Origin of the sequence: Methylocella sp. CPCC 101449 (genome assembly GCF_031921685.1) — a bacterium.
In the GTDB taxonomy this organism is placed as follows: domain Bacteria; phylum Pseudomonadota; class Alphaproteobacteria; order Rhizobiales; family Beijerinckiaceae; genus Terripilifer.
This window is the reverse complement of record NZ_JAPDHU010000003.1, coordinates 791,957-848,846: the sequence shown is the minus strand read 5'-3', so window position 1 is coordinate 848,846 and position 56,890 is coordinate 791,957. Positions and strand designations below refer to the sequence as shown.

General features: G+C 61.2%; 55 protein-coding genes (1 of these 55 only partly in view). 31 read left to right on the top strand and 24 right to left on the bottom strand.

Annotated features, from left to right (window positions below; all coding sequences use genetic code 11):
- The 16 genes from OIM99_RS24195 to OIM99_RS24120 all read left to right on the top strand — a co-directional run.
- A protein-coding gene (locus OIM99_RS24195) for an autotransporter-associated beta strand repeat-containing protein (protein WP_311853057.1) crosses the window boundary here: on the top strand, window positions 1-6,964 show its 3' portion. 6,527 nt of this gene lie to the left of the window's left edge; only the last 6,964 of its 13,491 coding nucleotides appear in the window; the start codon falls outside the window, past its left edge; its stop codon occupies window positions 6,962-6,964.
- 593 nt (window positions 6,965-7,557) lie between these two features.
- Entirely contained in the window at window positions 7,558-7,797 is a 240-nt protein-coding gene (locus OIM99_RS24190; protein WP_311853056.1) for a hypothetical protein, read from the top strand.
- A 107-nt stretch (window positions 7,798-7,904) separates the two neighbouring features.
- Window positions 7,905-8,612 (top strand): monofunctional biosynthetic peptidoglycan transglycosylase, encoded by a 708-nt coding sequence (mtgA, locus tag OIM99_RS24185; protein ID WP_311853055.1) that lies wholly within the window; start codon window positions 7,905-7,907, stop codon window positions 8,610-8,612.
- Window positions 8,613-8,783: 171 nt separating this feature from the next.
- The gene (locus OIM99_RS24180) at window positions 8,784-9,017 is read left to right on the top strand and encodes a hypothetical protein (RefSeq protein WP_311853054.1); all 234 of its coding nucleotides are present in this window, start codon (window positions 8,784-8,786) and stop codon (window positions 9,015-9,017) included.
- Window positions 9,018-9,071: 54 nt separating this feature from the next.
- Complete coding sequence (locus OIM99_RS24175) at window positions 9,072-9,812, top strand: hypothetical protein (RefSeq protein WP_311853053.1); 741 nt, start codon at window positions 9,072-9,074, stop codon at window positions 9,810-9,812.
- Between the two features lie 29 nt (window positions 9,813-9,841).
- Window positions 9,842-10,420 carry a thiamine pyrophosphate-dependent enzyme gene (locus tag OIM99_RS24170; protein ID WP_311853052.1) on the top strand — a complete coding sequence of 193 codons (579 nt, stop codon included), beginning with the start codon at window positions 9,842-9,844 and terminating at the stop codon, window positions 10,418-10,420.
- A gap of 132 nt (window positions 10,421-10,552) precedes the next feature.
- Window positions 10,553-11,389 carry an MBL fold metallo-hydrolase gene (locus OIM99_RS24165; RefSeq protein ID WP_311853051.1) on the top strand — a complete coding sequence of 279 codons (837 nt, stop codon included), beginning with the start codon at window positions 10,553-10,555 and terminating at the stop codon, window positions 11,387-11,389.
- Window positions 11,390-11,460: 71 nt separating this feature from the next.
- Entirely contained in the window at window positions 11,461-12,423 is a 963-nt protein-coding gene (locus OIM99_RS24160; protein WP_311853050.1) for an ABC transporter substrate-binding protein, read from the top strand.
- 196 nt (window positions 12,424-12,619) lie between these two features.
- On the top strand, window positions 12,620-13,081 hold the full coding sequence (locus tag OIM99_RS24155; RefSeq protein ID WP_311853049.1) for an SRPBCC family protein: 462 nt from the start codon (window positions 12,620-12,622) through the stop codon (window positions 13,079-13,081).
- 21 nt (window positions 13,082-13,102) lie between these two features.
- Entirely contained in the window at window positions 13,103-13,816 is a 714-nt protein-coding gene (locus OIM99_RS24150; RefSeq protein WP_311853048.1) for a GntR family transcriptional regulator, read from the top strand.
- Window positions 13,817-13,941: 125 nt separating this feature from the next.
- Window positions 13,942-15,060 carry an ABC transporter substrate-binding protein gene (locus OIM99_RS24145; protein ID WP_311853047.1) on the top strand — a complete coding sequence of 373 codons (1,119 nt, stop codon included), beginning with the start codon at window positions 13,942-13,944 and terminating at the stop codon, window positions 15,058-15,060.
- An 81-nt stretch (window positions 15,061-15,141) separates the two neighbouring features.
- Window positions 15,142-16,020: a branched-chain amino acid ABC transporter permease gene (locus OIM99_RS24140; protein WP_311853046.1), complete on the top strand. Its 879-nt coding sequence runs from the start codon at window positions 15,142-15,144 to the stop codon at window positions 16,018-16,020.
- Window positions 16,017-17,012, top strand: coding sequence for a branched-chain amino acid ABC transporter permease (locus tag OIM99_RS24135; RefSeq protein WP_311853045.1), 996 nt, complete (start codon window positions 16,017-16,019; stop codon window positions 17,010-17,012). Before OIM99_RS24140 ends, OIM99_RS24135 begins: the two co-directional genes overlap by 4 nt.
- Window positions 17,009-17,791, top strand: a complete 783-nt coding sequence (locus OIM99_RS24130) for an ABC transporter ATP-binding protein (RefSeq protein ID WP_311853044.1) — start codon at window positions 17,009-17,011, stop codon at window positions 17,789-17,791. The genes OIM99_RS24135 and OIM99_RS24130 overlap by 4 nt, the downstream gene beginning before the upstream one ends.
- Window positions 17,784-18,491, top strand: a complete 708-nt coding sequence (locus OIM99_RS24125; protein WP_311853043.1) for an ABC transporter ATP-binding protein — start codon at window positions 17,784-17,786, stop codon at window positions 18,489-18,491. The genes OIM99_RS24130 and OIM99_RS24125 overlap by 8 nt, the downstream gene beginning before the upstream one ends.
- 20 nt (window positions 18,492-18,511) lie before the next feature.
- Window positions 18,512-19,342 carry an SDR family oxidoreductase gene (locus tag OIM99_RS24120; protein ID WP_311853042.1) on the top strand — a complete coding sequence of 277 codons (831 nt, stop codon included), beginning with the start codon at window positions 18,512-18,514 and terminating at the stop codon, window positions 19,340-19,342.
- 6 nt (window positions 19,343-19,348) lie between these two features.
- Here OIM99_RS24120 and OIM99_RS24115 read toward each other — a convergent pair whose 3' ends face one another.
- The 7 genes from OIM99_RS24115 to OIM99_RS24085 all read right to left on the bottom strand — a co-directional run bounded on the left by OIM99_RS24115 (window position 19,349) and on the right by OIM99_RS24085 (window position 23,804).
- Window positions 19,349-20,251, bottom strand: coding sequence for an alpha/beta hydrolase (locus OIM99_RS24115; RefSeq protein ID WP_311853040.1), 903 nt, complete (start codon window positions 20,249-20,251; stop codon window positions 19,349-19,351).
- A gap of 36 nt (window positions 20,252-20,287) precedes the next feature.
- Window positions 20,288-20,992 carry a GntR family transcriptional regulator gene (locus OIM99_RS24110; RefSeq protein WP_311853038.1) on the bottom strand — a complete coding sequence of 235 codons (705 nt, stop codon included), beginning with the start codon at window positions 20,990-20,992 and terminating at the stop codon, window positions 20,288-20,290.
- Window positions 20,993-21,188: 196 nt separating this feature from the next.
- Window positions 21,189-21,986 carry an aspartate dehydrogenase gene (locus OIM99_RS24105; protein ID WP_311853036.1) on the bottom strand — a complete coding sequence of 266 codons (798 nt, stop codon included), beginning with the start codon at window positions 21,984-21,986 and terminating at the stop codon, window positions 21,189-21,191.
- A gap of 4 nt (window positions 21,987-21,990) precedes the next feature.
- Window positions 21,991-22,320, bottom strand: coding sequence for a 2Fe-2S iron-sulfur cluster binding domain-containing protein (locus OIM99_RS24100; protein ID WP_311853035.1), 330 nt, complete (start codon window positions 22,318-22,320; stop codon window positions 21,991-21,993).
- 7 nt (window positions 22,321-22,327) lie between these two features.
- On the bottom strand, window positions 22,328-22,642 hold the full coding sequence (locus tag OIM99_RS24095) for a ferredoxin (RefSeq protein ID WP_311853033.1): 315 nt from the start codon (window positions 22,640-22,642) through the stop codon (window positions 22,328-22,330).
- A gap of 26 nt (window positions 22,643-22,668) precedes the next feature.
- Window positions 22,669-23,010, bottom strand: a complete 342-nt coding sequence (locus OIM99_RS24090) for a 2Fe-2S iron-sulfur cluster-binding protein (RefSeq protein WP_311853032.1) — start codon at window positions 23,008-23,010, stop codon at window positions 22,669-22,671.
- A 50-nt stretch (window positions 23,011-23,060) separates the two neighbouring features.
- Window positions 23,061-23,804, bottom strand: coding sequence for an iron-containing redox enzyme family protein (locus tag OIM99_RS24085; protein WP_311853030.1), 744 nt, complete (start codon window positions 23,802-23,804; stop codon window positions 23,061-23,063).
- 265 nt (window positions 23,805-24,069) lie between these two features.
- On the opposite strand from OIM99_RS24085, the gene OIM99_RS24080 reads away from it, so the two are divergent.
- The 5 genes from OIM99_RS24080 (at window position 24,070) to OIM99_RS24060 (ending at window position 29,997) form a co-directional block, all read left to right on the top strand.
- Window positions 24,070-25,611 carry a hypothetical protein gene (locus OIM99_RS24080; protein WP_311853029.1) on the top strand — a complete coding sequence of 514 codons (1,542 nt, stop codon included), beginning with the start codon at window positions 24,070-24,072 and terminating at the stop codon, window positions 25,609-25,611.
- Between the two features lie 2 nt (window positions 25,612-25,613).
- Entirely contained in the window at window positions 25,614-27,101 is a 1,488-nt protein-coding gene (locus tag OIM99_RS24075) for an aldehyde dehydrogenase family protein (RefSeq protein ID WP_311853028.1), read from the top strand.
- Window positions 27,102-27,138: 37 nt separating this feature from the next.
- Window positions 27,139-27,603, top strand: a complete 465-nt coding sequence (locus OIM99_RS24070) for a heme-binding protein (RefSeq protein ID WP_311853027.1) — start codon at window positions 27,139-27,141, stop codon at window positions 27,601-27,603.
- A 124-nt stretch (window positions 27,604-27,727) separates the two neighbouring features.
- Entirely contained in the window at window positions 27,728-28,972 is a 1,245-nt protein-coding gene (locus OIM99_RS24065) for an acyl-CoA dehydrogenase family protein (RefSeq protein WP_311853026.1), read from the top strand.
- A 59-nt stretch (window positions 28,973-29,031) separates the two neighbouring features.
- Window positions 29,032-29,997 carry an AraC family transcriptional regulator gene (locus OIM99_RS24060; protein ID WP_311853024.1) on the top strand — a complete coding sequence of 322 codons (966 nt, stop codon included), beginning with the start codon at window positions 29,032-29,034 and terminating at the stop codon, window positions 29,995-29,997.
- On the opposite strand, the gene OIM99_RS24055 is transcribed toward OIM99_RS24060, so the two are convergent.
- Window positions 29,985-31,685, bottom strand: coding sequence for an amidohydrolase (locus OIM99_RS24055; RefSeq protein ID WP_311853022.1), 1,701 nt, complete (start codon window positions 31,683-31,685; stop codon window positions 29,985-29,987). The genes OIM99_RS24060 and OIM99_RS24055 overlap by 13 nt on opposite strands.
- A gap of 384 nt (window positions 31,686-32,069) precedes the next feature.
- Between OIM99_RS24055 and OIM99_RS24050 the strand changes: the two genes are divergently transcribed.
- The 6 genes from OIM99_RS24050 (at window position 32,070) to OIM99_RS24025 (ending at window position 36,024) form a co-directional block, all read left to right on the top strand.
- Entirely contained in the window at window positions 32,070-32,816 is a 747-nt protein-coding gene (locus OIM99_RS24050) for a response regulator transcription factor (RefSeq protein ID WP_311853021.1), read from the top strand.
- On the top strand, window positions 32,813-34,228 hold the full coding sequence (locus OIM99_RS24045; protein ID WP_311853020.1) for an ATP-binding protein: 1,416 nt from the start codon (window positions 32,813-32,815) through the stop codon (window positions 34,226-34,228). The genes OIM99_RS24050 and OIM99_RS24045 overlap by 4 nt, the downstream gene beginning before the upstream one ends.
- 90 nt (window positions 34,229-34,318) lie before the next feature.
- Window positions 34,319-34,576, top strand: coding sequence for a hypothetical protein (locus OIM99_RS24040; protein ID WP_311853019.1), 258 nt, complete (start codon window positions 34,319-34,321; stop codon window positions 34,574-34,576).
- Window positions 34,577-34,811: 235 nt separating this feature from the next.
- Window positions 34,812-35,072 carry a hypothetical protein gene (locus tag OIM99_RS24035; RefSeq protein WP_311853018.1) on the top strand — a complete coding sequence of 87 codons (261 nt, stop codon included), beginning with the start codon at window positions 34,812-34,814 and terminating at the stop codon, window positions 35,070-35,072.
- Window positions 35,073-35,265: 193 nt separating this feature from the next.
- Window positions 35,266-35,580 (top strand): hypothetical protein, encoded by a 315-nt coding sequence (locus OIM99_RS24030; protein ID WP_311853016.1) that lies wholly within the window; start codon window positions 35,266-35,268, stop codon window positions 35,578-35,580.
- Window positions 35,581-35,730: 150 nt separating this feature from the next.
- Entirely contained in the window at window positions 35,731-36,024 is a 294-nt protein-coding gene (locus OIM99_RS24025; RefSeq protein ID WP_311853014.1) for a zinc-ribbon domain-containing protein, read from the top strand.
- Here OIM99_RS24025 and OIM99_RS24020 read toward each other — a convergent pair.
- Window positions 36,021-36,932, bottom strand: coding sequence for a cation diffusion facilitator family transporter (locus OIM99_RS24020; protein ID WP_311853013.1), 912 nt, complete (start codon window positions 36,930-36,932; stop codon window positions 36,021-36,023). The genes OIM99_RS24025 and OIM99_RS24020 overlap by 4 nt on opposite strands.
- Window positions 36,933-37,217: 285 nt before the next feature.
- Here OIM99_RS24020 and OIM99_RS24015 point away from each other — a divergent pair, with 285 nt between their 5' ends.
- Complete coding sequence (locus OIM99_RS24015; protein WP_311853012.1) at window positions 37,218-39,524, top strand: molybdopterin-dependent oxidoreductase; 2,307 nt, start codon at window positions 37,218-37,220, stop codon at window positions 39,522-39,524.
- On the opposite strand, the gene OIM99_RS24010 is transcribed toward OIM99_RS24015, so the two are convergent.
- Window positions 39,517-39,840: a signal recognition particle gene (locus tag OIM99_RS24010; RefSeq protein WP_311853010.1), complete on the bottom strand. Its 324-nt coding sequence runs from the start codon at window positions 39,838-39,840 to the stop codon at window positions 39,517-39,519. The two genes, OIM99_RS24015 and OIM99_RS24010, sit on opposite strands and share 8 nt — an antisense overlap.
- Before the next feature lie 61 nt (window positions 39,841-39,901).
- Window positions 39,902-40,189: a hypothetical protein gene (locus tag OIM99_RS24005; RefSeq protein WP_311853009.1), complete on the bottom strand. Its 288-nt coding sequence runs from the start codon at window positions 40,187-40,189 to the stop codon at window positions 39,902-39,904.
- A gap of 261 nt (window positions 40,190-40,450) precedes the next feature.
- Here OIM99_RS24005 and OIM99_RS24000 point away from each other — a divergent pair, with 261 nt between their 5' ends.
- Window positions 40,451-41,686, top strand: coding sequence for a GTP-binding protein (locus tag OIM99_RS24000; RefSeq protein WP_311853008.1), 1,236 nt, complete (start codon window positions 40,451-40,453; stop codon window positions 41,684-41,686).
- 54 nt (window positions 41,687-41,740) lie between these two features.
- Here the strand turns inward: OIM99_RS24000 and OIM99_RS23995 are convergent, their stop codons facing one another.
- Complete coding sequence (locus tag OIM99_RS23995) at window positions 41,741-42,226, bottom strand: VOC family protein (protein ID WP_311853006.1); 486 nt, start codon at window positions 42,224-42,226, stop codon at window positions 41,741-41,743.
- Window positions 42,227-42,248: 22 nt separating this feature from the next.
- Window positions 42,249-42,674, bottom strand: coding sequence for a VOC family protein (locus OIM99_RS23990; protein ID WP_311853165.1), 426 nt, complete (start codon window positions 42,672-42,674; stop codon window positions 42,249-42,251).
- A 205-nt stretch (window positions 42,675-42,879) separates the two neighbouring features.
- Between OIM99_RS23990 and OIM99_RS23985 the strand changes: the two genes are divergently transcribed.
- Window positions 42,880-43,440 carry a LemA family protein gene (locus OIM99_RS23985; protein WP_311853005.1) on the top strand — a complete coding sequence of 187 codons (561 nt, stop codon included), beginning with the start codon at window positions 42,880-42,882 and terminating at the stop codon, window positions 43,438-43,440.
- Between the two features lie 34 nt (window positions 43,441-43,474).
- A complete protein-coding gene (locus OIM99_RS23980) occupies window positions 43,475-44,581 on the top strand; it encodes a M48 family metallopeptidase (protein ID WP_311853003.1) in 1,107 nt (368 codons plus the stop codon).
- A 5-nt stretch (window positions 44,582-44,586) separates the two neighbouring features.
- Here OIM99_RS23980 and OIM99_RS23975 read toward each other — a convergent pair whose 3' ends face one another.
- The 11 genes from OIM99_RS23975 to OIM99_RS23925 form a co-directional block, all read right to left on the bottom strand.
- Window positions 44,587-45,546, bottom strand: coding sequence for a tripartite tricarboxylate transporter substrate binding protein (locus tag OIM99_RS23975; RefSeq protein ID WP_311853002.1), 960 nt, complete (start codon window positions 45,544-45,546; stop codon window positions 44,587-44,589).
- A gap of 92 nt (window positions 45,547-45,638) precedes the next feature.
- Entirely contained in the window at window positions 45,639-46,130 is a 492-nt protein-coding gene (locus tag OIM99_RS23970) for a GNAT family N-acetyltransferase (protein ID WP_311853001.1), read from the bottom strand.
- 39 nt (window positions 46,131-46,169) lie between these two features.
- Window positions 46,170-47,633, bottom strand: a complete 1,464-nt coding sequence (locus OIM99_RS23965) for an MFS transporter (RefSeq protein ID WP_311852999.1) — start codon at window positions 47,631-47,633, stop codon at window positions 46,170-46,172.
- Between the two features lie 79 nt (window positions 47,634-47,712).
- Window positions 47,713-48,102: an oxalurate catabolism protein HpxZ gene (gene hpxZ, locus OIM99_RS23960; protein ID WP_311852998.1), complete on the bottom strand. Its 390-nt coding sequence runs from the start codon at window positions 48,100-48,102 to the stop codon at window positions 47,713-47,715.
- A gap of 11 nt (window positions 48,103-48,113) precedes the next feature.
- A complete protein-coding gene (locus OIM99_RS23955; RefSeq protein WP_311853164.1) occupies window positions 48,114-49,493 on the bottom strand; it encodes an AtzE family amidohydrolase in 1,380 nt (459 codons plus the stop codon).
- Window positions 49,494-49,510: 17 nt separating this feature from the next.
- On the bottom strand, window positions 49,511-49,696 hold the full coding sequence (locus OIM99_RS23950; protein WP_311852997.1) for a DUF4089 domain-containing protein: 186 nt from the start codon (window positions 49,694-49,696) through the stop codon (window positions 49,511-49,513).
- 12 nt (window positions 49,697-49,708) lie between these two features.
- Window positions 49,709-51,517, bottom strand: coding sequence for an allophanate hydrolase (gene atzF, locus OIM99_RS23945; RefSeq protein ID WP_311852996.1), 1,809 nt, complete (start codon window positions 51,515-51,517; stop codon window positions 49,709-49,711).
- 18 nt (window positions 51,518-51,535) lie between these two features.
- Window positions 51,536-53,230: an ABC transporter ATP-binding protein gene (locus OIM99_RS23940; RefSeq protein WP_311852995.1), complete on the bottom strand. Its 1,695-nt coding sequence runs from the start codon at window positions 53,228-53,230 to the stop codon at window positions 51,536-51,538.
- Between the two features lie 7 nt (window positions 53,231-53,237).
- A complete protein-coding gene (locus OIM99_RS23935; protein ID WP_311852994.1) occupies window positions 53,238-54,164 on the bottom strand; it encodes an ABC transporter permease in 927 nt (308 codons plus the stop codon).
- The gene (locus OIM99_RS23930) at window positions 54,161-55,174 is read right to left on the bottom strand and encodes an ABC transporter permease (protein ID WP_311852993.1); all 1,014 of its coding nucleotides are present in this window, start codon (window positions 55,172-55,174) and stop codon (window positions 54,161-54,163) included. Before OIM99_RS23930 ends, OIM99_RS23935 begins: the two co-directional genes overlap by 4 nt.
- Before the next feature lie 27 nt (window positions 55,175-55,201).
- A complete protein-coding gene (locus tag OIM99_RS23925; protein WP_311853163.1) occupies window positions 55,202-56,815 on the bottom strand; it encodes an ABC transporter substrate-binding protein in 1,614 nt (537 codons plus the stop codon).
- Window positions 56,816-56,890 lie beyond the last annotated feature (75 nt).

Genomic DNA, 56,890 nt, shown 5'->3' with positions numbered 1-56,890 from the left:
CGGCACGAGCACGGCGGCCGGCGCCGAAATCTCCAATAACAACAAGCTCTATTTCAAGGACGGTAGCACCGCCGGAGGCGCCCGGATCACCAATAATGTCGAGCTTTACTTCAACAATACCGCCTCAGCCGGTAGTGCTACGATTTACAATAATAACTCCTTGCAGTTCTTCGACAGCAGCACCGCTGGCACCGCCACCATTTACAACAACCAGCAGATATATTTCTCCAACACCAGCTCGGCTGGCAGCGCCATAATCCGCAACGGCGGCACGCTCGCTTTCAATCAGAACGCGACCGGCGGCAATGCGCAGTTGATCAACTCCGGCCTTGCCGCGCGGATGGATTTTTCCGGCAGTACGGGCCCGAACAACGACCACAAGCTCAGCGCCGGCTCGATCGCCGGCAACGGCCAATTCATCCTGGGCGACAACGAGCTGACGGTCGGCGGAAACAATCGCGCGACCGAGGTGAGCGGTGTCATCTCGGGCGTGGGTGGTTCGCTGGTCAAAGTCGGCGGCGGGCGGCTGACACTGTCGGGCGATAATACCTATACCGGCGGTACGACGATCAACGATGGCATGCTGCAGATCGGCAATGGCGGGACGAGCGGCTCGGTCCTCGGCAATATCGTCAACAATGCCTCGCTCACCTTCAACCGCAGCGATGCTTACACGTTCGCCGGCGATATCTCCGGTAGCGGTGCGCTTTATCAGACGGGCACGGGCGCGACGATCCTCACCGGCACCAACAGCTATAGCGGCGACACCTTCATCTATGGTGGCCGGTTGCAGTTCGGTGATGGCAGCGTGGGTGGCAGCAACGTCATCGGCGGCAACCTGATCGTGGACACCGGTATGTTGGCGATCTACACGCCGGCAACCCTGAAGGTCGCGCAGAATGTGACCTTCGCCGACGGCACCGCGCTATCTATCGTCGCTGGCGCGAACAGTCCGGCGCTCTCCGCCGATCATGTCGCGATCGGCGATGGCGTCTCCTTCAACCTCAGCGGCATCAGCAATGCGAGCCAGCTCGACAAGGTGCTGATCAACACCAACACCGGGATCAGCGGCGATTTCGCCAGTGTCAGTGTCGGCGGTTTCACTGGCTCGGTGGACTATCTCACCGTGTCCACGCGCAAATCGGCGGACAATCTGCAATATCTCGCCAGCTATGGCCTGAGCTGGTTTGCCGGCAACAATCTCGCCCACGGCACGTTCACGCTGACCAATGCCACCGACACGTTCACGGTCGGCACGGCGTTGACCGATCAGGCGGCGAATCCCGCGACGGGCTGGGGCGGCAGGAACCTGATCAAGGCCGGCGCCGGCACGCTGATCCTGACCGCGCGCAACACTTATAGCGGCGGCACGTCGGTCAATGACGGCACCTTGCAGATCGGCGATGCCGGCAACCAGGGCTCCGTCGTGGGGCGCATCGATACTTATCCGAGCGGCATATTGGAGGTCTTCAATGCGGATATGAGCGGGGTCACCGACATTCTGAATGTGGGGACCACGAATTTCCGCAATGACAGCAGCGCCAGTGGCGCGAACATCACCAACAGCAATCGCCTGTCTTTCTATGGCACCAGCTCGGCTGGTTCCGCGACTATCGGCAACAGCGGCAACGTGTCGTTCTTCGATGACAGCACGGCAGGCTTCGCAACCATCAACAACAGCAGCAACGGCAATCTGTCGTTCAACAACGCCAGCAAGGCCGGTGCCGCCACCATCAACAACGATGGCAGTCTCTCGTTTAACGGCGCTAGTACGGCCGACACGGCCAGCATCACCAATCCCGGTCGCATATTCTTCTATGACGCCAGTACGGCCGGCAGCGCCACAATCACCAACGACGGCCATCTGAATTTTCGTAACGATAGTGCCGCCGGCCCGGCCAATATTACGAACAACAACATCATGTCGTTCGCCGATAACAGCGCGACGAACGGCGCCACCATCACCAATAGCGGTCGGTTGTCGTTCGCTGACAACAGCGTCGCCTCCGGTGCGACCATCACCAATACTTTTAGTGTTTATTTCGGCGACAGCAGCTCGGCCAGCGACGCTCGTATTATCAATAACGAATATGTCGACTTCTCCGGCACGGCCACGGCAGGCACCGCCGATATCACCAATAACTTGAATCTGGTTTTTCTGGGGACCAGTTCGGCTGGCAATGCTCGCATCAGCAACGGCAGCTCCGTCACCTTCATGGGTCAGTCGACTGGCGGCAATGCACAGCTGATCAACACGGGGGCCAGTGCGAGTATCGATTTCTCCAACAGCACGGGTCCGAGCAACGACAACAAGCTGAGCGCCGGTTCGATCGACGGCGATGGCCGCTTCATCCTCGGGGCCAACGAGCTGACCGTCGGTTCGACCAATCTCTCGACCGAGGTGAGCGGCGTCATCTCGGGCGCAGGTGGCTCGCTGGTCAAGGTCGGCACAGGTACGCTGACGCTATCGGAGATCAATACCTATACCGGCGGCACGACGGTCAACGGCGGTACTTTGCAGCTTGGGAGCGGCGCGCGCGTTGGCGGTATTCTGGGGAATGTGACCGTCGGTTCCAACGGAACCTTCGACATCGTCAACGCCGATCTGAGCGGCATCACCGGCATTTTGAACGGGGGCGCTACAAACTTCCGCAATAATAACAGCGCTGGCGGCATCGGGGTCACGAACAACGGCACGCTGTCTTTCCTCGATACCAGCACGGCCGGCACCGCCGCCATCACAAATAATTCCAACCTGCTTTTCAAAGACACCAGTACGGCGGCCCATGCCAGCATCACCAATAGCTCGAGCGCCGCGACTTTGACCTTCAGCAACGCCAGCACGGCTGGCAATGCCGATATCTCCAACACCGGCATTGTGCTCTTCAACGACACGACGACAGCTGGCAATGCCACCATCACCAACGATGCGACTGTGAATTTTTACGGCAACAGCACCGGGGGGAATGCCGTCTTTGTCAATAATGCGGGTGGAACGGTCAATTTCGCCACTACGGTGGGCGCGGCCGGGGACGGCAAGATCAGCGCCGGTTCGATCGCCGGCGCGGGCAACTACGATCTGGGCGCCAATGAACTGACGGTGGGCTCCAACAATAGCTCGACGGAAGTGAGCGGTGTGATTTCGGGCGCCGGCGGTTCACTGGTCAAGACCGGTACTGGCACGATGATCCTATCGGGGAACAATAGCTATAGCGGCAATACGACGATCAACGACGGCACCCTGCAGATCGGCAATGGCGGCGGCACCGGCTCGATCGCCGGCGACGTCATCAACAACAGCGTGCTTGCCTTCAACCGGACCGGCACGCTCACCCTTGCGGGCAGCATCTCGGGCACCGGCCAGGTGCAGCAGACCGGCGCCGGCACGACGGTTCTGACCGGTTCGAACAGCTATAGCGGCGACACCATCATTTCCAACGGCCGGCTGCAGTTCGGCGATGGCAGTGCGGGGGGCAGCAACAATCTTGCCGGCAATGTGAAGGTCAATGGCGGCATGCTGGCGATCGAATCGCCGGCCACCCTGAATGTCGGGCAGGACGTGACCTTTGCCGATAATACAGGCCTGTCCATCTCCGCTGGCATCAACAGCCCCGCGCTCTCAGCCGATCGCGTGCTGGTTGGCAATAATGTTGGCTTCAACATCAGCGGTATCAGCGATGCGAGCCAGCTCGATAAGGTGCTGATCGACACCCGCTCGGGGATCACTGGCGACTTCGCCCCGGTTACCATCGGCGGCTTCAACGGCACGGTGGATTATCTCACCGTGTCGACCCGCAAATCGGCCGACAATCTGCAATATCTGGCGAGCTACAACCTGAGCTGGTTCGCGGGTAACAGTCTGGCTCACGGCACGTACACGCTGACCAATCCGACCGATACGTTCACGATTGGCGTGGCGCTCACCGATCAGGCGGCCAATCCGGCGACGGGCTGGAACGGCACCAGCCTGACCAAGGCCGGTGCCGGCACGCTCATCCTGACGGGTGCCAACACCTATACGGGCGGGACGGCGATCAACGCCGGCACTTTGCAGATCGGCAATGCCGGCCTCAGAGGCTCTGTCGTCGGGGCCGTCACGGTTGGGGTCGGTGGAACGTTCGAGGTTTTCAACGCCGACATGAGCGGCGTCACCAATATTGCAAACAACGGCGCCACGAATTTCCGCAACGCCACGAGCGCCAGCAGTGCCCATATCGCGAACGCCGGCGCTCTGTCCTTCTTCGACAGCAGCTCGGCCGGGAGCGCGGCGATCGTCAATACCTACACGGTGGATTTCAAGGACGCGAGCACGGCTGGCGACGCCCGGATCAACAACCGGGGCCCGATGGTGTTCAGCAACACCAGCACCGCTGGAAACGCGATCATCCAAAACGGTGACCCCAACACCTTCATTCCCGTCCCGCTCGCCTTCCTCGACAGCAGTTCGGCGGCTAACGCCACCATCACCAACGACAGTACGCTGCAGTTCTTCGACAATGCCACCGCGGGCACGGCGAATATCACCAATAACAAGTATTTCACTTTTGACGGCAGCAGTTCCGCCGGCCATGCAACGATCGCCAATACGGCTGGGGGCCGGATTGATTTCTCGGGCAGCAGCACGGCCGGAAGCGCTATCATCAGCAGCGATGGCGTCATATCCTTCGCGCAAACCGCCAGCGCCGGCAGCGCGACGATCACGAACCAGGGCTCGCTCTCGTTCATCGACAGCTCTACTGCCGGCAACGCCACCATCGCCAATAACGGCGGCGGGTCATTGCGGATAGCCAACACGGCGACGGCCGGCAGCGCAACCATCACCAACAGCGGGAATTTCGTATTCGTCGACCAGGCCACGGCTGGTAATGCGATCATCACGAATGCTCATAAGCTCGAATTCCATGGTTCCAGCACGGCGGGTGGCGCCACCATCACCAACAATGGCTTTATGTGGATGACCTCGCAGGCCGCGGCCGGCAGCGCGACCATCATCAATACCAGCCAGCTGCAGTTCGATACCGATGCGACGGGCGGCAGTGCTATCATCATCAACAGCGGCAATGTGCTGTTCGATGGCAATTCGACGCCTGACAAAGCACAGTTGATCAACAATGGCGCCAGCGCCGTCTTCGACCTCTCGATGACGACCGGCCCGAACAGCGACAACAAGCTCACCGCCGGGTCGATCGCCGGTAACGGCACGTTCTATCTCGGCGGCAAGGAGCTGACGGTTGGTGCCAACAATCTGTCGACCGAGGTCTCCGGCGTGATCGCCGATGGCGGCACGGGCGGCTACACCGGCGCCTCGCTGATCAAGGTCGGTACCGGCAAGCTGACCCTGTCGGGGATCAATACCTACACCGGCGAAACCAAGGTCGATGACGGCACGCTGTCGGTGAACGGTTCGATCGCTTCGTCTTCGCGGCTGACCGTCAACAGCGGCGCCACTTTGGCGGGCAACGGCACGGTCGGCAACACGGTCATCAATGCCGGCGGCACCTTGTCGCCGGGCAATTCCATCGGCCTCCTCACCGTACAGGGCGATCTGACCTTCATGGCCGGATCGACCTATCGGGTGGAGGTCTCGCCCTCGAACGCCGATCGCGTCAATGTCTCGGGCACCGCTACCTTGAACGGCGCCTCGCTCGCGGCGATGTACGATCCGGGCTCCTATGTGAACAAGCGCTATACCGTGCTCAATGCAGCCGGCGGCGTGAACGGCACGTTCTCGGGGCCGGTCAACACCAATCTGCCGACGAATTTCTCGTCGGCGCTGAGTTACGACACCAACAATGCCTATCTCGACCTGACGTTGAGCTATACGCCGCCAACCGCACCGAGCTTTGGCGGTGGCCTGACGGTGAACCAGGCCCGGGTCGCCCAGGGGCTGGTGAATTCCTTCAACTTTGCCGGCGGCATTCCCTTGGTATTCGGCGCGCTGGGGCCGGGCGGTCTGACGCAGGCTTCGGGTGAATCCGCCACGGGCGTGCAGCAGAGCACGTTCGCCATCATGGATCGCTTCCTCAACCTGATGACCGATCCTTATGCCAGCGGCCGTGCCACCGCCATGCTGCCGATGTCCTACACGGGACTGCCGCGCGGCGCGCAGCCGATCATGGTCGCCATGCAGCCGCGCTGGAGCATTTGGGCGGCCGGCTATGGTGGCACGCAGACGACACGCGGCAATGCCTTCGTCGGATCCAACACCTACACCGGCGGCATCTATGGCATGGCGGCTGGCGCCGACTATCATGTCTCGCCTGATACGGTCGTGGGCTTTGCCTTGGGCGGCGGCGGCACCAGCTATCATCTCGCCAACGGCCTCGGCAGTGGTTCGTCAAATGTCTTCCAGGCAGGTCTCTATGGCCGCCAGACCTTTGGCGCTCTCTATGCGGCAGGCTCGCTCGCTTACGGCTGGCAGGATGTGACCACCGACCGGCGCGTGATGTTCGACCAGCTGCGGGCGCGCTTCAGCGCTCACAGCTTCTCTGGCCGGCTCGAAACTGGCTATCGCATTGCCTCGCCATTTGGCGGCTTGACGCCCTATGCGGCCGGCCAGTTCACCAATATCGCTCTGCCTAATTACAGTGAGCAGGCCATCACCGGTCCGGGCCTCTTCGCGCTCAACTATGCGTCGAAGAATGTCACCGCCTGGCGGACGGAATTGGGTGTTCGCGGCGATACGGCGATCGATGTCGGTGCCGCCACTTTGTGGCTGCGTGGTCGCCTCGCCTGGGCGCATAATTTCAATCCGAACCGCTCGCTTTCGGCCGCCTTCCTCAACCTTCCCGCGTCGAGCTTCGTGGTCAATGGCGCGGCGCAGGCGCGCAACGCCGCGCTCGTCTCGGCAGGGGCCGAGATGAAATGGCCGAGCGGCTGGTCGATCATGGCCACTTTCGAGGGCGAGTTCTCTGGCCGCGGCAACAGCTATGCCGGCAAGGGCGGGGTTCGCTATCAGTGGTAGAACGCGGGCGATGCGCTTTGCATCGGAACTGCTGGACGAGCGCAGACAGGCGCTCGTCATTCATGAGGCTTGGATTTGCACGAGGCCCGGATTTGCACGAGTCATGGACTTGAATGAAAGAGAGGTTGCTGCGGGTGGCCGTAACTCTGGTTCGTTCGTATGTCGTCAGGAACTATGTTCCCCAAGCCGAACTGCCAAGGCTGATCGTCAAAACCCATTCGGCCCGTCGGCAACTGACCCATGGAAAAAGCCAAGTCAAAAAGACGCGGGTGAAACCCGATCGCGGATTCGAGATCATTTAAGACTATGAAATAGCTATATATTTTATTGGTCTGTGCGCAAATGCACCGCGCTACGCGCTCTCATCTTCTGTTCATGTGTTATGTCCTATGAAGCGGATTCGCTTCGAGCCCCGTTGTCCTATGCGCGCGGGGTCGGACGGGAAACGACACGATCAGAATTGGATTGTGAGGAAAATGAAAACGTTCTTTCCAGCTTTGCTTTTGACGCTCGTGGGAGCGTCGGTTGCTCAGGCCCAAACGCCTTGTCTCATCAGCAAAGAGAAAGCTGCGCAGCTTCGGCCGGGTGCCACTTTGGACAGCATTCAGCGCACCTTGGGCTGCAAGCTGATGTCGCAATCGTCGACCGGCTTTGGTGAGACGGCGCAGGATATTTATGGCGTGCAAGACGACACCGGCAATCGCCTGTTCGTTCTTCTGGGGAAGAACGGCAAGCTGGTGCGCACGAACTATCAGCCGCGGCAGTTGAACCCGCCGGATCCGCTGGCGCCACGGCAGCCGCCGCAACAGCAGCAACAACAGCGCACGCGATAATCGGCTTCGCGGGGCGGGCGCAGCGTGACACGCCCACCGCGATTGCCTCATCCGTTCGCTGTCTTTATGCCGATTAGGGAAACAGCGGGAACGCAGCGGAACCAGCGATGCCAGCACGCCAGCGTGGAACCAAGCGAGGCGGCTTCGGGCTGTGGCTGCGCCGGCTGGTTCTCTTTGGCCTGCTGATCGCGCTTCTGCCCTTGGTTCTGACGGTCGTTTACGTCATTCCGCAGATGCGCCCGGTGTCGACGCTGATGCTGGCCGATCTGGTGACCGGGCGCGGCTATCAGCGTCAGTGGCTTCCCATCGATCAGGTGGCGCCAGTGCTGCGTGCCGGCGTCATCATGTCCGAGGACGGACAGTTCTGCAGCCATCATGGGATCGATTTCGCCGGGCTGAAAACGGTGATCGACAAGACCATGGATGGCCGGACGACGCGCGGCGCCTCGACCATTCCCATGCAGGCGGCCAAGAACCTTTATCTGTGGCCTGGCCGGTCGTTCGTCCGCAAAGCGCTGGAGGCGCCGCTGGCGCTTTGGCTCGATGCCGTCCTGCCGAAGAAGCGATTGTTGGAGATCTATCTCAACATCGCTGAATGGGGGCCTGGCATCTATGGCGCCGAGGCCGCGGCGCAACACCATTTCGGCCGCTCGGCGCGTGAGCTGACACGTCGCCAGGCCGCGTTGCTGGCGGTTGCGCTGCCCAATCCTATCGCGCGGAATCCCGCCAGGCCCAGTGCCGTCCTCAATCGCCTCGCGGCCTTGATCGAACGGCGGATCGCCCAGAGCGGCGATTATGTCGACTGCGTGAGATAGGCCCTCATAGGCATAACCAATGCCTATGCCTTTCCGACATTTTCATATTGGGCTGGTGGTGTGAAAAGCGGTTAGCATCGCTGCGCATTCGGCCGGGAGAACATGGGGCCGGAGCCATAAAAACCCTGGGGAGGGAAGATCGCGATGCAGCCGTTTTGGACACGGTTAAGTTTGTTCGCCCTAAGCGCTTTGTCGTTCGTTCTGCCGCATGCGGCCAAGGCCGCTTCCGTTTCCGAATTCTACGCAGGCAAGACGGTGACGATGCTCGTGCCGGCGAGCGTCGGCGGCGATGTTGATGCGCGGGCGCGGCTGATCGCGCGCTACATGGGCAAATATATTCCCGGTCATCCGACCGTCCTGCCGCGCAACATGCCGGGGGCCGTCGGTCTGCAGGCAGCGAACTGACTTTACAATATCGCGCCGCGCGACGGCACGGTGATCCATGCCGTGATGCAGAGCATGCCGACGCATCAATTGCTCGGTGGGCAGGGCGTGCAGTTCGATGCCAGCAAATTCATCTGGATCGGGAATACGAGCGATGAATCCAACACGATCGTCTCGTGGGCGGCCTCCGGTGTCAAAACCTTCGCGGATTTGAAGACACGCGAGGTCACGGTGGGGGCGCCGGGCACATTCACCAATTGCGTCTATTATCCGCTGCTGATGAATGCGTTGCTGGGCACCAAGTTCAAGATCATCTCCGGCTATCCCGGCGGCAATGAAGTCAATCTGGCCATGGAGCGCGGCGAGGTGAGCGCGCGGGCGTGTCAGGCCTGGTCGGCCTGGGCCAGCACGAAGCCCGATTGGCTGGCGGACAAGAAAATCAATATTCTCATTCAGGTGCGCCGGGTGCCGAGCCCGGAGCTATCCGGCGTTCCCTTGCTTGCCGATCTCGCCACCAATGACGAAGCCCGCATGATCCTGAAATTCATGTCGGCGGACAATTCCTACGGCCGGCCGTTCGCGACCACGCCGGATGTGCCCGGTGATCGGGTCGCCGCTTTGCGCAAGGCTTTCGATGAAACCGTGCGCGATCCTGAACTTCTCGCTGAGGCGGCGAAGTCCGACATCAAGCTGACGCCATCGAGCGGGGTGGAGGTGCAGCGCCTCATCGCCGAATTGTTCGAGACACCACCCGACATCATCGAGAAAACCAAGGCGATCCCGGCGGAAGCCACGAAGGTCGCGCGGGTCAAATAATCAAAGCGAACTCAAATTTGGAGACACTTATGACTCAACAGGCCGCCCGTGCTCCCGGCACGGAGGAGGCGTATGCCGATGAACCTTTGCGGCTGCCTCCTGGGAGCTGCGACTCCCAATTGCATGTCTATGCCCGGGATCGCTCCGCTGATCGCCCACTGAATTATTTTTCATCCGGTGCCATGGGACTGGCTTCGTCGCATGGACTGGGGCTCGCCCTCGCGCGGCCGGAGCGGCGAGTCATCGTGCTCGATGGCGATGGGTCGCTGTTGATGAATCTTGGCACATTGGTGACGATTGCCCAGGTGGCACCGCGCAATCTCACCCATCTGGTGTTTCAGAACGGCACCTACGAGGCCAATGGCGGCCATCCGATCCCCAATCAGGGCGTGGATTTCGAGGCGCATGCGCGCGCCGCCGGCATTCGCGATACATTCACGGTTTCCACTCTGAAAGATTTCGAGGATCGTTCCGAAAGCATTCTGGCGGCGGATCATCTTGTCTTTGGTTGCGTCAAGATCGAGCAGGGGCCGCTTGGGCCACGCAGCTACAAGGACATGTATCGTCATGAACGCCGGGTGGCTTTGAGAGAAGCCCTGGCCAATTAACACGCGCGCGCGCCGCGCGGCGGCGTCAGCCTTTGTGGATTCATATCTCCCTCCACGATAGATCGACCTTGTACTGGCGCCGCCATCCCGACCCCGTCTATGATGGGGAAAATTCTGAATCGGGATGGAAACATGAGCCGCAGATACAAGATCGGTGACCTTGAAGTCGTTTGTATCAGCGATGGCACACTGAGAAGTTCCCTCGATTATGTGATGGGCCTGGACAGGGACACAGCGCGACGGATTTCCGATGCGCCTGACGATGATGTGCTGACCATTCCCGTCAATAATTTCGTGTTCGAGCGCGAGGGTGCGCGCCTTCTCATCGACGGCGGCAGCGGCACCAAAATGCAGGCGACGCTGGGCCGCCTGCCTGCGGGACTGAGCGCGGCGGGTTATCCGCCTGAAAGCATCACGCATGTGCTTTTGACCCATCTGCATCCCGATCATGCCGACGGGCTGATCGACGAGGATATGAATGCGGTCTTTCCCAATGCCATGCTGCTTGTGCATGAAGCGGAATTTGCGTTCTGGATGGGCGAACCCCGGCAAGGAGAGAGCGATCACGTCAAACGACGGGGGGCGCGCAATCAGGCGGATGTGAAGCCCTATCGTGATCGCATTCGGCTGATGCGCGATGGCGAAAGCTTTCTGGGCTGTTCGCCCCTTCTGGCACCAGGACATACACCCGGTCACATCTGCTGGCGCATCGAAACCGGCGGGCCGGATCTGATGGCCTGGGGCGATGTCGTTCACTTCGCCGCGATCCAGTTTCCGTTGCCGGAGACGGCGGTGAAATATGATCTTGATCCCGATCTCGCGCGGGATACGCGTCTGCGTCTGCTCGATCTCATAGCGCGCGAGGGGCTGGTCGTGGCTGGCGTTCACGTCAGCGCGCCGGGCATTGGAACGGTCGTTCGCGAAGGCGCCGGCTATCGTTTCGTGCCGATGCAAAGCGCTTCGCACTGAGTGCGCTTCATATTTTGAAAGCAAACCGCTCGTGTTTGCATCCATGGGAGGAGTTGCATGGGAGGAGTGGAATGAGGCTCTTGATCGCGCCTGTCGCTGTGGCGTTTCTGAATCTATCTCTTGGTGGCATTGCGGCCGGACAGGCGTTGGATACGCTGAAGATCGCCATCGGCGGCAAAGGATTGGGTGAATCGGCCGTGTCAGAGGCTGGGCAGAAGGCCGGGATTTTCAAGCGGCACGGCCTCGAACTCGACATTCTTTATACGGCTGGCACGGGTGAGACCCAGCAGGCGGTGATTTCCGGCAGCGCGGACATTGGTGTTGGCGTTGGCGTGCTTGGGGCACTCGGGGCTTATGCGAAAGGCGCGCCCATTCGCGTGATTGGCGCCAGCTATACTGGCGATTCGAATCTGTTCTGGTATGTGCGGGCGGATTCGCCGGTTCGCGAGCCGAAGGACGCCGTCGGTAAGAGCGTGGCTTTTTCCACCACCGGGTCGTCCGGGCACAATGTAGTTCTGCAGATGCAGAAATATCTCGGTGTCGCCTTCAAACCGACGGCGACGGGATCGGGCGCTGCGACCTATACGCAGGTGATGAGCGGCCAAGTGGACGTTGGCTGGTCTGGGGCGCCTTTCGGCGTGGAAGCCCTGGATGAAGGCAAGATCCGCGCGGTCTGGCGCGCTTCGGACGTGCCGGTCCTGGCGCATCAAACGTCGCGCGTGATCATCGCCAATGCGGGGCTATTGAAGGCGAAGCCCGATTTGGTGAAGCGCTATATGGCGGCCTATCGCGAAACGGTCGAGTGGATGTATGCGACGCCGCAAGGCGTCGAAGCCTATGCCGACTGGGCCTCCATTCCGGTGCGCGTTGCGCAGCGCACGATGAAGGAATTCGTGACCAAGGAAGGGATCAACCCCGATCAGGTGTCCGACCTTGAAGGCGCCATGAAAAGTGCCGTCGAATTTCGCTACATGGCCGCGCCTCTGTCGAAAGCGCAGGCGGACGATTTCGTTCAGTTGCCGCCACGGAATTGAACCGGCAGCAAAGCCTTTCAAAGCTATCAAGAGTGGGAAAGAGCCGGGCCTGAGGTCCGGCTCTTTCTTTTACATGGGGTCTATTACATGGGGTCTATCCGCGGGACTGGGAACGCCCAGCCCCCTTGACACTTCTCACTTCATGCACAAAAATGATTTTTATGCGCACTGAATAGCGCGACAGGGAGACGCGTCCATGTACACGATCGCGGCGACGTTCGACGTCAATCCGCCCGGCGAAAGAGCTGTCATCAGCCGCGAACAGATGTGGAAGGGGCTCGTTCAGAAGGCCGAATATGCGGTGCCCTTCGTTCCGGCCATGGACGATTGCCGGATCATCGAGCGGTTCGACGACGGTTTCATTCGCGAAATCCATCTGCGCGGCACGGTGATGCGCGAGCGCATCGTGTTCACCCCCGAGGTGCAGGTTCATTTCACCCGCATCGATCCGGCCGACGGCGGCTGGATCGCCAATATCATGAGCGAATCCGAGCGCGGCCTGTTGCTGACCTTCATTTTCGCTTTGACCTTCCCGGGCGTGGCCGCGGGATCCAGCGAGGAGCGTCGTCGTGGCGATGAGGTCAAGGCAAGCTATGTGGAAGCCATCACCGCGACGATCGCCGAGACACGGCGACGGGTGAAAGAGGCGCTTGTCTAGAGCTAGGATCCGCGTGCTGCCATGAGCATCATCGATACCGAAAGCGCCCGCAGTCTCTCGGTCGAGCGCGGTGAGAAGGCGCCGCCGCTCTCGGAGCAGGCATTTCGCATTCTCCGGCACCAGATTTTACGCGGTGAAATCGCTCCTGGCGAGAAGCTACGCATCGAGGTTTTGCAGAAGGAATATTCCTTCTCCAGCAGTCCTTTGCGCGAAGCGCTCAATCGGCTAGTGGCGGAAGGATTGGTGACGGCCGACGATCATCGCGGCTTTCGCGCCGCCTCTATGTCGCCCTCCGACCTGCATGACATCACCAGTTTTCGCCTGGTGGCGGAACCGGCGGCGTTCGCGCAATCGATTGCCGCGGGAACCGACGAGTGGGAAGGACGTATCGTTGCCGCCCATCACCAGCTCGAGCGGATCGAGGAAAAGATCGCCCGCGAAGAGGCGCATTGGAACGAGGAATGGACCATTCGCCATAAGGGCTTCCACATGGCGCTCGTTTCCGCCGCGAGTTCCGTGCGCCTGATCGCCACCTGTTCGAGCCTGTTCGATCAGGCCGAACGCTATCGTCGCTTTTCAGCCCGCAATCGTATCAAACCGCGCAACACGCAGGATGAACATCGCCGGTTGATGGAGGCCGCCGTCGGACGTCAGACCGAACTCGCGGTAGCGCTGCTGAAGGAACATCTGATGTTGACCACGCGCAATGTGGTCGATCTGCAAACGGGCAGCTAAAGCAAGGCAATAGTTTGCACGAAAATTTGTTTTCTGCATGAAGTATCGGACTAAGAGGGAGGGTCGGCATGTTGAAGCGTTTCAGAACGCACCTCGTCGCAGGTGCATTGGCCGTGGCGGGGGCTATGGCGTCTTTTTCCGGCGTTGCCGCGCAAACCGTCAAAGTGGGGGTGATCGGCCAGTTCACCGGCCCTTATGCCTTGGCCGGCAAGCAACTGCGCGAGTCGATCGATGCCTATGTGGCGCAGTACGGCACCAAGTCGGGCAGCCAGAATATAGAATTCGTCTACAAGGACATCGGCGGCTCGAACCCGGCATTGGCCAAAAGCCTGGCCGAACAGCTCATCGTCAAGGACGGCGTGTCGATCCTGACCGGCTTCTTCCTGTCGCCCGAGGCGGCGGCGGTGGCGCCGGTGATCAATGAGACCAAGACGCCGTCGGTGCTGTCGGTCGCCGCTTCGCCGCCGCTTCTGAAAATGTCGCCGTGGTTCGTGCGTGCCGGCCAGAACCTCTGGCAGCCGGCCATCATCCAGGCGGATTTTGCCGCCGACAACGGCAAGAAGCGCGCCTATATCGCGGTGGCGGACTATGCGCCGGGACATGACGTGCAGGAGGCCTTCACCAAGCGCTTCAAGGAGCGCGGTGGCGAGATCGTCGCGGCCGATCGCATTCCTCTCAACACGGTCGATTTCGCGGCTTTCGCCGAGCGTATCGCCAATGCCAAGCCCGACATTGTCGCGACCTTCCTGCCAAACGGCGCGCCGGCGATCGGCTTTTTCAATGCGCTGGCGGCGCGGGGCGTGACCAAGTCGGCGATGATCATCGGCATCGCCGAGACGGACGATCCCGATCTGCCATCCTATAACGACAATATCATCGGCGTTTACACGTCGATTTTCTATGCCGGCGGGCTGACCAATCCGGAGAATGTCGCGCTGAAGAAAGTCATGGCGGAGAAATTCGGCGCCAACCATGCGATCGGCGTCAACAATGTTTCGCCTTATGACGGCATCCGGCTGATCTACCGCATGGTGGAAGTGCAGAAGGGCAAATTCGACCCCGATGCCGCAATGACCGCCGTGAAAGGCTTTAGCTGGAACAGCCCGAGCGGCCCCAAGATGATCGACCCGGAGACGCGCGAGATGATCCACAACATCTACGTGCGCCAGGTGCAGAAGGTCGACGGCAAGCTGACCAACGTGCTCGTCAAGACCTACGAAAAGGTCGGTGTTCCCAAACTGTGAAGCCGATCCGGGCGATGCCTGTGCAGGCATCGCCCGGTCCTTCACGCCCCGCATTCCATCTCCTGATCACCGGAAGGCACGATGGATTATCTTGTTTCGTCGCTGACCTTCATCGCCATCTACGGCGTCTCCTATGGGATGGTGATTTTCCTGATCTCGATCGGGCTCGTCATCACCATGGGCTTGATGCGGGTGATCAATCTGGCCCATGGCGCTTTCGCCGCGATCGGCGGCTATCTCTGCACGGCGCTGGTGTCGTCTTACAAACTTAATTTCTATCTGGCCGTCGTGGTCGCCACCCTCAGCGTGGCCCTATTGAGCCTGATCGTCGAACGCGGCATCTATCGCCAGATTTATCGGAAATCCGAACTCGATCAGGTGTTGCTGACGATTGGTCTTGCCTTCATCACCGTCGCCTCGCTGAATTTTCTGTTCGGTCCCAATGTGGTGCCCTCGCAATTGCCGGCTGATCTCTCCGGCACGGTTGAACTGCTGGGACGGGACGTGCAGATGTATCGGCTTTTCGTCGTGGCGGTGGGCCTTGTCGTCGTTGTGGCGCTGTGGGCGCTTTTCAACTGGACGATGTTCGGCGCCAGCCTGCGCGCCGCCGTCGACAATCCCTCTATGGCGCAGGCGGCGGGTATTGATGTATCGCGGCTGTTCACCCTGGCCTTCGCGCTTGGCAGTGGGCTTGCGGCGCTTGGGGGAGCCGTCGGCTATGGCATGCTGCCGCTCGAACCGCTCTATCCGTTCAAATATCTGATCATCATCATGATCGTCGTCGCTTTGTCGGGCTTCGGCAATATGCGCAGCGCCGCCGCAGTCTCCATCGCCGTTGGTGTCGTCGATACGGCTGGGCGTTACTTCTTCCCGACCTACGGTGCCTTCATCATCTACGTCTTCGTGATCCTGTATCTGCTGGCGCAGATCGAAGGCAGCCCGCTGCGGAGGAAATCGTGAGCGTCGATCGCGCCTTCTACAATGCCGCCGAGCGCAATCGCTTCGGGCTGCTGGAAATCCTGTTCTGGCTGTGTCCCATAGCGGCCTTCTTTCTGTTTCCGACCAGTCTGTCCTTCGCCACGCATGTGCTGATCATGGCGCTGTTTGCCATGTCGCTGGGGTTGATCCTGAGTTTCGCCGGCATCGTGACGTTGGGACACGCGGCCTTCTTTGGCCTCGGTGCTTATGTAACAGCGCTCTTGTCCTTGGCGGGCTATCAGGAGCCGATCACTGCTACCTTCCTGGGAGGTGCCGCCGCTGCGGTGCTGGCGCTCATCATCGGCCCCCTGCTGCTGCGTCTGACCGGACTGCCGTTGATGATGGTAACTTTAGCGCTCGGCGCTGTGATGTTCGAAGCGGCCAATAAGCTGGGGTGGATCACCGGCGGCGAGAATGGTCTGGGCGATCTGCGCTATCAGCCGGTGCTGGGGATTTTCCGGTGGTCGATCTATGGCCAGACGGCCTATTTCTACACGCTCGCCTGGCTTTTCGCCCTGTTCCTGCTGACACGCTCGCTCGTCGCTTCACCCTTCGGCCTGGCTTTGCAGGGCATTCGTGAAAATCCGCTGCGCATGAACCTGATCGGCGCGCCGGTCACCGGCCATCTGGTGCGGGTCTATACGATCAGCGCTTTCATCGCGGGGATTGCGGGTGCTTTATCGGCACAGGCGACAGGTTTTGTCGGTCTCGATGTTCTATCCGTCGATCTGTCCATCAATGCGCTGGTGATGCTGGTGCTCGGCGGGGTCGGCAATATCTATGGCGGTCTGGTCGGTGGCGCGCTCTATATCGTCCTGCGCAATTTGGCGTCCGACTGGAACCCCTATCACTGGATGTTCGTCATCGGCGCCTTTCTGGTCGTCGTGGTGCTGTTGGGGCAGAATGGGGTCATCGGCATTGTCGAGCGCCTCACCAGCCTGATCTCGGGCAAGCGCAAGGAGACGTCGCCATGACCGAACCGGCGCTGGTGGTCCGTTCGCTGTGCAAAAACTATGGCGGTTTCGCCGTTACGCGAAACGTCGATCTCGAACTGCCGCGCGGTGCCCGCCATGCGTTGATTGGGCCCAATGGTGCCGGCAAGACGACGCTGGTCGGACTGATTTCCGGCGCCATTGCCGCGAATTCGGGAACGATTGAATTGTTCGGCCGCGATATTACGACGATATCGGCCGCGCAGAGGGTGAAACAGGGATTGGTGCGCACCTTCCAGGTGAACAGCCTCTTCCCGCGTTTGAGCGTGTTTCAGAATATCTTTCTGGCATGCAGCGAAGCACGCGGCATAAGCCAACGGATGCTGGGCCGCACGTCGGGCCAGAAGCCGATCATCGGACAGGTCGAGGCCATTCTCGAACTGCTGGGGTTAAGTGCGGATGCGGGACGCCCAGTCGCGACCATTGCTTATGGCCGGCAGCGGCTCGTGGAGCTTGGCATCGCGCTGGCGCTGGAGCCGCGTGTTCTGCTGCTCGATGAGCCGGCCGCCGGTGTGCCGAGCGTCGAAGTGCCGCTTTTGATCAATGCGATCGATCGCCTAGGCGAGGACATCACCATCCTTTTGATCGAGCATGACATGCAAATCGTGCAGCGTTTCGCTCGCACGATGACCGTTCTGGCCGAAGGCCAGGTGATCGCCAGCGGCGCGCCCGATGTGGTGATGGCCTCCGAGCAGGTTCGTTCTGTCTATCTCGGTAAGTCCGGGCATCAACGTTTCGAATCCGGAAAAGCCCATGCTTGAGGTGACCGCACTCACTGGTGGCTGGGGCCAGACCACCATTGTCGAAAACCTGTCGCTGACCGTACCTCGTTCGATCAGCCTCGCCATCCTGGGGCGCAATGGCGTCGGCAAGTCGACCCTGCTGGAATTGCTGGTCGGTAGGGCATTGCGCCATTCCGGTTCGATCGTGCTCGATGGTGAAGATCTGTCGGCGTGCTCCATCCATCACCGGGCCCATGCGGGCATCGGCTATGTGCCGCAGGCGCGCGAAGTATTTCCGAGCCTGACGGTGCGCGAGAATATTCTGGTGGCTGCCCGCCCGGGCTTCTGGACCGAGAAGCGCATTCTGGAACTGTTTCCGTCGCTCGGGCGGCGGATCGGCAATCCGGCCGGCAAATTGTCGGGCGGCGAACAGCAGATGCTGTCGATCGCGCGTGCGCTGAGCTCCAACCCCAAACTACTGTTGATGGATGAGCCGTCGGAAGGTCTGGCGCCGATCGTCGTCGAGCAATTGGTGGACGCCATCAAATCGCTGAGCACCAGCGGCAATCTCGCCATCGTCCTGGTGGAGCAGCGTGCCGACATCGCGCTGAGCCTGTCCGATCAATGCATCATCATGGATCGCGGCCAGATCGTTCATAGCGGCACGAGCGCTGATCTTGCTGCCGACGAACAGGCCCTGACGCAGCTCATGGGCCTGACGGCGCAGGGCCATCTCTAGTTTTCAGTTGGAGTTGCACGATGACGGATCGTTCTTTCACTGTTGAGAATCCGCAGCCGATCGATTTCGGCCGTCTGTCGCTGCAGCCCGGATTTCGTCTCGTCGTCGTCGGCAGCAATGGCGGGATCGGGTCGACGCTGTGCCAGCAGGCCTTGGCACTCGGTGCTGAAGTGGTGGGCCTCGATACGAAAGCGGCCATCGCCGAGCGACCGCTCGCGGGCGATGTCTGGTCACTGCCCGTCGATGTCCTCGATCCGGCTTCCATTGCTGACGCTTTCGCGCGGATAGGTGAGCGTTTCCCAGAGATCGATGGTCTCGTTTATGTCAGCGGCATCGGCGAGCGGCCGATGGCGGCGCTCGATCATTCTGCCGAGCAATGGGACAGAACGCAGGATGTCAATCTGCGCGGCGCTTTCCTCGTCGCCAAAGTGGCTTTGCCGCGCTTGAAGCCTTTTGTTGGATCAATTGTGTTTATTTCGTCCGGGCTCGCCGTCAACGTCGAGCCTGGATTTGCCGCCTATAGTGCGTCCAAGGCCGGGTTGATCGCTTTCGCCAAAGTGCTGGCCAAGGAGGTCGCGCCGGCGGTGCGCGTCAATGTGGTGGCGCCCGGCCTTGTGTTGACGCCGTTCCTGGCCGGCGGCACGGGCAGTGGTGCCGCTCCGTCCTCCGTTTCGGTCACCGATTGGTTCGGCAGTCCCGAACGCGGACAGGCGATGCGCGATGCCGTTCCACTCAAGCGCATCGCCGAGCCCGACGACATTGTCGCGCCGATCTTTTTTCTTTTGGGATCAGGCGCGCGTTTCGTCACGGGCCAGACCCTGCATATCAATGGTGGCCGTTATTTGCCGTGATGCAGGTTATTTAGGCCCAAGCTCCATCAGGCGCAGCGCCGCGCGGCCGAGCACGCCATAGGGATTGCCCAGGGTCTCGGCGATCTCGAAGTGATTGTAGTTGGGCGCCACGATCAGCTCGACGGGCTTGCCGGCGGCTTTGACAGCCGCAGCGAATTCTTGGGTCTGGCGGATGAATTCCGGCGATTCATTGGTGCCGTAAGCTAATACCACCGGGCAGGCGAGGCGATCGAGATGGCGCATCGCCGACAGTTCGTTCTCGGTCGCGTCGGTGAATTTCACATATTCGGAGCGTTTCGACAGGCGCACAGGCGCCAGATCATACATGCCGCTGCCGAGCAATGCGCCCTTAATGAAGGTCTGTGGCAGGCCGAAGCGGCTCCAGTCGGTGGTCACCATGCAGCCGCCAAGATGGGCGCCGGAGGAATGGCCGGTGAGATAGATGCGTTCTGGATCGCCGCCAAAACTTCCGGCGTTTTTTGCGACCCAGGCGATCGCGCGGCGCACCTGCTCGGCCATGGCCAGGAGATCGCCGCCGTGTTCGTCGATATTGTCGAAATCGAGCACCGCGTGATGCGCGTCGGCCCGCATGAACATTTCCGCCTGTCCGGCGAAATCGGCCGCGCGGCCACGCCGCCACGCGCCGCCATGGATGTAGATCGCCACCGGCGCCTTGGCCACGTCGGCTTTGTAGATGTCGATCTTCTCGATTTCGGCGCTGCCATAAGCGACGCGCACAGGCGGTGCAATGACGCGCCGCGCCTCGGCGGCCAGGGATTGACGACGATCGGCCAATATCTGCTGGTTGGGCGCCCAATAAGCCTGATCGTAGGCGGCGTCGAGCGCCTGTTGATCCATGTCGCCCCAAACCAGCGGGCCTTTGGTGCTGATGTCTTGCGTCATGGTCATGATGATCTCATTAAAGGCAGGGAAAGGGGCGAGGCTTCAGGAACTCGTCGTCGCAAGGAGATCGCCGATGCCGTCGAGCCCCATCAGGAAATCGGTGCCGGCGCGGATCACATGTTCGGCGGCGAGTTCGGCCGCGGCGCGTTCATCGCCAGCGACAATGGCGCGCAGAATGCCGGCATGTTCGTTCCACGAGCGGGCCTGACGGGCCGGATCGCGCGGCGAGAACAAGGTGGCGGTGCGGTCGCGCAGATTTTGCAGCATGTCGCCGAGCACGCGGTTCTGCCCGGCATTGGCCAGTTCGGTGTGGAACTGCTGGTTGAGATCGAAGAGCTGGTCATATTGTCCGGCCGCAACGGCCTTGTTGCCTTTGTTCAAAATGACTTCGATCCGCTTGATGGTTTCCTTGTCCTGCCGGCGGGCGGCGAGACGCGCGTTCTGGCCTTCGAGCAAGGCACGCACTTCGATCATCTCGCGGGCTTCGCGATCGGAAATGGAGGCGACGGAGGCGCCGCGCCGCGCGGTGACCTCGACGAGGCCTTCGGTGGCGAGCGCGCGGATGGCTTCGCGGACAGGATTTCTTGAGACGCCGAGTTCATCGGCCAGGCGGCCTTCGACGAGCCGTTCGCCGGGCTTCAGCCGTCCGGTGAGGATGGCCTCGCGCAGTTCCGAGACGACTTGCCCGTGCAGCGACGAATGTTCCTCGCCGACGCGGCGTTTGAAAGATCCGATGCCCGAAGCCATGACCGTTAACCTGCTGAAACCCAAACCCGTCGATTAGGCCTAGCCGCCCCACCGCGGAAAGCCAAGCGAATCAGATGTGGCGATCCGTCTCAATCTTGCAATGGATCGAGGGCGTTTTGCATAGGTATTCGCATCGGTATTTGCCTGGGCATTCGCTTGGCTATTCGCATCGTTTTGCCTGTTGCACAGGCAGAAATCAGGTTCCGATCACCAAAGGAGAGGTCAGGCGACGCAGGGCGGCGATCACCGAAAGGGCCGTGATGCGACCGGTCGCCGGGTTCTCGCTGGGGATGTTTTCCATGGTCATGGAGAAGCTGGCGGAATCGGCCACCACCCGGATTTGATGACAATTGCGCGTCAGGGTGGGATCGGCCCAAACCTCGACCTGGGTCCGCTCCGGTCCGATGCCGGCGAGCGACAAGGCGGCGATCACATTGACATTGGCCGGGAAAGCCACGGCCGCCTGGCGCGCATTGCCTTTGAAAACGCATAAGGGCGCCGTGATGCCATCGATGCGGATGGCGTTTTCGACCAGATAAGGCGCGCCGGCCAGGCCTTTCGGCGGCTTACGCGTAACGATTTCGACAGTCTCGATACTGCCTTGGGCTGCAGCGGATACGGCATCGAAGCCGACCAGCGCGCCGGTGGGCACGATGATCCGCCCGCCGGTAGCGCGGGCCAGATCGACGAGATCAGCGCGGGGCAACAGGGCACTGGCGCTGAGCACCATCACCTGTTTGCCGGCGCGCAGCATGGGTGTGACGATCTGGTCGAGAAGCGCGGGCGGTGCGCATTCGACCACCACATCGGAAACGGCAGGCAATTCATCGAGGCTCGCGAGCGGACAGGTGATGCCTTCCTGCTTCAGCCAGGCCAGTGCTTTGTCGTGATCGCGGACGGCTATTGCGGCGAGCGTGAGGCCAGGCAGGCCGTCGGCAAGCTTGCGGGCCACGGTCTTGCCGACGGCGCCGAGGCCGGCAATGGCGATGCGCATGGGATCAAGGCTCCGTCGCGGCCGGTCGTGAAGCGGGACGGCGATCGGCGAGCGGTATCCAGGAGACGCTGACGTCGCCGTTCAGAAACGTCTGGCAGGCCATGCGATAGCCTTGCTGCAGATCGTCCTCGCTCAGATGTTTGCGTTCCTTCGGTTTGACGGCGTCGGTGTGATCGAGGCCGCTTTCGATGCGGCAGCGACAGGTGCCGCAGATGCCGCCGCCGCATTTGAACGGAATGCCGCCTTGTTCGCGCAAGGAGACGCGCAGCAGATTGCTGTTCTCCGGCGCGCTGACCGTTTTGTTGTCGTTGGTGATGAAGGTGACTTGAATCATTGGATGCTCAAAGATCGGCCGGCGCGACAGCGGTCTTGCGCAGCATCGTGTCCATCTGGCCGAAAGTGGTGAGATGTTCGAGCTCCTTATAGGCGCGCTCGGTGGTTTCGAACTTTTCCAGGAATTTCGAGGGCACGTTGTTGACGATCTCGCTGCCGTCTTCGATGACGCGGATGCGGGCGCTGTCGTTCGTCAATTCGGCAATGACGAAATGCGCTTTCTTCTGCCCGTAATAGAAATAGTCATAGGCTTCCAACGGGCGCAGCCCCTGGCCGATTTCGGTTCTGAACTGTCCGGGCTTGCTGGTCAAAATGACGTACATGGGTCCCCTCCATTGCAGGCAACGGGCTATTCCGTGGCCGGCGAGGTGCCGTTGGTTTTGTCCTCGGTGATCGCGCGTCCCAGCGCATCGACGGGCGTGCGCGCGAGCGGCAGCAGCGGCATCGTCGGTTGATCAAGCTCGATGTCGTTGAACAGCCAGAGCTGACAGACGAGGCGGAAACCTTCGTTCAGCCGCTCGTCGCCCAATTGCTTTTTCTCTTTCCAATTGGGCTCCGGCAGGTGTTCGGCGCCCTTGACCACGCGGCAGGCGCAGCGCGCGCATTTCCCCATCCCACAGCCATAACGCAGGTTGGGGAAGGGGAATTGCCGGATGCCGGCCTTGACGACGAGGTTGGTGTTTTCACTCACCTCGCCTTCAAAGGTCTTGTCACCGCGATGGAGGATGACGTGCGGCACGATCAGGCGGCTTTACGTTCGATCGCTTCCAGTTCCTCGATCGGGATGTCCTTGGCGACATAGTCCCAATAGAGGGCGGTGGTATAGAGCAGGCGCATCTGCGCGCCGATCTCGCAGATCTTCAGGCAGCGCTGTTGCAGTTCCACCGTGTTAGCGTGTTCGAGCACGATCTGATAGCCGCGCTCGCCGTGGATTTCGTCCGACACGATGTGTAGGTCGAAGAATTCCACTTCCTCGTCGGTGAACTTGTATTTGTCGCGCAGGGTCGGCGTCTGCTTGCGATAGATCGACGGCACCTGCGATTCCAGGCCGACGACGAGACCCGCCACGGCGACGATGGGGTCCTCGCGCATGGCCACGGAATAGCACCAGCTCTGCAGGCCGCGGGTGGTCGGCGACATATTGTCGGGATCGACGACGCGTTCGCGGGTGGTGCCGCAGGATTCGGCGAAGCGGATCAAAAGATCGGTGTGGCGATCGCCGCCGATCTCTTCCTCATACATATTGGCGAGCAGGAAGTCCTTGGCCTCGGTGTAGCGCTCGGGCATGCGGGCGTAGATATAGGCGAGATAGTCGGCGAAGGGGCCGACGTAGTGGTAGTGATTTTCAGCCCAGCGCGCGAGATGCGGGCGGCTGAGCTTGCCGCTGGCCCATGCGATGCTGAATGGCGCTTTATTGGCGCTCTTGCCTTTGATGGCTTCTTCAAGGGCGGCTCGGAAATCCACATGGTTCATCAATTCAGGCATATCGCGCTCCCTTTGCCACAGGTGACCATCGCGCCGGACAGGATTGCCGTTTTTGGGCGCTCAAGATTGTATACTATATACAAAATGGCCTCTGTCAATCCAGACTCGCAAAATGCCGCTATTTTCGCCCGTTTTGAGCGGAAAACGAGCAAATGACGATATTTTATGCGTTCCAATTCTAGGGAGTTGACAATTTCTAGATTGTATAAAGTATACAAAATAGGGGCTCGCCGAGTTCAATCGGCCGATACGGAAGGGGAAAGTCATGGGACAGAGCGTAACGCTCACCGCGGCACACTGGGTCTATCTCGTCGGTGTGTTGGCGGTCGTGGTGACAATGATCCTGCGCGCCAATGTGGTCGTGCCTTCTATCATCGCGACTTTGGCGGTGACCTGGGCGTGGACCGGCAGTCCAATCACCGCGCTGAGCAGCATTTTCAATGCGAGCTTCGTGGCGGCAAAGGAGCTGTTCAACATCTTCCTGGTGATCGCTCTGATCACCGCCTTGCTCAATTCGCTCAAGACATTGCGTTCCGACGTGCGCATGGTGCAGCCGTTTCGCGTCGTCATGACCAACGGCCATTCCGCCTTCTTCATTCTGGCGGCGGTCACTTATGTGATCTCGTTATTCTTCTGGCCGACGCCGGCGGTGCCGCTGGTCTCCGCTGTGTTGTTGCCGGCGGCGATCGCTGCGGGCTTGTCGCCGCTTGCCGGTGCCGTGGCCATCGCCATCGCCGGGCAGGGCATGGCTCTGTCTTCCGACTATGTGATCGGCGTGGCGCCAGCGATCAGCGCCAAGGCGGCGGGCGCGGCCGTCAGTGCGGCGGCGGTGGCCGATAAGGCATTGGCATTGTCGCTGATCACCGGGGGTGTCGCGCTGCTGCTTGGTTATCTTTTGATCCGTAAGCAGATCCAGCCAGGAAGCGAAGCGCTGTTGGAAAAATGGCTCGGACAGTCGGCTACGGTGGATGCGCAGGTTGAAACCACGGGCAGTTTCGACAAGGCTGAACTGGCGCGCGGCACCAGCTACGAGCATCCCTCGCGCATCGACAAAGTTCTGCGTCAGCATCTGCCGCTGGTGCGTGGCGGTCGCGAGTTCTGGTCGAAGCTGTTCGCCATTCTCACACCACTAGGTTTCGCCGTCGTCATCGCGGTCATGATCCTGCCGAAACTCGGTACGGGTCTGCCGGAGCTGAAGGGTGGCGATGCGGCGGCGCTGGTCGGCGGCATGGGTGCCGTGCTGATGATCCTGGCGACGCTCGCGGCGGATGGTCCGCGCAAAATGCTCGACGTTTGCGCCGATCACATCACCGAAGGCTTCGTTTTCGCTTTCAAGGCCATGGGATCGGTGCTGCCGATCGCCGGTTTCTTCTTCGCCGGGGCGGGTGGTGAGCTGGCGTCAGGCGTTCTCAACGTTCCGGCGGCGCAGGCGCCCTCCTTGCTGTTTGAACTGATCGCGGCGGCGCAGACGTTCCTGCCGCAGAATCACTATCTGGTCGCCTTCGGTGTTCTGATCATGGGCATGATCACCGGTATCGACGGTTCCGGCTTCTCCGGTCTGCCGCTTACCGGCTCGCTCTCTGGCGCGCTTGGTCCGGCGGTGGGTCTCAATGTCGCGACGCTCTGTGCGGTGGGGCAGATGGGGGCGATCTGGACGGGCGGCGGCACGCTGGTCGCTTGGTCGTCGCTGATCGCGGTGGCGGGCTTCGCCCGCGTGCCGGTGCTCGAAGCGGTGCGCCTGCTTCTCGTGCCGGTGCTCACCGGCCTCTTCGTTTCCACCTTATGTGCCGTCATCTTCTGGAGTTAGAGATGAGCCAGAATGCATCGCTTCGTGCTGCCGTCGCCGAACCCATCGAGGCGTTCAAGAACCATATCGATGGCGAATGGGTGGCCGCATCCACCGGCGAATGGCTTGATAACATCAATCCTGCCGACGTCGACGACATCGTCGGCCGCTTTCCGGCGTCCAGCGCTGGCGATGCGGAGGCGGCCGTGCGCGCAGCCCAGGTGGCTTTTGCCGCCTGGCGCAAAACGCCCGTCTCGGTGCGGGCGAAAATGCTCAATCTTGCCGCCGATCATCTTGAAGCCAATGCGGCGCGCTTCGCCGCCGAGATGACGCGCGAAATGGGCAAGCCGCTGGCGCTGGCCAAGGATGAATTTCTACGCTCGGCGCAGACGTTGCGCTTCTATGCGGTCGAGGGTCAGTCGTTCACTGGCGAGACGTTTCCGCAAGACGATGCCAATATGACGGTTTATTCCGAGCGCGAGCCCGTGGGCGTCGTCTCGGTCATCACGCCGTGGAATTTTCCAGTTTCGATTCCAGCACGCAAGATCGCGCCGGCCTTGATTACCGGCAATACGGTGGTGTTCAAACCGTCGTCCGATGCGCCGCTGTCCGGCTATCGTCTGGCCGAAGCTTTCATCACTGCCGGCATCCCCAAGGGAGTGCTTAATTTTATCAGCGGTCGGGCTGGTGACGTCGGCACGGCCATCACAGTGCCAACCGTGGTGCGGGCGATTTCTTTCACCGGCTCGACGGCGGCGGGCGAGCATATTCATCGTTCCGTCGGCTTCACCACCCGTACGCAGATGGAGCTGGGCGGCAAGAATCCTTTGATCGTCATGGACGATGCAGATCTGGATCAGGCGGTGGATCTGACGATCAAGGGTGGTCTGTCATTGTCCGGCCAGGCCTGCACCGGCACCAGCCGCGTCCTGGTGATGAGCGCGGTGAAAACGGCCTTCATCGAAAAGCTTCTGGCCCGTGTGAAGGCGCTGAAGATCGGCAGCGGCATGACTTCAGGCGTCGACATCGGTCCGCTGGCGACGGCGCGGCAGCTTGAAACGGTGTTGCGCTATATCGAGATCGGCAAAAGCGAGGCGACTTTGCTGTGTGGCGGCGAGCGCCTGAAGGGACCGGATTTCGATCGCGGTTTCTATGTTTCGCCTGCCATCTTCACCGATGTGACGCAGGACATGCGCATCGCCCGCGAGGAAATCTTCGGTCCGGTGATCGCTTTGATCGAAGTGTCCTCCTATGAGGACGCCATCGCCAAGGCGAACGATACCGAATATGGGCTCTCGGCCGCGATCGCCACGCGCAATCCGCGCCTGATGCACGCTTTCGCCCGCGATATCGAAGCGGGCACGGTCAAGATCAACCGCACCACGACGGGCAATCTGATCAATGCGCCTTTCGGCGGTTTGAAACGTTCGAGCACGTCGACGTTCCGCGAATCCGGCCGCGTCGGCCTTGAATTCTATACCCAGATCAAAACCGTTTACCGCGGCACGTGATCGCCGCTTAGTGAGGAAACCTGTGATGAGACAAACGATGAAGCTCGAACTTCCGGAAGCCAAGCGCATGGCGGAAGCCGCTCTGCGCAAGGCGGAAGAGTTGAAGGTGTTCGAGACCGTCTGCATTGCTGATGATGGCGGTTTTCCGCTTGTCATCGAGCGTATGAGCCGGGCGCGCGTCACCGGCCCGCAGATTGCCTGGAACAAGGCCTTCACCGCCGCCGGCCATAAGCGCTCCACCCATTTGTTCAATCAGGCGCCGAACGGGCCGGCCCTGCCGGGCAACGAAGCTTTCGGCATCCAGCTCAGCTTTGAGGGCAAATTCGCGGTTTTCGTCGGGGGCTTCCCGATCGTCGTTGACGGTGAGGTGATCGGCGGCATCGGTCTCAGTGGCGGCAATGGCGAACAGGATACGGCCTGCGGCGTCGCCGCCTTGCAAGCCTTGCAGGACTTTTTGGGATCAGCCCACAAAGTCACCGTGCAGGCGGATATCAAGCTTTAAAGCCTAAAAGAGCCCTTCGCCGTCCGCGTCTGTTGGACGATTGTCCACCAGAAGCGGACGGCTGATCCGAGCGCCGGGCAATCCGTCTGCTTATTCTTCTGGCATCCGATTGAGGGAGGCCAGAATGATCCATGCCGATGACGGTTCGCTGTCGGAAGAACAGCGCCTGATGCGCGACAGTTGCCGCGCTTTCGTCGACGACGTCGTCACCCCGTTCATCCGTTCGAACTGGCAGCGCGAATGGGACATGACGCCCGGCGATCGGCTGCCGCGCTCCATTCTGGAAGGCGCCGATACGATCGGCATCCGCACCCTTGGCGTGCCGGAGGTATTCGGCGGGGTGGAGCTCGATCCGGCAACGGAAGTGCGCACCTTCGCCTTGATCGCCGAAGAGATCGCGCGGGGTGATTCAGGCCTCGCCGATAAACTGGTGCAGAACTGGAAGGTCTCCATCGTTCTCCGAGAATTCGCGCCGAAACATTTGCAGGAGAAATGGTTTCCGCAACTGGTGGAGAATCCGCAATTTCTCCTCGCCCATTGTCTCACGGAGCCACGCGGTGCCTCTGACCGTTGGCTGCCCTATAACGTGCCCGAAGCGGCCATGCACACCAAGGCGGTGCGCGACGGTGATCATTGGGTGATCAACGGCCGCAAGCAATTCATCTCCAATGGCTATGATGCGAGCCTCTATGTGGTCTATGCCAATACCAATTCCGGGGTGGGCATGCTGCAAGGCACGTCGAGCTTCCTGGTGCCGCGCGACACGCCGGGTTTGACGGTCACCAAATGCAACGAGACCATCGGCTGCCGTTTCATGAACAATGGCGAGCTGGTGTTCGAGGATTGCCGCGTGCCGGCTGATCATCTGCTCGTCGAAAGCAAAGGCCTGCAAAGCGCCGGACAATATTTCCGCGCCGGCAAGATCATCCAGGCGGCCAAGAATATCGGCGTCGGCGTCGCCTGTTTCGAGCGCACGGCCGACTATGTGCAGAATTATGTACAGGGCGGGCGCATTCTGATCAAGCATCAGGCGGTGGCGCTGCGGCTGGCCGACATGGCGACAAGGATCGAAGCGTCGCGTGCTCTGATCGAGCGGGCTTCGAAAGCGGTGGACGAGAACCATCCGGATGCGGACGTGCTGTGCAATATGGCGAAAGTCTATGTGTCCGAGGAAATGATGAAAGTGGCGACTCATGCCATCGAGCTGCATGGCGGCAATGGCGCCATGCTGGAATTCGGTGTCGAGAAACTGTTCCGTGATGCGGCGATCTTCCTGCATATGGACGGCACCGTCGATGTCAGCCGCATGAAGATCATCAAAGCCATGTTCCCGGCGACCGCCGGCAAATACGCCGGTCCCGAAAGCTAGCTGGCTGTTGCCGTCGGGAAATGATCTATAATGCCCCGAAAGCCACGCGGGGAGGCGGCATGGCGGGACGCAAGCAGACGCAGCGATCGGCGCAACGGCGTGTCCGGGTGGAGGCGCCGTTCCGCTCCTATGCGCCCGAACGCCATGGCGCGCCGCGCTTCAGCATCCGCATCGTCGAACGCACGCAGCGGCTTTATCCGGCGCATAAGCACGACTATTTCCAGGTGCTCTATTTCATGTCGGCGGCGCCAACCTTGCGTATCGGGCTCGCCTCGCACAGACCGAAAGCCGGATCGATCTATTTCGTCGCGCCCATGGTGTCGCATCAGATCCGGTTCGATCAGGGCACGCGCTGCATCGTTCTCTATTTCGATCTGGATTTTCTGCATCCGGGTTTGTCGCGCTCCTACCCGATTTCGGAACTGGTGCGCCTGTTGCCTGAACTCACGCCCTTCGCCTGGCAGAACTATGTCGACTTTAATGCGCGGCGGAAGCAGGCCGATCGGATCGAAAGCCTCATCACCTCGATGAACCGGGAGAACGACAAGGGCGGGCTGTTCGCGCAGGAGATGATGCGGGCCGAATTGTCGCTGCTGCTGGCGACCGTTTGCCGGGATCATGAGGCGGAATTCGCGAGGCTATCGACACGGCTTCCAGCCGTCGGTCGCGACAGTGGCCATATGCGGCGCATCTCGGCTTTCATCGAGGACAATTATCTGCGCGGGCCGGGGCTCGAGGAGGCCGCCAAGGCGGTTGGGCTTTCGCGCAGCCGCTTCTGCGCTTTGATCCGTCAATATACGGGGAGCACGTTCAATCTGCTGATCCGCGACATGCGCATGGAAGACGCTTGCGAACGATTGGTTTTGACGGGCGACAGCATCGGCCAGATCGCCTATCGGGTTGGCTATAACGACGAAAAATATTTTTTGCGCGCATTCAAGAATGCTGTCGGCATGACACCTTCGGCCTATCGCCTGAAGCAGGCGAAGGCGAAAGGGGCGTTTACCGAGGATCAGGCCTCATAGCGTGTGACGCCGCCGGTGACGGTGCGCACGATCTTGATGTCCTTGATTTTGTCCGGCGCGATCGTCTTCACGTCTTCCGCCAGCACGACATAGTCGGCGAGTTTGCCTGGCGTGATCGAACCTTTGATCGCTTCCTCGTGGGAATTGTACGCGCCGTTCAAGGTTGTCACCGTGAGGGCTTCGTCCATGGAAATGCGCTGATTGGCGCCCCAGGTTTTGCGGTCCCAGCCGGTGCGCGTGACCATGGCTTGCAATGCCAGGAGCGGCGAGAACGGGCCGGGCGAGAAATCCGAGCCGGCGGCCGGGCGCAGGCCCGCGTCGATCATGGTGCGCAGCGCCATGCTCCGCTGCAGCATGGCCTCGCCGTAGAAAACGAATTTGTCCGAATTGTAGTAGGGGTAGGTGGAGAAGACTGCCGGCACCGCGTCCATCGCTTTCATGCGGCGGATCAGATCGTCGTTGATCAAGGTGCAATGGGTGATCTTCGGCCGCGCGTTGGCGTTGGGATGAAGTTTCAGCGCCCGTTCCATGGCCGTCAGCATCATGTCGATGGCGATGTCGCCGTTGGCATGGCAGTTGACCTGGATGCCGGCGCGATGAACCTTCTCCACCCAGGCATTCAGGTCCTCCTGAGTGGTGACGAGGTTGCCTTTATACGGCGGATTGCTGCCCGGATAGGGCGTGTCGAGCGCCATCGTCCGCTCCGAAAAGGAACCGTCGATCGTATGTTCGAAGGTCGCGCCGATGCGCAGCCATTCGTCGCCGAAGCCGGAGCGAAAACCATCGGCGATCAGCCGATCGACCAACGGCCCCTGCGCTTCATAGCTCACGCGATGCTGGAGATCGCCACGGGCACGGATCTGTTGCAAGGCGGACAGATCGCCCCCTTCGTGATGGACGCTAGTGAGGCCATAGCGCACGAACTGTTTGGAGATATGGGCGAGGCCATCGCGGCTGCGCTGGGCGCGTTGCTCGTCCGTATAGGTGGGGCGTTGGCCGACCTTGGTGAAAACGGCGCCGGCACGATCGGTCACCCGTCCAGACAACGTGCCATCGCTGTTGCGATCGAATGTGCCGCCGAAAGGATTGGGTGTATCCTTGGTGACGCCAGCCAGTTCGAACGCCTTGCCGTTGACATAGTAAGTGTGGCCGCCGCGATGGCGCACCATGATCGGATGTTCGGTGGACGCTTTGTCGAGATCGCGCACGGTCAGTGGCTGGCCGTCTTTCACTTTGGTGTCGTCGAAAAAGAAGCCTTCGACCCAGGTGCCGGGCGGCGTTTGGGCGGCGCGTTCGCGCAACTTGCCGATGATACTGTCGATCGTCACAAATTCGACATCGTAAGGATTGCCCACGAGCACTTGATAAAGCAGGACCTCGCCCACGGGATGGACGTGGCAATCGATGAAACCGGGAACGACAGTCAGCCCCTTGGCATCGACGATCCGAGTGGCCTTGCCGGCAAAGGCGCGGATATCGGAACTGGTGCCGACGGCGATGAAGCGGCCGTCACGAATGGCGAAGGCTTCGGCCGCGGGCTGTTTCGGATCGACCGTATGCACGGTGGCATTGACAAGAATGAGATCGGCATCGCGTGGATCGGCGAGGGCGCGGGTCCATATCGCGGTGCCGGCGAGTCCGGCGGTCATCCCTAAAATGTCGCGTCTGCTCGCGTGCGCATGGATCATCGTCTGCCTCCCCCTGTGTGCCGGGAGTACAACATCGTGTTTTAGGGCGGACAAGCGCGAGACGTTCAAAGCCGGGCCGCGCGCCGGACATGTCGAGAAGGCCGGGCGGCGTTTGCTCCAAGGGCGCCTCCTATCAGAGAAATCGCCATAAAATCAGGAACTCATGATCGATGCGGTTGTTCTTCCAGTCCGGTTCGAAGGCGCTGAAATAATTTGTTACAGAGGCGCAATATCGCCGATACGCGCCACCATCCCCATATCAAGCGAAAGTGACAGGTTCTGTCGCTGGGTGCTGGTTATCTCGTCGTCTTGTTCTGATTCTCTCCGGGCCGCCTCTCCTGGCCGGATGGAATCGGGCCTATCGACGTGTCTCGGGTTGAACAGATGCAAGTTGAAGCCACAAAAAATTTCGTGAACGATCATGGCCACATTGGCGTGGTCGATGACGATCCGCAGATCAGGCTGCTCGTCACCCAATATCTTCGCCGCCATGGCTTTCAGGTCTCGGCGGCGGGGGATGCGAAAGGCGCCATGGAATTGCTGCAGGCCACTCAGGTCGATCTGCTGATCCTCGACGTGATGCTGCCCGGCCGCAGCGGCCTTGATCTGTGCCGCGAAATCCGCGCGACCCTGTCCTTGCCGGTCATCATGCTGACGGCACGCGGCGATGAAGACGATCGCATCGTCGGGCTCGAGGTCGGCGCCGACGATTATGTCACCAAGCCGTTCAGCCCGCGTGAACTGCTGGCGCGCATCCGTGCCGTGCTGCGGCGTATCCGCGGCGATGACAAGCCGGGTTCGATCGAGCGCGACGACGTGGTGCGTTTCGACGGCTGGATGCTGGACTTGCGCCGGCGCGAACTGGTGTCGCCGTCCGGTACGCTGGTCGACTTGTCGACCGGCGAATTCGATCTTCTCAACGCTTTCATCGAACATCCCAACCGCATTCTCACCCGCGATGCTTTGCTGGAATTCGCCAAGGCGCGATCGGCTGACACGACGGACCGGGTGATCGATGTGCAGGTCAGCCGCTTGCGCAAGAAACTGGCGCAGGAATCGGCGGAACGGCCGCTGATCAAGACGGTGCGCGGTGTCGGCTATATGTTCGCGCCTGGTGCGCACGGGCCATGACACGGCTGATCCGCTTCCTCACGCCCGATACGGTCGTCGCGCGCGCAGTGACCGTGCTGCTGTTGGCGCTGCTCGTGGTCAATGCGGTCGGCTATATGACCTATCGCATGGGGATCGATGCCATTATCGGCGCGGCGCGTGAGCGCGAGCTGGCGGAGCGCATTTCCTCCATCACCAAAGCCGTCAACGAATTGCCGACCCCGGCCGAGCGGGATCGTGCCGCCCATGCTTTGTCGACGCTCACTCTGGAAGTGCATTGGGCGCATGTGGCGCCGAGCATCGACAATCCTGAACCCGATGCGATGTGCCGGTCGTTGTCGGAGCGGCTGAGAAAACTGCTGCCGCGAAACAGCTCGGCGCTGATCGTCGGCTACGTGCCACACAGCGATCATCGCCAGGGTGACGGCAGCGCTGTGTCGAATCAAGTCAGCAACCTCGGCGATTCTTCTTATAATCTGCAGATTTCGGCCCGGCTCGATGACGGATCCTGGCTCTGGTTCCTCTCTTATGTGCCGGGCACGGCGCCTTACATTTCCTGGAGCGCGCTTTTGGTGCCGCTCTACATGTGCGTGGCGATCATTCTCATTGCGGTTTTGTCGTTGCGCTGGGTGACACGGCCCTTGCGGCTGTTCGCCGATGCAGCGGCTAAGTTCAATATCGATGCCGAGGCGCAGAAGGTGCCGGAGTTCGGTCCAGTAGAACTACGTACTGCATCGCGTGCCATGAACAGTATGTTGGAGCGTATCCAACTGCTGGTCCGAGAGCGCACGGCGGCTCTGGCGGCGCTGTCGCATGATTTACGGACGCCGATCACGCGTATTCAACTGCGCAATGAATTGACCGAGGACGATACGCTGCGCACGGCGACAGAAGCCGATCTTGCCGAAATGAACGAGATGATCCAGTCGACCCTGGAATATCTGCGGGTCGGCGCGGCCAAGATGCCGCGGCGGGCCATCGACATCGGCGCGATGCTGCACACGATCTGCGATGAGCAGGCCGATATCGGCCATGACGTGGCGTTGAATGCGCCGCCGGGCATTCTGATGAGCGGCAGCCCCAACATCATCAAGCGTGCTCTCACAAATGTGATCGCCAATGCCTGCAAGTATGGCGAGAAGGTCAAAGTCGATCTGACGACAACGAGCGGTCACATGCAGGTAACCGTGCGTGACGAAGGGCCTGGCATTCCCGAGCAGGATTTAGAACGCGTCTTCGAACCGTTCTATCGCGTTGAAAGTTCGAGAAGTCGGACAACGGGCGGTACGGGTCTCGGCCTCACGATTGCGCGCAAAGTGATCGAAGGTCATGGTGGTTTGGTAACTTTAACGAACCGACCGACAGGCGGTCTTGAAGTCGTCGTGTCGATGCCGCTGTGCTCGATGCCCATGACCACGGCGCTGGTGAAATAATTTGTAACAGAGCGGCAATGTCGTTGATACACGACGATCCCACATCATCCTCGTGAAGGCGAAATGCTTCACAAAAGAAGGATGACTGTCATGACTAAATCTAAGACTCTTGCCGCCGCTCTGTTCGGTGTTGCTGTTGCGGCCGTTGCTGGTACGTCGGCGATGGCGCAGACCTATCGCACCGAAGCTTATTCCTCGTCCTATGACCGCGCTCAGCAGCGCGCCAATGACGTCAAGGAACTGAACAGCGATTCGGGCCTCGCCGCGCACCGCGACCTTCTGAACTCGCGTTCGGTTGCGACCTATGGCCGCGACAATCAGTACATCGGTCAGTACAACCGCGACTAATCTCGCGACTGATCGCGATTTGAATATGGGCGCCCCGATGAAGGGGCGCCCCAATTTTTTGTCGCTTGTAGTTATGGCTTGCAAGAGGTCGTCCCGCTGACGGGGCGGCCTCTTCTTTTTTGAATCGAAATAGCCGGCGACATAATTTGTAATGGTTGGGCAAAGCAACGGAAATGTAGAGGCGCCATTTCTTCTCTGCGAAGGCGAAAAGCTTCGCTGAAGAAGGATGAATATCATGACCAAGTCAAAATCTGTTGCTGCCGCTCTGTTTGGTGTTGCCGTTATGGCGCTTGCTGGCGGTTCGGCTATGGCCCAGTCCTATCGGGCGGATACTTCTTATGGTCCGTCGGCTTATGACCGTGCCCAGCAACGCGCCAACGACCTGAAGGAGCTCAATAGCGACTCCGGTCTGGCCGCGCACCGCGATCTCGTTGGTCCGCAATCTTATGCGAACTCCAGCCACGACCGTCAGTACATCGGTCGCTACAATCGCTAATCACGATATATTGAGTTACGTAGAAACATCGGGCGCTCCGCATGCGGGGCGCCCCAATTTTTTTTGAGCGCCGCTCAACGAAGACGGGCGATACAATTTGTAATTGAGCGGCAAAACGGCGGATACGCAGGCACTCCATCTTCATCCTCAAGGGAAGCGCGAAGTTTCCTACTAACCAGAGAGGATGATGACCATGAATATTTTGAAGCCCTTTACCGCCGCAATATTCGGTGTGGCCTTTGCCACGCTTTCGGGCGCCGCGATGGCACAAACGGTCAATGGCCATCGGCCGAGCGACCATACGATGGATTCGACGAACCACGGCTATGAAGCGTTCTACGCTGGCGACATTGTCCGTCAGCCTGCCATGAGCGGCTTCAGCACGATCTCGCCGCGCGACCGCGCCTTGCAGCGCCTGGACGATGCCAAGCGCCAGACGAGCGATGCCTATATCAGCAGCGTTGGCCCTGATGGCTTCGGGCCGGGGCCGAGCACGCGGTTTCGCTAATCGCGAAGCCGCATCCGGCTGAAGAGCGCTGATCGCAACTCCTTCGGCGATCGCGATTGGGGATCGGACATTTCGCTTCGGGGAATGTCCGGTCGCCTTCCCAAGGGAGACGGAGTATGCAGCCGTCGCCCATGAAGAGTGAGGTTGAGCATGGGTTCGCATTTTTTCGATCGCTTCGCCGGTCGTTTCGGACGGCATGGGGGCGGCCATGGTCGCCACCGTGGCGATTATGCCGATGACCGGTCGCCGCCGGCGGAAACACGTCAACAACCGACGCGGGTTCTGGTGTGCCCGCGATGCTGGGCCGATAACAAGCCGGACGCGCGCTTTTGTGGCGCCTGCGGCAATGCGCTCGGTCAGGCGAATTCGGTCTGCGCCGAGTGTGGCGTGCCGTTGACGGCGGGCGAGAAGTTCTGTTCGTCCTGCGGACGAGCGACGACTTAGAACCGATTGGGATGTTCAGCATTGCGCAAGGCCTGATCCTCGATCTGGATCGTCGTATGGGTGAGGCCGAATTTTTCATCCATGGCCTCGTTCGCGGCGACGAGAATCTGGCGGGCCTCGGTCATGTCGTCGACGACCAGATGGCAGGTCATGGCATCGAGGCCTGACGTCAGTGTCCATACATGCAGATCATGCACGGCGCGAACGCCTTTGATGTCCAATAAAGTCTTTTCCAGCAAAGCCATGTCGACTTCGGGCGGCGTGCCTTCGAGCAGAATGTGAACGGCCTGTTTCAGCAGGATCCAGGTGCGGGGCACGATGAAGAGGCCGATGCCGGCGCCGATGATCGGGTCGGCCAGTTTCCAACCGGTCAACATCACGAACAAGGCGGCGACAATGACGCCCAGCGAGCCCAGCATGTCGCTCAGCACTTCGAAATAAGCGCCCTTGACATTGAGGCTCTCAGACGAGGCGCTTGAGAGCAAGCGCATGCTGACGAGATTGACCACAAGGCCGGCGACGGCAACCACCAGCATCGGGCCGCCGAGAATATCAGGTGGGTTGAGAAAGCGCTGATAGGCCTCGTAGAGAATATAGATCGACAGGACGAGCAGGACGACCGCATTGGCCATGGCGGACAGCACTTCGGCGCGCACATAGCCATAGGTGCGTTGCGGCGTCGCCGGTTTTTCGGCGAAGCGGATGGCGATAAGCGCGAGGGCCAGGCCACCGGCATCGGTCAGCATATGGGCGGCATCGGCGAGCAGGGCCAGGCTACCCGTCCACAAAGCGCCGATCACTTCCACGGCCATGAAGCCCGTGGTGAGTGCTAGGGCCCAACGCAATTTGTTCTTATGCTGTCCTGCCGCGGTCACGGGAAGTGTGCCGTGCGAATGGCCGCCTGCCATGAGGTTCTCCGAATTCCGAGATTCTGTGCGAGCAAGATATGCAGATCTCAAATGAACACAATTACAGCGCCGCAGACGGTTCCATGACGACGTATGTGCTCCTTGCGCGGTTCCCCGGTCTTGTCGTGAAGACGGATGGTTCGCCGTTCCTGTGTGTCTGCAACGTTCGGTGCTGCCAAATTCAGTCGAGCATGGCTGGCCCGCGTCAAATCATATCGACATCGCAAGACTTTTCCGGTGTGATACCTCTCCTGTTGGGGCATTTGGGTGAGGAAGGCCAATCGAATGCGTGCGATCCAGACAGCTTCGCATTGGGGCATTTACGACGTGATGGCCGACGACAAAGGCGATCTCGTCGCAACCTTGCCGCATGCACGCGATGCGCATCCTTCGCCGCTCATTCAAGGCTTGCCGGATATCGTGCGCGACAAACTGCGCATCGATCAGCCTTATGTGCGCGAAGGTTTCCTGCGCCACCGGGGCGCTGCCCGCGCGGGCCGTGGCGGCGACCGCTTCGTCGCGGTGAGCTGGCCACAGGCGATGGGCCTCATCAAGGAAGAGCTACAGCGGGTCAAAGCCGAACATGGTAACGAAGCCATCTACGGTGGCTCCTATGGCTGGGCCAGCGCCGGGCGGCTGCATCATGCGCCGAGCGTATTGAAACGTTTTCTCGGCCTGCACGGTGGTTATGTCGACAAACTGGGCAATCATAGTTTCGGCGCCGCCGCACATATCGCGCCCTATGTCATCGGCCGGGGCGACATTCCCAATTTGCAGACGCCGTGGCCGGTGATGGTGGAGCACACACGGCTTCTGGTTCTGTTCGGTGGCGCGCATCTGAAGAATGCGCAGATCCATCCGGGCGGCCATCCACGTCATGATCTGCCGGATTGGTTCGAGCGGGCGCGCCAGGCCGGGATGGAGATCATCAATATCAGCCCGTCGCGGGATGACGTAGGTTCACATCTGACGACGCAGTGGCTGCCGATCCGGCCGAACACCGACGCGGCACTCATGCTCGCACTGGCGCACACGCTGGCGAGCGAGAACCTGCATGACCGGGCTTTCCTCGATCGTTATTGCGAGGGCTATCAGCGGTTCGAGGATTATCTGTTGGGCCGCAGCGACGGCCAGCCGAAGGATGCGGCCTGGGCGGCTCGGATTACCGAGATCGAGGCCGAGACCATCCGCGCCCTGGCGCGCAAGATGGCGGCGACGCGCACCTTGGTGGCGACGAGCTGGTCGATCCAGCGGGCCGACCATGGCGAACAGCCGGTCTGGGCGACCATTGCTCTGGCTTCGATGCTCGGCCAGATCGGTTTGCCGGGCGGTGGTTTTTCCTTCGGACTGGCGGCGACCGGCGGCTTTGGCTTGCCGATGCCGGCCAATCTGCCACGGCCGACCCTGGGTCTTGGTCCCAATGCGGTGAAGACCCACGTTCCCGTGGGGCGTATCGCCGATCTGCTGCTGCGGCCGGGCGAAGAGCTGCAATACAACGGCCGCACCATCGTCCTGCCTGATATTCGGCTGGTTTATTCGATCGGCGGCAATCCGTTTCACCACAACACCAATCTCAATCGTTTCGTCGAAGCCTGGCGGCGACCGGAAACCGTGATCGTTCACGAACCGTGGTGGGGGCCGGCGGCGAAATTCGCCGATATCGTTCTGCCGGCGACGACGACTCTCGAGCGCAACGATATTCAGGCGGCGGAGGGCAGCCGGTTCTACATGGCGATGCGTCAGGCGATCGCGCCCGTGGGGCAGGCGCGCAACGATTTCGATATTTTCGCCGAACTGGCCGACGAGATGGGATTTGGCAACGACTATCATTTCGGCCGCGACGAAATGGGTTGGTTGCGGCACATGTATGACGAGGCGGCGGAGCGCGCCGGCGGCCTTGGTTACAACCTGCCGGATTTCGATCATTTCTGGGCCGAGGGCGTTTATGAATTCCCCGAGCCGGCGCAGTCCGCGGCTTTGTTACATGCCTTCCGCGACGATCCCGATAGCCATCGGCTGGCGACGCCGTCCGGACGCATTGAGCTTTATTCGCAGACCATCGCCGGCTTCAATTACGACGATTGTCCGCCGCATCCGACATGGCTCGAACCATCGGAATGGCTGGGCGGCAATAGCGCGCGCTATCCCATTCACCTGCTGTCGAATCAGCCATCGGTGCGTCTGCACAGCCAGCTCGATCCAGCCCCCATCAGCCGCGCCGCGAAGATCAAGGGGCGCGAACCGCTGCGCATGAATGGTGCTGACGCTGCGGCGCGCGGCTTGCGCGCCGGCGATCTGGTGCGCGTCTACAACGATCGCGGCGCCTGTATTGCAGCAGTCGAGATCAGCGAAGCCTTGCGGCCGGGTGTCGCGCAGATCGCCACAGGCGCCTGGTACGATCCGGAGAAACCGGGCGCGTGCGGCAGTCTCGATAAACATGGCAATGCGAATGTGCTGACCCATGATCGCGGTACGTCGCGGCTCGGGCAGTCGTCGGCGGCGCAGACGGTGCTGGTCGAGATCGAACGCAGCAATGTGGCGCCGGAGCCCTCGGCCTTCGAACTGCCAGAGCGTGTGACGCAGGCTATTTGATGAAGCTATAGGAGCGTGCGATCCGCTCGATCTGGTGGCAATGCGCGGTTTTCTGCGAGGTCGACATTTCCTTGAGTTCTTCGGTGCGGAAGAACAAGGAATTGGTCAGCTCGGTCGGAAACTGCATGTCGTTGGCGGGAACCTGCTTGTCGATGAACTGTCGGATCGCATCCTGACTATAGGAGAGTTCGCAAGCGGCTTCGGACGCGAGCAGAGTGGCGAGGGATCGCGCCAAAGTGTTGCGTTGCGCTTCGTCCCAGGCAAAAGCCGGCCCGATGACGAGAAGACACAGGCCGATGGCCAGACTCCGTTTCATGATCCTCTCTGCGTTCAGCGCTATCGCACGCCACTTTAGCGGACGCGCCAATCGCAGCAAATTAGCCAACATGCTGAGAGGCCGCACGTAGCATGGCTTGCAGGATATCCGCATCGCCGATGTGCTCGGGCGGCTTGTCGATGTGCAGGGACAAGGTCGGCCGATCCGGCACGAACAGCAGCACGGTCGTCTGCGGCTCGGTGCAGGCGGGCGCTGCGCAATGGGCATGGCTGATCGACACCGCTGTGTCGTCGGCCAGATGGAGAACTTGGCGGACGCGTGCTTTCAGCGCGCGCCGCGCCTGGTCCAGATTTCCGGAGCGCTGTTTGCGCAGTCCTAGAGCGAACATGGCGGCCTCGAAATACGTCCGCTGAAGAGAGGACAGAGGACGGCGCAGAAGGCGCGTCTTCCGGTTTGGCTGCGCCCCTTGGCATTGTCGTTGGCGTTTGCCGGCATGGTTTTGAGGCCGTTGGCTCCAGTCAATTCCAACCGTGCAACCGGCTGTTGCTGCTGCTGTTCCCGGACTTTTCGCACATTTCACCTCGCCGGACTGGTCAGGCCACGCGCGGCCTGCTAAGAATGTTATAGTATAACATTACAGGAAAGAGCAATGGCTTTCAAAACTGTCGCCGATGCCCGGCTGCCGGTCACCGTCCTGTCGGGCTTTCTGGGGGCGGGGAAAACGACCCTGCTCAATCACGTATTGAACAATCGCGAGGGGCGCAGGGTCGCCGTCATCGTCAACGACATGAGCGAGGTGAACATCGATGCCGATCTGGTGCGCGATGGCGGCGCCAATCTTTCGCGCACCGATGAGAAACTGGTGGAGATGACCAATGGCTGCATCTGCTGCACCTTGCGCGATGATCTGCTGGCGGAAGTGCGTCAGCTCGGCGAGAGCAGGCGGTTCGATTACCTGTTGATCGAAGGCACCGGCATTGCTGAGCCTTTGCCTGTCGCCAGCACCTTTTCCTTTCGCGATGAGGCCGGCGTCAGCCTGTCCGACATCGCCCGGCTCGATACGATGGTCACCGTGGTCGATGCGGCCAATCTGCTACGCGACTATGGCTCCAATGATTTCCTGCGCGATCGCGGCGAAACGGCGGGAGCCGGTGACGACCGCACCCTGGTCGATCTTCTGGTCGAGCAGATCGAATTCGCCGACGTGATCGTCATCAACAAAGTGTCCGATGTGCTGCCGGAAAAGCTGCATCTGGTGCGTCATGTCGTGCGCGCACTGAATGCCGACGCGCGTATAGTGGAGACCGATTTCGGCCAGGCGCCGCTTGCGGCCCTTCTCGATACCGGCCTCTTCGATGAGGAAAAGGCGCAGCGCCATCCGCTGTGGTTCAAGGAGCTTTACGAGCCCGAGAAACATGTGGCCGAGACGGAGGAATATGGCATCGGCAGTTTCGTCTATCGGGCGCGGCGGCCGTTTCATCCGCAAAAGTTCAAAGCCTTCATCGATCGCACCTGGCCGGGTCTGATTCGCGCCAAAGGGTATTTCTGGCTGTCGACGCGGACGCGGTGGGTGGGAGAATTCTCGCTGGCGGGCGCTGTCGCGCGGGTGAGCGGTCTTGGCTATTGGTGGGCGGCGGTCGACAAAAGCGAGTGGTCGCACGAACAGGTCGAAGCCTTGCATCGCAATCCCCATTGGCACGCCATCTGGGGCGATCGGCGCCAGGAGTTGGTGTTTATCGGCATGGAGATGGATGAGGCGGCGATACGCGCGGCGCTCGATGCCTGTCTCGTTGGCGCTTCCGAAACGGAACGCCTCACCAAAAATGATTTCGCCGCTTTCGATCCGTTTCCAACATGGGAGCCGGCGAAAGAAGCGGCCGAGTAAAGTTGCAGCCTCATCATTGATGGCGGTCAGAGACCGCCATCAATGTCCGATCGCTCACGCGGCCTTGCCATCGAAGGCGGCCTGCACGGCGGCGACGTCGATCTTCACCATTTTCAGCATCGCCTGCATGGCCCGCTGCGCCTTGGCGCGGTCGGGATCAGAAAGCATTTGCAGCATGGCTCTCGGCACGATCTGCCAGGATACGCCGTAGCGATCCTTCAGCCAGCCGCATTGTTCGGGCTTGCCGCCGCCTTCCAGCAGCTTGTCCCACAAGCGATCGACCTCCGTCTGATCCTCGCAGTCGATCTTGAACGAGATGGCATGGGTATATTCCATGTCCATGCCGCCATTCAGCGCCATGAATTCCTGGCCGGCGACGGTGAAGTCGACCACCAGAACCGTACCGTCCTTGCCGCCGGGGGAATCGCCGACGTTGCGCTGCACTTTGAGAATGCGGGAGTCGGGCAGAAGCGACACATAGAAGTTCGCCGCTTCCTCGGCTTGGGTGTTGAACCACAGGCAGGGAGCAATTTTCGACATGATGATGTCCTTATCGATGGAGTCAGGCGGCGGGGCTGGTCGCGGCCAGGAAGGCTTCGACGTCCATCCACATCACTTCCCAGATGTGGCCATCGGGATCTTCAAAGCTGCGGCCATACATGACGCCATAATCCTGCTCCGGGACCGGATCGAGTGTGGCGCCGGCTTTCTTGGCCTTGCTGATCATGCTGTCGACGTCGTCGCGGCTGTCGGCGGACAGCGCGATCAGCACTTCGCTATTGGTCTTGGCGTCGACGATTTTCTTGTTGGTGAACTGGCGAAACTTGTCGTGCGTCAGCAACATCGCGTGGATCGTGTCGGAAAACACCATGCAGGCGCCGCTGTCATCGCAGAAACGCGGATCCTTGCGGGCGCCGATCGATTCGTAAAATGCGATCGAACGGGCGAGATCGGTGACGGGCAGATTGACGAAGATCAACTTGGACATCGACTTGGACATGGCACTCTCCTTGGGCGCGTCGGGTGGCGCCCTCCTAGGACGAAGGATCAGCCGGCGATCCGACAGGCGCATGAAAAAAAAATCTGCCGGAGGGGGCGCAGCCTATGGTCGCTTAGCTGGCAAGCTTATGATAGGACTTGGGTTATCGGCCCTCTGCAAATCTTGGGGTGGCCACGAGCGATGGAGTTTGCTCATGACTGGCTTGATTTTTTTGGGTCTGATCGTCGTCATCGCCCTGTGGCTCATCGCCAGCTACAACAGCCTCGTCGGGCTGCGGCAGCGCACCAACCAGGCCTTTGCCGACATCGACGTGCAGCTCAAACAGCGTCACGATCTCATTCCCAATCTGGTCGAGACCGTGAAGGGCTATGCGACCCATGAAAAGGGCACGCTCGAGGCGGTGATCCAGGCACGCAATGCGGCGCTGAATGCGACGGGTACGGCGCAGCAAGGCGCGGCCGAGGCGGCGCTGGGCGGCGCGCTGGGCCGACTGATCGCGCTCGGCGAGGCTTATCCGGACCTGAAGGCCAATACGAATTTTCAGCAGTTGCAGACCGAGCTGTCGGGCATCGAGGACAAGCTGGCGGCGGCGCGGCGCTTCTTCAACAATGCGGTGAGCGAGTTCAACGCGGCGATCCAGGCCTTTCCGGCCGTGCTCTATGCCCGCTCGATGGGTTTTAGCGAACGCACCTTCTTCGATGTCGGCGACACCGAGCGCAAGCAGATCGAAGTGGCGCCGCAGGTGAAGTTCTGAGCGTCAGGTGAGCGCGCGACGCGGAGCCTGAGCTATGATGCCGGTCTTTGGTCTCTATACGCATATCAGGGCGAACCGGAACCGGTCGATCTTCTTGATCGGGGCACTGTTCGCTTTGATCTATGTGTTGACCTTTGCCGGCGCGCTGGCTGCCGAAGCTTTGCAGGCGGGCGATCTGCCGCTCGACCGCATCATGGCGCGGGCCTGGCGCGATCTCGGCTCTGCCGCGCCTATCGTCACCATCGTCACGGCGATCTGGGTGTTTTTCTCCTACCGTTTCAACCAGAGCATCATCGGCCTGGCACTGTCGGCCAATGCGGTGACACGGCAGCAGGAGCCGAAACTCTACAACATGTTGGAGAAGCTCTGCATCTCGCGCGGCATGACGACGCCGCGTTTAGAGATTCTGGAGACCGACGTGCCGAACGCCTATGCGACCGGCGTCAACGACAAGCAATATACGATCACCGTCACACGCGGCCTGATGAATCTGCTCGACGATGAGGAGATGGAGTCTGTTCTTGCCCACGAATTGACCCACATCCGCAATGGCGACGTGCGGATGATGATCGTCGCCATGGTGGTGGCGGGCGTGGTGGCTTTCTTCGCCGAAATGTTCTTTCGCATCAGCGTGAGCCCGTCGGGAGGTTCGTGGACCGGCTCGTCATCCGGCAGTTCCTCTTCTTCCTCTTCCTCCGGTGGTCGCGACAAGGGCAAGGGCGGTGCCATGGCGGCGCTCGCCATCGCGGCGCTGATCGTCGCGGCTGCCTGGGTGTTGTCCTTGATGATCCGCCTGGCTCTGTCGCGTTCGCGCGAATTCCTCGCCGACGCGGGATCGGTGGAACTCACCAAAAATCCCGATGCGATGATTTCGGCGCTGCGCAAGATCGATGGTAAGGGCGAGATCAGGAACGCGCCATCGGGCATTATGGAAATGTGCCTCGACAATCCGCGCTCAGGCTTCGCCGATCTGTTCTCGACCCATCCTTCGATCGAAGCACGTGTCGCGGCTTTGAAGAACTATGCGGGCGGGCGCGAGGAGATCGTCGACAACAACGCCTCCATCGCGCCGCCGCCGGTCCCACCACCATCCGTGCCGGAAGCGGCACCGCAGGCGCCGCGTCGCGGCCCGTGGGGATAAAAGCGCTACTTTGCTTCGAGGCCAAGCTCCCGCGCCAATTTGCGCATGTCGGTTTCGGTGTCGGTCACCAGCTGGCGGAATTCATCGACCGATCCCGCATAGGGCATCACGCCGGTCTTTTCGACCAGTTCGCGATAGGCGGGGGAGGCGACCGCCTGGCCGACCTCGCGGTTGAGCCTGGCGATGATCTCAGCCGGCACACCAGCCCCAGCACAAACGCCGAGCCAGCCGTTGTCGGTGATCCGATAGCCCTGTTCGACGGCCGTCGGCACATTGGGGAAGGCGGTCAGCCGTTCCGGGCTCGTCATGCCGATATATTTGACCGAACCGGCATCAAGCAGCGGTTGCACGACGATCAGCGGTGCCACCATGAAATCCAATCGGCCGCCGGCGAGATCCATCGATGCCTCTGCCGTGCCTTTATAAGGCACACCGGTCATCTTGACGCCGGCCGCCTGCTCAAATCGCTTCGCCACCAGTTCCGGCATGGAGCCGGCGCCGACATGGCCATAGTTGAGCGCGCCGGGTTTGGCCTTTGCGTGAGCCGCGAATGAGGCGAGGTCTTGCACGGGCAGGGCTGTCGGCACCGCGAAGGCATAATAGGCTTTGGTGATCTGCGAGATTGGCGCCAGATCGGCCAATGCGTAGCCGGGATTTTTAAGCAGAACCGTATTGGTCGCATCGATATAAGTGCACAATGACAGCGTATAGCCGTCGCGCGGTTGCGACAGCACATAGTCGAGCGCGATCTTGCCACCCGCGCCCGGGCGGTTTTCGACGACAATCGACTGGCCGAGGCTGGTGCGCAGCTTTTCCGCGATGAGGCGGGCCGGCGTGTCGGTGGGGCCGCCGGCCGTGAAGCCGACGATCAGGCGGATCGGGCGATTGGGATAGCTGTCTTGCGCCTCTGCCTGTGTCGCTGTGATCGCGAGCAGAATCCCGCCTAGAAGTCGTATGCAGCCCATCGTTGTCCCCCCAGATGGGCGCAACACGTTTGCGCCCCAGTTCTCTTCCTGGAGGCTACAGACTTCATTCGATATCCGTCAAATCGTCGGGGCTATGCGTTGAACAGCATCAGGATTGCCGGGCCATTCTTGGTCTCGACGATGCATTTGCCGCGAAAACCGGCGTTGCGATAGGCATTGCGGGCGCGGACATTGTCGACATCGGGATCAATGGCGATCGTTTCCGCGCCATCGTCGCGCAAACGCAACGCCAACTGACGCAGGAAGGCCGAGCCATGGCCCTTGCCGATCATCTCGGGCTCGCCGATGAAGGCGTCGATGGCGCAGGCATCTTCAGGCAGGCGAGAGAAGTGCGGCTGCGGCCAATCCTGCACGTGATAATGCTGCGCGTAAGCAAACGGGCGACCATCGTGCGACACGACCCACATGCTGATATCGGGTTCGTCGATGTCTTCGTGCAGCAAGGCCTTCTGCTTGGCTGGGTCGCCCCACCAGCGCTTCACTTCGGGTGTGCGCAACCAGGCGCGTAGAAGAGAAAGATCGTCGCGCGTGGCCGGCCGGAAGGTATAGGCATCAGCGGACATGGGCGCAGCATCCAAGAGAATCTGGGCGATTGCAGGGCATCAGTCATGTTCAAGCGATAGAGGCGGAGCAACGCTTTCAAGCGGTTTGCGCTCGCTGGCGAGACCGAGCCAGGCGGCGAGCACCGCGGCGATCACCATCAAGCCGGCACCAATGAGATAACCAATAAACACTTGATCACGGGATCCGGTTTCAATCAGCATGCCGAAAAGCCACGGCGCGATCACACCACCGATACCCGTGCCCAAAGCGTAGAAGACGGCGATCGCCAGGGCTCTGATTTCGAGCGGAAAACTTTCGGCGACGACGAGATAGGCCGATGACGCGGCGGCCGAAGCGAAGAAAAAGGTGAGGCTCCAGGCCAATGTCTGGCTGCGCGCGTCAAGCAAGCCTTGCTGGAACAGGTAGCCCGTCACCGTCAGCAGCAGGGCCGACATGGCATAGGTGAAGACGATCATCGGCTTGCGGCCGATCGTGTCGAACAGACGGCCGAGAAGCAGGGGACCGAGAACATTTCCCAAAGCGAAGGGGAAGATGTACCAGCCGACATTGCCCGTGGGCACGCCGTAGAAGTCCGTCAGCATCATCGCATAGGTGAAAAAGATCGCATTGTAGAAAAAGGCCTGCGCGCCCATGAGGGACAGGCCGAGAAACGTGCGACGTGGATAAAGTTTGAAGAGAACACGAAACACTTCGCTCAGCGGCGTCGAGCGGCGGGTGCGAATGCGGACACGCTGTTGCACGTTTTCAAGCTGGTGATCGCGGCCGATCTCCTCTTCGATCTGGGCAACGATGGTTTCGGCGCTTTGCGGCTGGCCATGGATGATGAGCCAGCGCGGGCTTTCGGGGATGTAGCGGCGCAGGAACAGGATGACGAGGCCGATGAAGGCGCCGCCAAAGAAAGCCAGACGCCAGCCCGTTTCCGGATCGACGATGCGCGGGTCGAGCAGGATGAGCGAGGCGAAAGCCGCCAGTGCCGCGCCGATCCAAAAGCTGCCGTTGATCGCAAGGTCGGTCCAACCGCGACGGCGCGCCGGTATGAGTTCCTGGATGGCGGAGTTGATGGCGCTATATTCGCCGCCAATGCCGGCGCCGGTGAAAAAGCGCATCAGTGCGAAGCTCGGCAGATCCCAGGTGAAGGCGGTGGCCGCCGTGGCCGCGAGATAGACGAGCAGCGTAACGCTGAACAATTTCTTACGGCCGATGCGATCGGTGAGCCAGCCGAAGAACAAGGCGCCGCTGACCGCGCCGGCGAGATAAGCGCTGTTGGCGAGGCCGACGTCGGCGGCGGTGAATTGCAGGGTCGGGCTCTGGCGCAAGGCGCCGGCGATGGAGCCGGCGATCGTCACCTCGAGCCCGTCGAGGCTCCAGGTGATGCCCAAGGCGACCACCACGAGCCAGTGAAAGCGCGTCCAGGGCAGCCGGTCGAGACGCGAGGGGATGTCGGTTTCAATGACGGCTGATGAGGCCGCAGTCGGCGATGCGCTCGGCCTTTGATCCTGCACCCGAATTTCCTCGCCTGACTCAGCTTACGCGCATCTCCGAGGTAAAATGTTTCATTCGGCCAGTTGGTTCCATTGCGGATCAAACGTCCGGATCGTCGATCATGCTGACATGGGCGGCGACGATGCGCCAGCCTTCAGGCAGGCGCGCCCAGGTCTGCATCTGACGACCGACCTTGCCGGGGGCGTTGCCGGGATGGTGATGCAGCGAGGCCGTCGCGTAATCCTTGCCATAGGTGGTGATGACGAGACGATCGAACCTGCGGGTGAAGCTTCCAGACTTGCGCGCGGCGCGGAACTGCTGAATGGCGCCATAACCGTAGAGATTTTCGGCAGCGCCGTAGCGGATGGCAAGATCGTCGTTCCAGAAGAAGCCGTCCAGTGCTTGGACGTCATTAGTCGTCAGAGCCGTTTCGTAGCGCTCGAAAGCGTCCGTGACTTCGCGCAACGTTTCGGGATCGTTAATGATCACTGGATGTCCTTTTAAGCGTTGGCAATCGGCGCGCGTGCCGCACCGATGGTTTCGAGATGATGGGCGACGCGCAGCACGATGTCCTCGCGCCAGGGCGCGCCGATGATCTGTACGCCGATGGGCAGTGGCGCGCCATCGAGCCAGATCGGTGCGGCGGCGACCGGCAGGCCGATGAAGGAGAAAGGCTGCGTGAACATGCCGAGATTGGCGCGCACGGGCATGTCTACGCCCGCCAATGACATGATTTTTTGACCGATATGCGGCGCAAAGCACGGTGTCGCCGGCGCGATGATGACATCGGTCGTCTCGAACAGTTTCAGCACTTGAGCCCGATACCAGGTGCGGAATTTCTGCGCCTGATTGATCCAGGCGGCGGGCACCATGGCGCCGGCGATGAGGCGGTCCTTCACCTCGGGATCGAAATCGTTCTGGCGGGTGCGGATGCGATCGAGATGCAGGCTGGCGCCTTCCGCCATGGTGATGAGAAAAGCCGCGGCACGGCCACGGCCGGCTTCGGGGACGTCGACGCTGGCCGCCGCGCCAAGCGCATTCATCACGGTTTCGACGGCGCGATGGGCTTCCGGTTCGCCGCCTTTGTCGAAATAGCCGGCGGCGCGCGCGATGCGCAGGCCCGTCAGGCCTTGGGTCAAGGCGGGCGTGACGGGTTCGATTGCGCGTTCGGTTTGGGCGTGATCGGCGGCGTCGCGGCCCTGCATGGCATCATAAGCCAAGGCGAGATCCGTCACCGAGCGGGCCATGGGACCCAGATGATCGAAAGCGGAGACGAAAGGATAAGTGCCGTAACGCGACAAGCGGCCATAGGTCGGTTTCAAGCCGAACAGACCGCAGAGCGACGAGGGAACGCGGATCGAGCCGTTGGTGTCGGAACCGAGCGCGATCGGCGTCATGCCGGAGGCGACGGCGGTGCCGGAACCGCCCGATGAACCACCCGCCATGCGATCGGGATCGTGCGGATTGCGCGAGGGGCCGTAGTGCGCGTTCTCGCCCGTGAAGTCATAGGCATATTCGCCCATGTTGAGCGCGCCGACGAGAATGGCATCGGCGGCTTCGAGCTTGCGCACCAGCGTGGCGTCGGCGCCGGACGGCAGATTGTCGGCATTGATCTTGGAGCCGGCCAAGGTCACCACCTCTTCTACGTCGAAAAGGTTTTTCACCGCGAAGGGAACGCCAGCCAACGGTCCGAGCTGACCGCCCAGGCGGCGGCGCGCATCGATGGCATCGGCGTGGGTGAGGGCGCGTTCAGCGGTGACCTTGGTGAAAGCGTTGAGTTTCGGGTCCTGCTGGGCGATCCGCGCCAGGCAAGCCTCGACAATGGCGCGGGCCGTCACTTCGCCTTTGATCACCGCTTGGGCGATCGTATGCGCGGTCATGGTTTCGAAAGCGAGGCTCATGCGCGAAACACCGGCGCGGGTTCTTCGCGTTCATCGAGCGGGAAGTCAGCCACCAGTTTCGCCATGCGGGCGGCGAGTTCGAGATTGGCGCGGACAATGGGGCGGGAGTCCTCGCCCACCGGAATGTCCAAAACTTTGGCGGAAGCGCCGATGAAGGCGTCCCAATCGGTCTGATCGTCCATGTCGCGTCCTCGTTAAACCATTTCTTGCATATAGGCGCGCCAGCCGCCGTAGTGGGAGATGTCGCGCGCATCTCGTGTCGCTTCGCTCTCGACGATGAAGCCCTTCGGCCGCGTGCCGTCAGCCAGAAGCGTGGTGCCAATGCCCAGCGGCGCGGGCACGCCGTCGACGAAACTGCCGAAGGCTTCCGGTGTCAGCGCCCAGACCTCCGTCTCGATGGCGTGGCCTTCTCCAGCTTCGACGCGCAGCAGGCCGGGGCGATAGGGCGGGCCGCCGGGCAAAGCGAACAGGCGATAGTCGGGCGTGGTTTTGACCGCGCGTAAGAAACGGGCACCGCGCGTAGTCAATTCGCCGTTCAACGCCATGCCGGAAAGATGGGCGCCGACGACGCAGAGTTCGATCTCCGGTGGCAAAGCCCGGATGGCAGGTAAGGCGAGCGGCGGCTGGGGCTTGCGCGTCGCGCCGAGCGGTTGTCCCGAATGGGTTTGCAAGCGCGCGCCGAAGGCGGCAAGCGCGCCATCCTGTCCTGCCGGGCCGATCAAGGTAATGCCGGAAGGAAAGCCATCGTCGCGGAAGCGCGACGGTACGGCGAGTGCGCAGAGATCGAGCAGATTGACGGAATTGGTATAGGTGCCGAGCTCGCTGTTGGGCGCAATCGGGTCGGCCTGCAAATCGGCGACGGAGCGCGGGCGCGGATAGGTCGGCACCATCAGCATGTCGCAGTTCTGCCAGGTCGGTGCCGTCAGGCGGCGCAGCTCCGCCAGGCGATAGAGCGCACCGAACGTATCGGTGGCAGAGAATTTTCCGGCGTTGCCGATGATGCCGGCTGTCACCGCCAGCATGGCGTGTGGCGCGCGCGTCATGAAATCGCGTACCGCGTGATGACGCTCGGCTACCCATGGGCCTTCATAGAGCAGGCGGGCGGTGTCGAAGAACGCTGTGAGGTCGATCTCGTGGACGGTGGCGCCGAGCGCCACGGCATCTTCCACCGCGCCCATGAAGGCTTTTTCCGACAGGGCATCGCCGCCGAAGCGACGGCTTTTGGCATCGGGGATGGCGAGGCGCAGGGCCGATGGCGGGTTCGTCAATGGGCCAACGACCGATGGTCGTGAGTATGAGTCCTGCGGATCGAAGCCGGCCATGGCGGCGAAGACGTCGTAGGCGTCGGCCACCGTGAGCGCGAAGATCGAGACGCAATCGAGCGTGCGGCAGGCCGGCACGACGCCGCGTGTCGAGATCGCGCCGAGCGTCGGCTTGAGGCCCGCGAGATTGTTGAGGCCGGCGGGCACGCGGCCGGAACCTGCCGTGTCGGTGCCGAGAGCAAAAGTCACGAGGCCCTGGGCGACGGCGACGGCCGATCCCGAACTGGAACCGCCCGGCACCATGGCCGCGTCGAAACTGTTGCGCGGGATCGGATAGGGCGAGCGCACGCCGACGAGGCCGGTGGCGAATTGATCGAGATTGGTCTTGCCGATCGGAATGGCGCCAGCGGCGATCAAGCGCGCGACGGCGTGGGCATGTTCACTCGGTGTGTAGGCGAAGTCCGGACAGGCAGCCGTGGTCGGCAGATCGGCGAAATCGATATTGTCCTTGATGGCGAAGGGCACGCCCCAGAGCGGGCGCGCGGCATCATAGGAACCGAGCGTCGCGGCATAGTCGAGCGCCTTGCTCTCGGTGAGCAGCGAAATGAAAATGCCGGTGTCATCGACTGCAGCGATACGGCGATAAACTTCGCGGATAACGTCGGCCGGACTCAGGCCTTCGGCATAGGCCTGGCGCAGGCTCGTCAAATCGAAACTCAAATCAACCACGGAGGCATTCATACGAATCTTGTCTTTCACTCAGACGGGAGGATGGGGAATGGCTTCGATCAATTCGCGTGTGTAATCGGCCTTCGGCGTTTCGAGCACCTGTTGCGATGTGCCTTCCTCGACGATGCGGCCGGAACGCATAACGATGACCCTGTCGCAGAGTAGGCGCACCACATGCAGATCGTGGCTGACGAAGAGATAGCTCATGCCGAGCCGGACCTTCAGATCTTGCAGGAGATTGAGCACGACGGCCTGCACCGAGACGTCGAGCGCCGCCGTCGGTTCGTCGAGGATGACGAGATCGGGATTGAGCGCCAAGGCGCGGGCGATGCCGACACGCGCCTTCTGGCCGCCGGATAATTGATGCGGCAGGCGGTCGAGAAATTCGACCGGCAGGCCGACGAGGCCGGCAAGTTCCTCGCAGCGAGCGCGGATGGCCTGATCATCGAGCGATTGGCCGCTGCGCAGGATCGGATCGGCGATGGCGCGGGCGGCGGTGAAGCGCGGATTGAGGCTGTCGGTTGGGTCCTGAAAGACGAGCTGAATGCGTCGACGCATCGGATGCACGGCGAAATCGCGCGCCGGAATGGCGGAAATATCCTCACCGGCAAAGGTGATCTTGCCGCTCGTCGGATCGATGAGGCGCATCACCATCATCGACGTGGTGGATTTGCCGCAGCCGGATTCGCCGACCAGGCCCACAGTCTCGCCGCGCCGGACTTCGAAGCCGATGCTGTCGACGGCGCGGAAGGGCGCCGCCGGTTCCTTCGGCTTGCCGCCGAGGAATTTCGGCCACAGCGAACCGCTGTCCTGGCGCGGATATTCTTTCACCAATTGCTCGACCCGCAGCAGGGTTTCGCCGGGCGGGGCCTGCGGTGGTAGGGCCGGTGCGGCGGCGGCGAGTTCGAGCGGCAGCAGGTCGCGCAAGGCCGCACCCGGGCGCGGCGTGGCACGCATCAACTTGCGCGTATAGGGATGTTCGGGACGGGCGAAAATGTCCTTCGACAAAGCCGTCTCGACGACCTTGCCTTTCTCCATCACCACGACCCGGTCGCAATAGGTGGCGGCGAGGCCGAGATCGTGGGTGATGAGAATGGTCGACATGCCGCGCGCCCGCGTCAGTTCCGTGACGAGATCCATCACGGCCTTCTGCGTTGTTACGTCGAGGCCAGTTGTGGGTTCGTCGGCGATGAGGAGTTGCGGCCGGCAGGCGAGCGCGAGGGCAATGACGACGCGCTGGCACATGCCGCCCGACATTTCGAACGGATAGGCGTGGTAGCGCTCTTCCGGCCGGGCGATGCGTACTTGTTCGAGCGCCTCGATGGCTTTCTGTTTCGCCTCAGCGCGGGTGGTTTGCACATGTTCGAGGAGAACGTCCTCGATTTGCCTGCCGACGGGACGGATGGGATTAAGTGCCGCACGCGGGTTCTGAAAAATCATCGCCATTTCACGGCCGCGCAGATCGCGCAATTCGCGGTCGCTCGCGGCGGAAACGTCGATGCCGGAATAGACGATCGAGCCCTCGGCGATACGGCCGGCGCGATCGAGAATGCGCATCACCGCATAGGAGGTGACGGACTTGCCGGAGCCGGATTCGCCGACGATCCCCAAGGTCTCGCCCTTCGCAAGGGAGATGTCGATATGTTCGATGGCACGCACGGTGCCGCGCCGGGTGGCGAATTCGACGGTGAGATCGCGGACGTCGAGGAGGGGTTGGGCGGTCATCCGGGCCTCACGTGCGACGCAGCGGGTCGACGATATCGCGTAGACCGTCACCGAGCAGATTGAAGCAGAAGACGGCGAGCATCAGCGTCACGCCGGGAAAGAAGGCGATCCACCATTCGCCGGAGACGATGAAGGCGGCGCCCTCGGCGACCATGATGCCCCATTCGGGCGTCGGCGGGCGCACGCCAAGGCCGATGAAGGAGAGGCCGGCGGCATTGAGGATCGCATAGCCCATGGTCAGCGAGATCTGCACCATCATCAGCGGCATGATGTTGGGCAGGATGAAGCGAAAGAGGATGCGGGGGTCGCTGTTGCCGGAGAGGCGCGCGGCGTGAACATAGCCCGCTTCACGGCGGATGTTGGCTTCGCTGCGGGCGAGACGGGCATAGAGCGGGAAATTGATGATTGCGGTGGCGATGACGATATTGGTCACCGTATTGCCGAGCGCCGCGACAATGCCCATGGCAAGCACGAAGAGCGGGAAAGCCATGATCGTATCGGAGATGCGTCCGACGATCCGATCGGTCCAGCCGCCGTAAAAGCCCGCGGCAATGCCGGCGAGGCCGCCGAGCACGAAGACGAGAAGGACCGAGGCGATGGCGATGATCATATCGAGCCGTGTGGCGACGACGACGCGGCTGAAAATATCGCGGCCGAGCTGATCGGTGCCGAACCAATGCTGCGCCGAGGGTGGTCGCAGGGCCGAGGCCGTATTGCTGGCCAGTGGGTCGTAAGGCACGAGGCTCGGGCCGACGAGGGCAGCGAGCAGGAAGATCACGAACAGGATGAAGGAGCCCGCCGTGACCGGATTGTCGGCGAGGACATAGCGGATGTGGCGCAATTGCGCGCCGATGCCGCGCGTGGAAACGGTTTTCGCCAGTGACGGGCCCGTCACGGAGGAGGAAACGGGTTCAGGCTGGGAAAGGGTGGTCATGCTTCCACCTTCACGCGCGGGTCGATGATGCCGTAGAGGAGATCGATGCCGAGATTGATCAGCACATAGAGCACGGCCATGGTCAGCACGAAGCCCTGCACGGGCGCGAAATCCGATGCGATCAGGGCCTCCACCGCATAGGAGCCGATGCCGGGCCAGGCGAAGACTTTCTCGACCAGCACATTGGCGCCGAGCAGGAAGGAGAACACCATGCCGAGCGTGGTGATCACCGGCAGCATGGCGTTGCGAAAGGCATAGGTCATCACGACGGTCGAGGGCTTGAGGCCGCTGGCCCTCGCCGTGCGGATGAATTCGGAGGACAGCACCGCCAGCATCGAGGCGCGGGTGATGCGGGCGATCGGCGCCAGCGAGAAGACGGCGAGCGTCACGGCGGGCAAAGTGATCTGCGCCAGCGCGGCACGGAAGGTCTCGAAGTCACGGGCGATCAAGGCGTCGATGAGATAGAAGCCGGTGATGTCGGGTGGCGGTGAGGCGAAGACATCGAGGCGGCCGAGCGGCGCCGGTGAAATGCCGAGAATGAAATAGAAGACGTAGACGAAGATGAGGCCGGTGAAGAAGACAGGCAGCGACACGCCGGCGGTGGCGACGATGCGGCAGAGGTGATCGATCCAGGAGCCTTGCCGCACGGCGGCGATGATGCCGAGCGGCACGGCGATCAAGAGAGCGATGAGGAGGCCGAGCAGGGTCAATTCGGCGGAGGCGGGCAAGCGCGTGGCGAGTTCGGTGACCACCGGGCGGCCGGTGGTCAGCGACGTGCCGAGATCGCCGCGCACGAGATGGCTGACATAGCTGACGAACTGTTCCGGCAGGCTGCGGTCAAGGCCGAGCTGTTTGCGCACTTCCTCGATGGCTTGCGGCGTCGCTGCCGGGCCGGCGAAAAACGATGCCGTGTCGCCGGGCAGAACCCGCGTCAACAGGAAGGTGACGACGATGACCCCAATCAAGCTCGGGATCGCGGTCGCTATGCGTTTGCCGATGGTGCGCAGCATGGGCGGCCTCTCGCAAGAACCGTGCCGTCAACCCTTGACGAAGGAACGATAATCGAGCCGGCGGTGGAACCAGTATTGGTAGCCGCTGACGTTCTTCTGCATGGCCACGTTGGAATAGGGCTGGAACAGCGGAATGCGAGGAATATCGGTGAAGGCGAGGTCGATGAAGCCCTTCACGTCCTTTTCATAGGCGGCATTGTCGCCGTTGGCCGCGGCCGTGCGGGCGCCATCGATGAGCGCATCCATCTGCGGCGACTGATAGCTCATGGTGTTGAAGACGGAATTGGAGCCGTGGTAGCACCAGAAGAAGAAATATTCCGGATAGTCGAGCCAGCCCGAAAACACGTTGGTGTAGAGCGGCATCACCTTCTTGTTCAGTTCGGTGCGCCAATTGGCGCCCGTCACCTTGTTGATGGTGGTCTTGATGCCGATCTGCGCGAGGCTTTCCTGGATCAGCACGCAGAGCGGTTCGTTGACGACGGCAAAGCCGAGATCGAACGACAAAGTGGTCTCGAAGCCGTTGGGATAACCCGCTTCGCTCAGCAATTGCCGCGCCTTGGCAAGGTCGAGATTATAGGCATGCGCGACAGGCCAGGCGGCCGGCGGCGGCGCTGTGGCGCCAAACAGCGGCGTGCCCAGGCCGTAGAGCACCGCGTCCATGATCTTCTGATAGGGAATGGCATAGGCGACAGCCTGCCGCACTTTCAGATTGTCGAACGGCGGCTTGGTGACGTTCATGCCGAGATATTGGCAGCCGTTGGAGAACGGCGTCGAGACGACGGACAGCTTGCCGGAATCCTTCAGTTCGGCGAAATCCTTGTTCGGCAGTTCATAAGAAACGTCGGCATCGCCGCGTTCCAGAAGCGCCCGCCGATTGCCGGCTGACGGCACCATGCGCCAGATCACGCGCTTGATCTTCGGCAATGGGCCGCTCGCCCAATCGTCGTTGCGGTCGAGCACGACTTCGGTGCCTGGCGTCCAGCGGCTCACCTTATAGGCGCCGCTGCCGGCGATGTTCTGCTTGGTGTAGTTGAGGCCCCAGGGATCGTCCGGCGTGGCGTTCTTCTTGACCAGTTCGGAATTGTAGATGGCGGGCACGATGACCGCGAGATCGGGAACGGTCAGTTTGTCCTTGCGCAGGAAATCGACCCGCACGGTGTTGTCGTCGACGACGACGAATTGTTCCGGCTTTTCCAGCGAGCCGGCCTTCATCTGAAAGGTCGGAAAGCCGCCGACGGTGACGGCGCGGTCGAGCGACCATTTCACGTCCTTGGCGGTGACGGGCGTGCCGTCGTGGAATTTGGCGCCCTTGCGCAGGCGGAAAGTCACCGACATGTCGCCGATGTTCATGTCGTCGGCCAGTTCCGGCTTGAACTTGTCGCGGTCGTAATAAGGCACGCCGCCCGGGCCGGATTTCATCTCATGGCTGATGAGACGGTCGTAGCAGTTCCACGACACTTCATAGCCCGGCACATTGGTGCCGACGCCGTGAATGTCGATGTTGTTGGGGCCGCTCTCGGAGACGACCAGCAAGGTCTCCTGGCGGCTTTGCGCCTTGGCCGGTGACCAGACCGCCGGTGCCGCGACCCCTGTCGCCAAAGCGGTGGCGGCCGTGGACTTGAGGAAACCGCGTCGATCCAGATGTCGGGCCATGGAGTCATCTTCCTGTGGTTGCGCTGCTATGACTTGCATGCGGTATAGAAATATTGCATACAA

Excerpts from the sequence above, each read along its gene's own strand:
- mtgA (WP_311853055.1), top strand. The coding sequence starts at position 7,905 with ATGCCAGCACGCCAGCGTGGAACCAAGCGAGGCGGCTTCGGGCTGTGG.
- OIM99_RS24175 (WP_311853053.1), top strand. The coding sequence starts at position 9,072 with ATGCCGACGCATCAATTGCTCGGTGGGCAGGGCGTGCAGTTCGATGCC.
- OIM99_RS24170 (WP_311853052.1), top strand. The coding sequence starts at position 9,842 with ATGACTCAACAGGCCGCCCGTGCTCCCGGCACGGAGGAGGCGTATGCC.
- OIM99_RS24165 (WP_311853051.1), top strand. The coding sequence starts at position 10,553 with ATGAGCCGCAGATACAAGATCGGTGACCTTGAAGTCGTTTGTATCAGC.
- OIM99_RS24160 (WP_311853050.1), top strand. The coding sequence starts at position 11,461 with ATGAGGCTCTTGATCGCGCCTGTCGCTGTGGCGTTTCTGAATCTATCT.
- OIM99_RS24155 (WP_311853049.1), top strand. The coding sequence starts at position 12,620 with ATGTACACGATCGCGGCGACGTTCGACGTCAATCCGCCCGGCGAAAGA.
- OIM99_RS24150 (WP_311853048.1), top strand. The coding sequence starts at position 13,103 with ATGAGCATCATCGATACCGAAAGCGCCCGCAGTCTCTCGGTCGAGCGC.
- OIM99_RS24145 (WP_311853047.1), top strand. The coding sequence starts at position 13,942 with ATGGCGTCTTTTTCCGGCGTTGCCGCGCAAACCGTCAAAGTGGGGGTG.
- OIM99_RS24140 (WP_311853046.1), top strand. The coding sequence starts at position 15,142 with ATGGATTATCTTGTTTCGTCGCTGACCTTCATCGCCATCTACGGCGTC.
- OIM99_RS24130 (WP_311853044.1), top strand. The coding sequence starts at position 17,009 with ATGACCGAACCGGCGCTGGTGGTCCGTTCGCTGTGCAAAAACTATGGC.
- OIM99_RS24125 (WP_311853043.1), top strand. The coding sequence starts at position 17,784 with ATGCTTGAGGTGACCGCACTCACTGGTGGCTGGGGCCAGACCACCATT.
- OIM99_RS24120 (WP_311853042.1), top strand. The coding sequence starts at position 18,512 with ATGACGGATCGTTCTTTCACTGTTGAGAATCCGCAGCCGATCGATTTC.
- OIM99_RS24115 (WP_311853040.1), bottom strand. The coding sequence starts at position 20,251 with ATGACCATGACGCAAGACATCAGCACCAAAGGCCCGCTGGTTTGGGGC.
- OIM99_RS24110 (WP_311853038.1), bottom strand. The coding sequence starts at position 20,992 with ATGGCTTCGGGCATCGGATCTTTCAAACGCCGCGTCGGCGAGGAACAT.
- OIM99_RS24105 (WP_311853036.1), bottom strand. The coding sequence starts at position 21,986 with ATGCGCATCGCCATTGCCGGCCTCGGCGCCGTCGGCAAGACCGTGGCC.
- OIM99_RS24100 (WP_311853035.1), bottom strand. The coding sequence starts at position 22,320 with ATGATTCAAGTCACCTTCATCACCAACGACAACAAAACGGTCAGCGCG.
- OIM99_RS24095 (WP_311853033.1), bottom strand. The coding sequence starts at position 22,642 with ATGTACGTCATTTTGACCAGCAAGCCCGGACAGTTCAGAACCGAAATC.
- OIM99_RS24085 (WP_311853030.1), bottom strand. The coding sequence starts at position 23,804 with ATGCCTGAATTGATGAACCATGTGGATTTCCGAGCCGCCCTTGAAGAA.
- OIM99_RS24080 (WP_311853029.1), top strand. The coding sequence starts at position 24,070 with ATGGGACAGAGCGTAACGCTCACCGCGGCACACTGGGTCTATCTCGTC.
- OIM99_RS24075 (WP_311853028.1), top strand. The coding sequence starts at position 25,614 with ATGAGCCAGAATGCATCGCTTCGTGCTGCCGTCGCCGAACCCATCGAG.
- OIM99_RS24070 (WP_311853027.1), top strand. The coding sequence starts at position 27,139 with ATGAAGCTCGAACTTCCGGAAGCCAAGCGCATGGCGGAAGCCGCTCTG.
- OIM99_RS24065 (WP_311853026.1), top strand. The coding sequence starts at position 27,728 with ATGATCCATGCCGATGACGGTTCGCTGTCGGAAGAACAGCGCCTGATG.
- OIM99_RS24060 (WP_311853024.1), top strand. The coding sequence starts at position 29,032 with ATGGCGGGACGCAAGCAGACGCAGCGATCGGCGCAACGGCGTGTCCGG.
- OIM99_RS24055 (WP_311853022.1), bottom strand. The coding sequence starts at position 31,685 with ATGATCCATGCGCACGCGAGCAGACGCGACATTTTAGGGATGACCGCC.
- OIM99_RS24050 (WP_311853021.1), top strand. The coding sequence starts at position 32,070 with ATGCAAGTTGAAGCCACAAAAAATTTCGTGAACGATCATGGCCACATT.
- OIM99_RS24045 (WP_311853020.1), top strand. The coding sequence starts at position 32,813 with ATGACACGGCTGATCCGCTTCCTCACGCCCGATACGGTCGTCGCGCGC.
- OIM99_RS24040 (WP_311853019.1), top strand. The coding sequence starts at position 34,319 with ATGACTAAATCTAAGACTCTTGCCGCCGCTCTGTTCGGTGTTGCTGTT.
- OIM99_RS24035 (WP_311853018.1), top strand. The coding sequence starts at position 34,812 with ATGACCAAGTCAAAATCTGTTGCTGCCGCTCTGTTTGGTGTTGCCGTT.
- OIM99_RS24030 (WP_311853016.1), top strand. The coding sequence starts at position 35,266 with ATGAATATTTTGAAGCCCTTTACCGCCGCAATATTCGGTGTGGCCTTT.
- OIM99_RS24025 (WP_311853014.1), top strand. The coding sequence starts at position 35,731 with ATGGGTTCGCATTTTTTCGATCGCTTCGCCGGTCGTTTCGGACGGCAT.
- OIM99_RS24020 (WP_311853013.1), bottom strand. The coding sequence starts at position 36,932 with ATGGCAGGCGGCCATTCGCACGGCACACTTCCCGTGACCGCGGCAGGA.
- OIM99_RS24015 (WP_311853012.1), top strand. The coding sequence starts at position 37,218 with ATGCGTGCGATCCAGACAGCTTCGCATTGGGGCATTTACGACGTGATG.
- OIM99_RS24010 (WP_311853010.1), bottom strand. The coding sequence starts at position 39,840 with ATGAAACGGAGTCTGGCCATCGGCCTGTGTCTTCTCGTCATCGGGCCG.
- OIM99_RS24005 (WP_311853009.1), bottom strand. The coding sequence starts at position 40,189 with ATGTTCGCTCTAGGACTGCGCAAACAGCGCTCCGGAAATCTGGACCAG.
- OIM99_RS24000 (WP_311853008.1), top strand. The coding sequence starts at position 40,451 with ATGGCTTTCAAAACTGTCGCCGATGCCCGGCTGCCGGTCACCGTCCTG.
- OIM99_RS23995 (WP_311853006.1), bottom strand. The coding sequence starts at position 42,226 with ATGTCGAAAATTGCTCCCTGCCTGTGGTTCAACACCCAAGCCGAGGAA.
- OIM99_RS23990 (WP_311853165.1), bottom strand. The coding sequence starts at position 42,674 with ATGTCCAAGTTGATCTTCGTCAATCTGCCCGTCACCGATCTCGCCCGT.
- OIM99_RS23985 (WP_311853005.1), top strand. The coding sequence starts at position 42,880 with ATGACTGGCTTGATTTTTTTGGGTCTGATCGTCGTCATCGCCCTGTGG.
- OIM99_RS23980 (WP_311853003.1), top strand. The coding sequence starts at position 43,475 with ATGATGCCGGTCTTTGGTCTCTATACGCATATCAGGGCGAACCGGAAC.
- OIM99_RS23975 (WP_311853002.1), bottom strand. The coding sequence starts at position 45,546 with ATGGGCTGCATACGACTTCTAGGCGGGATTCTGCTCGCGATCACAGCG.
- OIM99_RS23970 (WP_311853001.1), bottom strand. The coding sequence starts at position 46,130 with ATGTCCGCTGATGCCTATACCTTCCGGCCGGCCACGCGCGACGATCTT.
- OIM99_RS23955 (WP_311853164.1), bottom strand. The coding sequence starts at position 49,493 with ATGACCGCGCATACGATCGCCCAAGCGGTGATCAAAGGCGAAGTGACG.
- OIM99_RS23950 (WP_311852997.1), bottom strand. The coding sequence starts at position 49,696 with ATGGACGATCAGACCGATTGGGACGCCTTCATCGGCGCTTCCGCCAAA.
- atzF (WP_311852996.1), bottom strand. The coding sequence starts at position 51,517 with ATGAATGCCTCCGTGGTTGATTTGAGTTTCGATTTGACGAGCCTGCGC.
- OIM99_RS23940 (WP_311852995.1), bottom strand. The coding sequence starts at position 53,230 with ATGACCGCCCAACCCCTCCTCGACGTCCGCGATCTCACCGTCGAATTC.
- OIM99_RS23935 (WP_311852994.1), bottom strand. The coding sequence starts at position 54,164 with ATGACCACCCTTTCCCAGCCTGAACCCGTTTCCTCCTCCGTGACGGGC.
- OIM99_RS23930 (WP_311852993.1), bottom strand. The coding sequence starts at position 55,174 with ATGCTGCGCACCATCGGCAAACGCATAGCGACCGCGATCCCGAGCTTG.